Genomic DNA, 57,671 nt, shown 5'->3' with positions numbered 1-57,671 from the left:
TCCTCGCGCGACCGGCTGGTCATCTTCCCGATCGTCCTCGTCCTCGTGCTGCTCGCCCTGGGCCTGCTGCTGCGCTCGGTCGTCGCGCCCCTCGTGCTCGTCTCGACCGTCGTGGCGACCTACCTCGCGAGCGTCGGCGCGTCCTGGTGGATCTTCACGAAGGTCTTCGGCTTCTCGGCGCTCGACGACAGCGCCCCGCTCTTCGCCTTCGTCTTCCTCGTCGCCCTCGGCGTGGACTACAACATCTTCCTCGTGACGAGGGCCCGCGAGGAGTCGCGCCTGCACGGCGCGCGGCAGGGCATGCTGCGGGGCCTGGCGGCGACCGGTGGCGTCATCACCAGCGCGGGCGTGCTGCTCGCCGCCGTCTTCGCGGTGCTCGGCGTGCTCCCCCTCGTCGTGCTGGCCCAGATCGGCGTCATCATCTGCGTCGGCGTGCTGCTCGACACGCTCGTGGTGCGCACCCTGCTCGTGCCAGCCATCGCGGTCGTCCTCGGGGACCGCTTCTGGTGGCCCCGGCGCCCCCACCCCGCGCCTGACGGGGCGTCGGACGAGGCCCCCGAGCTGGTCGCGACGTCGTCAGCCAGCAAGCCGTGACGAACCCTTGACACGGCAGGTCGCGGGTGTGACATTGGTGCTGACCAACATGTGACAAACCATGAACAGCGGGGAGCCGGCTCAGACCCCACCCGAACGGCCGGCTCCCCGGCACGCTGCACGACCCTCCTCGCGCCGGGCCGACGCCCTCCCTCGTCGGCCGGGCAGGCCGTGGGCCACGCGTCGGACTCCCTTCCGGCGCGTGGCCCACACCCTTGCCCCCTCGCATTCGGCCTGCGATCGGCTGGCGACCGGCTTGCGATCTCCCGAGTCGGACGGGTCACGGCATCGACGTCAGCCGCTCCGCACTCTCGCCGGGCACCGGGGTGCCGTCGGCCGCCACCGGCGCGACACCGTCCCGGTGCCGGGGCAGGGTCGCCAGGGCGACCACGGCCCCGACGAGCAGCAGTGCCGCGGCCGCGAGGTCGGTGACGTGCATGCCGTCGACGTATGCCGTCCGCGCCGCCGCCAGCACGGCGCTCCCCTCCCCGCCGCCCACCTGACGCGCGACCACCCCCGCCTCGCCAAGTGTCTGCAGCGCCGCGTCGCGGGCTGCCGGCGGCAGACCAACGGGGAGCAGGACCTCGAGGCGGGCGGCATACACGGCACCGAGGATGCTGCCGAGGACGGCCATGCCGAGCGCCCCGCCCAGCTCCCCCGCGGTCTCGACGAGCGCGGAGACCGACCCGGCGCGCTCGGGCGGCGCCACGCCGATCGCATACTCCGTCACGAGGGTGGCGACCGACACGAGACCCATGGCCACGAGGGCGGCGCACACGAGCGCGACCCAGATCGAGGAGTCCACCCCGGCCGCCCTCATGGCGACGAATCCGACTGCCGCGACGACGAATCCGGTTGCCATCACGACGGGTCGGCCGACGCGGAGCGAGACGGCCGCGGCCGCCGGCGCCGCCATCCCCACCGCGACCGACGGCACCAGGCTCCACAGCGCAGCGGACAGCGGGCTGTAGCCGAGGACCGACTGGAGGTACTGCGTCATGAGGACGGCGTTGCCCATGACGCCGAACATCCCGATGACCTGGACCGCGATCGAGCCACCGAACCCGCGACGGGCGAAGAGCCGCGGGTCGACCATCGGACTGTCGATGCGGGACTGGCGGCGCACGAAGGCCACGGCCGCACAGAGCCCGGTGACGGCATACGGCAGCTGGGCAGGTGACCAGCCGTCGGCCGCGAGCTGCTTGAGCACGTGGACGACCGGGAGGATGGCCAGCAGGGACAGCACCGAGCTCGCGAGGTCGACACGGCTCGCGACCGAGCGCGACTCGGGCAGCAGGAACGGCGCGACGACGAGCAGCGCGACCATGACCGGCACGTTGACCAGGAAGACCGAGCCCCACCAGAAGCGCTCGAGCAGCACCCCGGAGATGACCGGACCGATGCCGACGCCGCCGGCCATGACCGCGGACCACACGCCCACGGCCTTGGCGCGCTCGGCGTCGTCGGCGAAGAGGGTGCGGATGATCGCCAGGGTGCTGGGCATGAGCGTCGCGCCGCCGATCCCCAGGAGGGCCCGGGCGGCGATGAGCCAGCCGGCGCTCGGCGCATAGGCCGCGAGCACCGAGGCTGCGCCGAAGGCCACGGCCCCGAGCAGGAGCAGCCGGCGCCGGCCGATGCGGTCGGCGAGGCCGCCCATCGTCAGGAGCAGGCCGGCGAGGACGAAGCCGTAGACGTCGAACACCCAGAGCAGCTGGGTCGCGGTCGGCGACAGCGCTTCGGCGATGTGCGGCACGGCGAAGAAGAGGACGGAGACGTCCATCGAGACGATGAGCAGGGGCAGGCACAGGACCGCGAGGGCGGTCCACTCACGGCGACCTGCCTGCGGTGGTGACGGCTTGAGGGACACGACGCTCCTCGACTTTCTGCGTATGACGCATAGTGTTTATCGGGCACACGGAAAGTACGCCTCATCTGCGTATAGCGCAAGCAGTTGGCTAGGATGAGCCCATGGCGCACCTCCCCCGCTACCTCCAGCTGCTCTGGGGTCGTGAGCCCGAGGGGCGCCGCGGCCCCAAGCCCGGCCGGAGCATCGCCGAGATCGGGGCGGCCGCCGTCGCCATCGCCGACGCCGAGGGCCTCGACGCCATCTCGATGAAGAGCGTGGCCAACGCGGTCGGCTTCACGACGATGTCGCTCTACCGCTACGTCGACAGCAAGGACGAGCTCTCGGCCGTCATGGTCGACGTCGCCTACGGACCGGCCGACCTGAGCTACGCACCCGGGCAGGGCTGGCGCGAGCGCATCACGCGCTGGGCGCGCGAGATCAGCGCCCGACGCATGGCCCACCCGTGGACCACCGAGGTGCGCCTCGCCTCACCGCCCTTGACCCCCAACACGATCGGCTGGATGGAGTCAGGCCTCGAGGCGCTCGAGGACACTCCCCTGACGAGCCAGCAGCGGCTCTCGACCCTGCTGGCCGTCGACGGGTGGGGGCAGAACCACGTGCGCCAGACGGTCCAGATGGGCCTCACCGGCCCGGTGGACCCCGACAGCCCGCAGGGCGCCTACCTGGAGCTCGTCGGTGAGCTCGTCGATGCGGCCGCCTTCCCGCGGCTCGCGACTGCCGGGCCGGAGGCGCTGGGCGATGACGACGACGCCTTCTTCGACGAGGAGTTCGACCACGGCCTGGGCCTGCTCCTCGACGGCATCGAGGCCCTCATCGCGCGGTCGAACTCGGAGCGCGTGAAGGGCTCGGGCCGGCACTGACGCGGGCGGGGCGGCCTAGTTCGGGACCTGGTTCGGGACCTGGCTCGCGATGCCGGCGATGAACATGTCGATGCCGAAGCGGAACCGCTCCTCGCCGTCACCCTCCATCATCTCCTGCAGGTGCGAGGTCATCATCGGGAAGCGCTCGCGGGGCAGTGAGGCGAAGAAGTCCCCCACCTGGTCGAAGTAGGCACGGCCGAGCTCCTCCGACTCCTCCGGCGTCGCCCCGCCGAAGCGCACCTGCATGAGCCAGCCCTCGTAGGCGTCGGCGGCGATGTAGAGCGAGATCCGGTCGAGCGCCCACGCGGCGACGTGGACGGGCACGTTGCCGCGCAGCATCGAGGCGAGCAGGTCCTCGGCCCCCTGGAGCGACTTCGCGGTCGTGGGAATGTCGGCGAAGCTGAGGAGCGCGATGTCGGCGTGCCGGCGGTAGACGTCGTGGCAGCTGAGCGCGAACTGGCGCACCCCTTCCTGCCAGCCGAGCGCGTCGAAGTCGGGGAAGGGCACCTCCTCGATGACGCGCTCGTGCACCCGCTGGAGCAGCTCCTCGCGCGAGTCGACGTAGGCGTAGAGCGAGGCCGGGCCCGTGCCGAGCTCGTTGGCGACGCGGCGCATCGTCACGCCCTCGGTGCCCTCGGCGTCGACGATCGCGAGCGCGACGTCGACGATCCGCTCGAGCGAGATCGGGGTGCGGGCACGGATCTCGCGCGGGCGGGGACGCCACGGGGGCACCGGCAGGGGCTCGGCGGGGGCTTGGGCCGTGCCCTTGGCCTGGGCAGCTCGAGGGCCACCGGCCCGGGTCACCGCTCGGGGGTCCGTCATCGCGCCTCCTCGTCGACACCTGTTGACGAACATCGTACTTGACGCGAACACTGTTCGCTAGTAGAACGGTGTTCGTCATGTGAACGAACACCGTTCGCCAGCCGCCGCGAGAGGAGACCCCATGACCACGACGCCACCGTCCACCACCAGCCCACCCACGTCAGACACCTCGACCAATGCCTCGGCCCCCACCTCGAGCGACGCCCCGAGCGGCGCCCCGACGGCGCACCGGTGGCGCTGGGTCGCCCTCTTCGTCATCCTCGCCGCCGAGGTGATGGACCTGCTCGACGCACTCGTCACCGTCATCGCCGGCCCGTCCGTGGTCCGCGACCTCGGCGGCGGAGCGACGTTCATCCAGTGGTTCACGGCGGCCTACACCGTGGCGATGGCCTCCGGCCTGCTGCTCGGGGGTCGTCTCGGCGACGTCTTCGGACGCCGGCGGATGTTCCTCATCGGCATGGCCGGGTTCACCCTCGCCTCCCTGCTGTGCGCGGCGGCGGCCTCGCCCGAGATGCTGCTCGTCACCCGCATCGTCCAGGGCTTCTTCGGGGCCGCGATGATCCCCCAGGGCCTCGGCATGATCAAGGAGATGTTCCCGCCCGCCGAGATGGCCAAGGCGTTCGGCGCCTTCGGGCCCGTCATGGGGCTCTCGTCGGTCGGCGGCCCGGTCCTCGCCGGCTGGCTCGTCAGCGCCGACTTCCTCGGGCTCGGCTGGCGGATGATCTTCGCCATCAACGTGCCGATCGGCATCGCCGGGCTTGTGGCCGGGCTGCGCTACCTCCCCGCGTCGACCCCGCACCGCGACCTGCGCATCGACGTGCCCGGGGCGCTGCTCGCCACGCTCGGCATGACGGCGCTCGTCGTCCCGTTGATCCAGGGTCGCGACCTCGGCTGGCCCGTGTGGTGCTTCGCCCTGCTCGCCGTGGCCGTCGCCTCCTTCGTCGCGTTCGCGGTGGTCGAGCGGCGCCGGGACCGAGGTGGCAGGACCACCCTCGTCGTGCCCTCGCTCTTCGGCCGGCGGGCCTTCACCTCGGGCCTGCTCACCGGTCTCGCGTTCTTCGGGTCGCTCATGGGCAGCTCGCTCGTCTTCACCCTCTTCGTGCAGCTCGGGCTGGGCTTCGACGCGCTCCACGCCGGGCTCGCGAGCCTGCCGCAGGCGCTCGGGATGATGGTGGGCTTCGGCATCGCACAGGCGCTCAACGCCCGCCTCGGCCGCAGGCTGATGCACCTCGGCGGCGTGGCCCTGGCAGCCGGCCTGGTGGCCCTAGGCACCACCATCTCGGTCGCCGGCGCGTCGATCGGCATCTGGGCCATGGCTCCGTCGCTGCTGCTCATGGGCATCGGGATGGGGCTGACGATGGCGCCGTTCTTCGACATCGTGCTGGCCGGCGTCTCGCCAGAGGAGTCCGGGTCGGCCTCGGGCACCCTGACCGCGGTCCAGCAGGTCGGCGGCGCCCTGGGCATCGCCGTCCTCGGCACGGTGTTCTTCAGCCGCGTCGACGGGCCCACCGCGCCCGACCTCGCCGCCTTCGAGGCGGCCACGCGCTCCGCCCTGTGGGTGGCGGTCGCCCTCGTCGCCGTCGGCTGGGGGCTGACCTTCCTGCTCCCGAAGAAGGCCGAGCACTACGGCGACCACTGACCCCGGCCCCCCTCCTCCTGACCGAACGCCGCGTTCGGTGTCGAGCTCAGTGCTCTACCTGCGCGTTCGGCACCGAACGCGGCGTTCGGCGTGCAGAGGGACGGGGCGGACGGCATACGACGGCGGGAGGGGAACGTCGGGTGGCGGGTGCCGCGCGGACGTCAGCCCGGCCACTCCTCGCGGAGCAGCGCCCAGGTGTTGTCGTCGAGCCACGAGCCGTCCTTGCTCAGGGACTTCGCGATCACCGTCGACTCGTGCCGCATGCCGATGCGGCGCAGGACGCGGTTGGAGGCGATGTTGTCGGCGTAGGCGTCGGCGGTGATCCGGCGCAGACCGAGGTCACGGAAGCCGATGACGAGCAGCTCGGCCGCGGCCTCGGCGGCGAGACCACGGCCGTGCGCGTCCGGGTGCAGGGCGTAGCCGATCGTCCCCTCCCACGCGTCGCTCGGCGCCGAGCCGATGCTGTGGCTCGGCTCGAGGCGGAGCATGACGTCACCGATGACCCGGCCGGTCCGCAGCTCCTCGACGGCGAGCCCGAGCAACGGCTCGGTCGCTCCCGGCCGCCCCCGTTCGACGCGCCTGGCGATCCGGTCTCGCACCTGGTCGCGGTCCAGCACGTCGTGGCTCAGGTGCACGACGACCTCGGGGAGGGAGCGGAAGGCGAGGACGGCGTCGACGTCGTCGAGGGTGAGCGGGCGCAGCGCGAGCCGCGCCGTGTGCCGCGGCCACGCCAGGCGGGACAGGTCCGGCGCCTTCCCCACTAGCGCCAGCCGCCCTCGTCGACGCCACCGGGCACGTCGGCCGCGGGGTCGTAGGGCGTCCGCGTGAAGCGGAACGACGCGAGGTCGAGGTGCGAGGGGGCGCCGTCGGCGGAGCGCACGACGCGCAGTGGCTCACCCGTGTGGTAGCCGTCGAGGCCGACCCACTCGTCGGGCCCCACGCGCTCGAAGCGTGACCCGCGCGCCTGGCCGGGCTCGCCGAGCACGAGGTGCTCGCCGACGACCTTCGCCGTCGACACCGACGGGCCCCAGTGCCACGTGCCCACGAGCTCGAGCGCCGACGGGTCGCCGGCCGCGTGCCACGGCTCGGGGGTGCGCGGCTCGCGCTCGAGGTATGCCGCGAGCAACGCGGGGGCGACCGGGCCGAGACCGCTCGTGGTGTTGGTGAGGGTCACGACCCCGTCGCCCGACTCGGTCTGCACGCGCAGTCCCGCGAGGAAGCCCGGCATCGAGCCGCCGTGCCCGGCATACCTCGTGCCCTCGAGGTTCCACACCTGCCAGCCGAGACCGTGCGCGGTCGTCCACGCCTGACCGGGCTCGTCGTTCACCGTGTGCGGCTCGTACATCTCGGCCAGCGTGTCGGGCGAGAGCACCTCTGCCGTGTCGCCGCCGGCGAAGGCGGCCCAGCGGGCGAGGTCCTGGGCCGTGGTCCACAGCTGGCCGGCGGGCGCCATGGCCCCGGCGTCGTGCTCCGGCTCGGGCAGCAGGACGTCGGCGAACGGGTGGACCGCGAGGCCCTGCGCCGCCTTGCCGCTCGGACGGGTCGTCGTCCGCGTCATGCCGAGCGGCTCGAGCAGGTCGCGACGGACCACGTCGAACCAGTCGGTGCCGTGGGCACGGGCGACGAGCTCGCCCAGCGCGGCGAAGCCGACGTTGGTGTAGTGGAAGCGGCGGCCGGCCCGGAACCGTTGTCCCACCAGCGATCCCGTGAGCTCGTCCCACGTGCCGCCGGGGGTGCGCTCCCACCAGGGGCCGTTGGTCTCGGCCTGCAGCCCGGCACCGTGCGAGAGCAGCTGGGCGATCGTGGCAGCGCCGAACTGGGCGCCCGGGACGTGGTCCTCGAAGCGGTCGAGCAGGTCGAGCCGGCCGGCGTCGCGCAGGCGCATGACCGCCACGGCGACGAAGGTCTTCGTGATCGAGCCCATGCGGTACTGCGTGTCGGTGTCGGCGGCCACGCCTCCCGCCCGCCCGTCGGTCGTGCCGATCGCGTCGGACCAGACGAGCGCGCCGTCCCGCACGATGCCCGCGGTGATCGACGGGAGGCGTCCGCGACGCTGCTCGGCGGCGAGCAGGTGGTGCAGGTGGCGGGCGGTGGCCGGGTCGACCGTCGGGGTACGGGTGGGGGCGTCGGTGCTCACCCGCTCCACCCTAGGAGGGTGTCTGGCGTGGCGCAGACCACCCCGGCAGGATGGGACGGCGACCCCATGGCCGCCCCGCATCGGATATCTTGACATCAAGATTTATTCAGGATCCCTCGTTCTCGGATCTCGGCACGACCAGCAACCCGAACGGAGCACCCGCGTTGGACTCGACCATCATCTACACGCACACGGACGAGGCACCCGCCCTGGCCACGGCGTCGCTGCTGCCCATCGTCTCGGCCTTCGCCAAGCAGGCCGGCGTCGACGTCGAGACGCGTGACATCTCGCTCTCGGGTCGCATCATCGCGGCCTTCCCGGACGCCCTGAAGCCGGAGCAGCGCATCGGCGACGCCCTGGCCGAGCTCGGCGCCCTCGCCAAGACGCCCAAGGCCAACATCATCAAGCTGCCCAACGTCTCGGCGTCGATCCCGCAGCTCAAGGCCGCGATCGCGGAGCTCCAGGCCGCCGGCTACGCGCTGCCCGACTACCCCGACAACCCGAGCACCGACGAGGAGAAGGCGGCGCGGGCGGCCTACGACAAGATCAAGGGATCTGCCGTCAACCCCGTTCTGCGCGAAGGCAACTCGGACCGCCGCGCGCCTGCGTCGGTCAAGAGCTACGCACGCAAGCACCCGCACTCCATGGGTGCCTGGACCGCCGAGTCCAGGACCAACGTCGCGACGATGGGCGCGGACGACTTCTGCCACAACGAGAAGTCCGTCGTCATCGAGGCCGACGACACGCTGCGCGTCGAGCTCGTCGGCGCCGACGGCTCCACCACGGTGCTCAAGGAGTCCATCCCCGTCCTCGCCGGCGAGGTCGTCGACGCGACGTCGATGAACGTCGCCGCGCTGCGCGACTTCCTCTCCGAGCAGGTGAAGCGCGCCAAGGACGAGGGTGTCCTCTTCTCGGTCCACCTCAAGGCCACGATGATGAAGGTCTCCGACCCGATCATCTTCGGCCACGTCGTGCGCGCCTTCTTCCCCGACGTCTTCGAGACGTATGCCGGGTCGCTCGCCTCCGTGGGCGCGTCCCCCAACGACGGGCTCGGCGCCGTGCTCAAGGCCGTCGAGGGCCTGCCCGCCGACGAGCGCGCCGAGGTCGAGGCCGCGGTCGCCAAGGGCTTCGAGGACGGGCCGGCCATCGCGATGGTCGACTCCGACAAGGGCATCACCAACCTGCACGTCCCGAGCGACGTCATCGTCGACGCGTCGATGCCGGCGATGATCCGCACGTCGGGCCACATGTGGAACCGCGACGGCGCCGAGCAGGACACCCTCGCGGTGCTGCCCGACAGCTCCTACGCCGGGATCTACCAGGTCGTCATCGACGACTGCCGCGCCAACGGCGCCTACGACCCCGCCACGATGGGCTCGGTCGCCAACGTCGGCCTCATGGCCCAGGCGGCGGAGGAGTACGGCAGCCACGACAAGACGTTCGAGATCCCCGCCGACGGCACCGTGCGCGTCGTCGACGGCTCCGGCACGACGCTCCTCGAGCACGCCGTGTCCGCCGGTGACATCTGGCGCGCCTGCCAGACCAAGGACGTCCCGATCCGAGACTGGGTCAAGCTCGCCGTCACGCGCGCCCGCGCCACGGGCACGCCGGCCGTCTTCTGGCTCGACGCCGACCGCGCCCACGACGCCAACCTCATCACCAAGGTCGACGAGTACCTCACGGAGCACGACACCGACGGGCTCACGATCGAGATCATGAAGCCGACCGACGCGATCGCCTACTCCCTCGGGCGCATCCGCAAGGGCGAGGACACGATCTCGGTCACCGGCAACGTGCTGCGCGACTACCTCACCGACCTCTTCCCGATCCTCGAGCTCGGCACGTCGGCCAAGATGCTGTCGGTCGTCCCGCTCATCAACGGTGGAGGCCTCTTCGAGACGGGCGCCGGCGGCTCGGCTCCCAAGCACGTGCAGCAGCTCGTCAAGGAGAACTACCTCCGCTGGGACAGCCTCGGCGAGTTCCTCGCTCTCGCAGTCAGCTTCGAGCACCTGGCCGACGTCACCGACAACGCGCGGGCGCGCGTGCTCGGCCAGACGCTGGACCGGGCGACCGGCACGCTGCTCGACGAGAACAAGGGCCCGGCCCGCAAGGTCGGCCAGATCGACAACCGCGGCAGCCACGTCTGGCTCGCGCTCTACTGGGCGCAGGAGCTGGCCAAGCAGACCGACGACGCCGCCCTGGCCGAGACGTTCGCGCCGGTGGCGCAGGCGCTCTCGGACAACATCGCCACGATCTCCCAGGAGCTCGTCGACGCCCAGGGCCACCCGGTCGACATCGGCGGCTACTACCGCCCCGACGCCGACAAGGTCGCGTCGGTGATGCGTCCGTCGAAGACCTTCAACGAGATCATCGACGCGCTCGCCTGACCTGACACGCAGCGGACCCACCGCACGCACGAGGTGCCCACCCGACCGTCCCGGTCGGGTGGGCACTTTCGCGTGCGCCGTCGTGTGACACTTCGACCATGACCCTCGGCCTGGACTTCGCCCTCCGCGACGACGAGCAGCAGTGCCCCGACTGCGGCGGCCGCCGTGTCGCCCACGCCGGGTCGGTCGACGGGCTGGGCGACGGTCTGCAGGCCCGGTTCCGCGCGTTCGAGTACGACCACGAGGCGCCCGAGGTCATCGTCGAGGTGACCTTCGGCCGTATGCCGGGAGCCGACTTCCGGCCCGACGAGACGTTCGCGGCCCGCTACGGCCACGTCCACGGGCAGGAGGATCCCGCCTGCACGCTCGTGACGGCCGGCGCGACAGAGGCACCGGCCGTCGACCTCGGGCGACGGCTGGAGAGGCCGGAGGCTCTCGGGCACCCTCGGCTCGAGCAGTTCTGGGAGGTCAACGACCTCGTGCTGGAGCACCTCGCCGGAGAGCACGGCACCGCCTGCTCGTGCTGCGGTGGCGACCTGGACGAGTTCGACCGGCACGTCCGCTTCCGCCTTCCGGACGTGATCGCAGCCCTGCCCGACGCCGAGCACACCGCCGGTGTCGGCCTGAGCAACCACGACCCGGAGCGCGCCGACTTCCTCGAGTCGGCCGACCACGGCTGCTTCGTCCGCTCGCTGCTGCGCCTGCCGTTGACGGGCGGCTACGCGCTCACCTTCGGCGTGTGGCTCGAGGTCTCACCCGAGACGGCCCGGCGGATCGGGCGGCTGTGGTCGAGCGACCTCTACTTCACGCTCGCCTTCGAAGGTCGGCTCGCCAACGCGCTGCCCCTCGTCGGCGCACTCGGCGCCCCGGTCACGGCGGGCGCGCCCATGCCGGCCGAGGGCATCCCGCTCGTGCGGACCTCGACGGACCCGGCTCTGGCACAGGCCCTCACGGTCCCCCAGGACGCTGCCGCCGCGTTCGAGGCGGCCGGGATGGCGCCCCCGCTCGGCTGAGCACCGCCGAGCACCAGACGGGCACACGGCATACAGCCGGGCCGAGGAGCGGACCGGCAGAGACGACTGCAGGTCTCGCGAACCACCCTGTGGCGTCTAGGAATCCGACTCTCGCAGGGCGTCGCTGGCCTCGGCGATGATGGCCTGCATCGCCGCCGCTGCCGCCGCCCCGTCCCCGGACTGGACCGCCTCGGCGACGTCGCCGTGCAGGCGCACGGCGACAGGGTTGGGCGTCGTCGGCATGAGGTCGTGGTGGGTGCGGCCTGCCAGCACCTCGCTGACGACGTCGGAGAGGGCCGCGAGCATCTCGTTGCCGGAGGCAGCGAGCAGCGTCGAGTGGAAGAGCTGGTCGGCCTCGAGGTAGGCCTCGAGGTCACCGGACTTGGCGTGGACCGCCATCTGCATGACGGCCCCGACGAGGACCCCGCACTGCTCGGGAGTGGCCCGGGCGGCCGCGAGCTCGGCCGCGACGGGCTCGACGCCGCGACGCACGTCACCGAGGGAGAGCAGCTGCTCCTCGCGGCCCGGGCCGTCGAGGCGCCAGCGGATGACGCGTGGGTCGAAGACGTTCCACGAGGTGCTCGGAAGGACGCGGACACCCACGCGCTTGCGCGCCTCCACGAGGCCCATCGAGTCGAGCACGCGCACCGCCTCGCGCACGACCGACCGCGACACCCCGTAGCGCTCATCGAGCTGGTCGATGCGGATCACCGTGCCGGGTGCCAGCTCGCCGGAGACGACCTGCCGTCCGAGGGCGTCGAGGACGCTCGCGTGGAGCGCGGGGCGGCGGTCGGTGGGCACGGCCCCAGCCTGACACATGACCGCCCTGCTTCACGTTCGGCGACATTAAAACGGTTTTATTTGGCACAAGGACTTGATAAGACGCCCTTCTTGCCTCACTCTAGGTCGAGCGACTCGACGAAGACGTCGTTCGAGCCGGACGAAGGAGTCACGGAGACAATGCAGCAGCACCACCCACCACCCCTGGTCGTCGTCATGGGGGTGTCCGGCTCGGGCAAGACCACCGTCGGCGCGGCCCTCGCGCAGCGGCTGCGCGTCCCCTTCGCGGACGCCGACGACTTCCACCCCGAGGCCAACATCGCCAAGATGTCGGCCGGCATCCCGCTGACCGACGACGACCGCGGCCCGTGGCTCGCGACGATCGCCACCTGGCTGGGTGAGCACGCGACGAGCGGCGGCGTCGCCAGCTGCTCGGCGCTCAAGCGCGCCTACCGCGACGTCCTCGCGGCAGCGGCCCCCCAGGTCTTCTTCGTGCACCTGCACGGCGACCCGGACGTCATCGCCGCCCGCGTGGCCGGGCGTCCCGGCCACTTCATGCCGGCAGCCCTGGTCGAGTCGCAGTTCGCGACGCTCGAGCCCCTCGAGCCGGGTGAGCACGGAGCCGTGCTCGACGTCGACCAGCCCGTCGACGACCTCGTCGGCCAGTCCGTCATCCTCCTGCACCCCCGCGACCCGGAAGCGACCAGCTCATGACCACCGACCTGCTCTCCCTGCTGCCCGGCTCGGCGCTGACGGCAGACACCCTGCCGGACATGCCGGCCGGACGACTCGTGCCCGCGGCGCTGCTCGGCATCGCCGTGCTCGTGCTGCTCATCGTGCGGTTCAAGCTGCACCCCTTCCTGTCCCTGACGCTGGGCTCGCTCACCGTCGGCGCGGTCGCCGGCGTGCCCATGGCCGACGTGCTCGACAGCTTCACCAAGGGTTTCGGCAGCACCGCTGCGGGCGTCGGCATCCTCATCGCCCTCGGCGCGATGTTCGGCAAGCTGCTCGCCGACTCGGGCGGCGCGGACGAGATCGTCGACACGATCATCGGCCGCAGCGGGCCCCGCACCCTCCCGTGGGCCATGGCCGGCGTGGGCGCGATCATCGGCCTGCCGATGTTCTTCGAGATCGGCCTCGTCCTGCTGATGCCGGTGATCTTCCTCGTGGCCCGCCGCTCCGGGCTCTCGCTCGTGCGCGTCGGCATTCCGGCGCTCGCCGGCCTGTCGGCCATGCACGGCCTCGTGCCGCCGCACCCCGGCCCGCTGGTCGCGATCGACGCCCTCAAGGCCGACCTCGGCGTCACCCTCGGCCTCGGCATCATCGTCGCCATCCCGACCATCGCCGTCGCCGGCCCGTGGTTCGCCCGTCTGGCGGCCCGCTGGGTCGACGTCCCCGCGCCGGAGCTGTTCGAGGCGCGCGAGTCCGAGACCGGCCCCCGCCCGTCCTTCGCCGTGACGATGCTGACCGTCCTGACGCCCGTCGTCCTCATGATGGGCAAGGCCCTGGCCGACATCCTCGCCGACAAGGGCACCCCGGCCCGGACCGTGCTCGACTTCCTCGGCACGCCGCTCATCGCGCTCCTCATCGCCGTCATCCTCGCGATGTTCACGCTCGGCCGCGGTGCCGGCATGGGCATCAAGGAGGTCGGCACCTCGCTCGAGGCCTCGCTGGGCCCGATCGCCGGCATCATCCTCATCGTCGCGGCCGGCGGCGGCTTCAAGCAGACCCTCGTCGACACCGGCATCGGCCAGCTCGTCGCCGACTGGATCGCCGGGAGCGGTCTGTCCGTGCTGCTGCTCGCGTGGCTCGTCGCGGTGCTCATCCGCCTCGCGACCGGCTCGGCCACGGTCGCGACGGTCACGGCCTCCGGCATCCTCGCACCGCTCGCGGCCGGTATGCCGACGACCCAGGTCTCGCTCATGGTCCTCGCCATCGGCGCGGGCTCGGTGTTCTTCTCGCACGTCAACGACGCCGGCTTCTGGCTCGTCAAGGAGTACTTCGGCCTCAAGGTCGGCCAGACCATCAAGTCCTGGTCGGTGATGGAGACGATCCTGTCGGTGACCGGCCTCGTCCTCGTCCTGCTCCTCGACATCGTCGTCTAGCGCAGCTCCCGGCACCCGCCACTGCAGACCACTGCAGACCACTGCACCGTCGAGAGGCCAGTGTCTGCGGGTGTCGCCGAGTCGAGAGGCCAGTTCTCGTGACGAGAACTGGCCTCTCGACGTCTGGGGACCCACGAACTCTGGCCTCTCGACGGTCAGAGGTGGGTGGGTCAGTGGATGCGGACTCCGCTGATGGCGCGGGCGATGACGATCCGCTGGATCTCGCTCGTGCCTTCGAAGATCGTGTAGATCTTCGCGTCGCGCGACCACCGCTCGACGGGGTGGTCGGTGACGTAGCCGGCGCCGCCGAGGATCTGCACCGCCTTGTCGGTGACGGCCACCGCGACCTCCCCCGCCTTGAGCTTGCTCATCGACCCCTCGGCCGCCGTGAACGGCTGGTTGGTGCGGCCCATCCACGACGCGCGCCAGACGAGCAGCCGGGCCGCGTCGATCTCGGTCCTCATGTCGGCGAGGGCGAACGCGATCGCCTGGTTCTCGATGATCGGCCGACCGAAGGCCACGCGGTCCTTGGCGTAGTCGAGGGCGTACTCGTATGCCGCCCGCGCGATCCCCAGCGCCTGCGCCCCGACCGTGGGGCGTGAGATCTCGAACGTCCGCATGGCCGCCTGGCTGCTCGACGCGCCTCCCTCGCGGGCCCGGGCGAGGCGCTCGTCGAGCTTGTCCTTGCCGCCGAGCAGGCACGACCCCGGCACGCGCACGTCGTCGAGGAAGACGTCGGCGGTGTGCGAGGCGCGCAGCCCGAGCTTGCGCAGCTTCTTCGCACCCTCGATCCCCCTGGTCCCGGGCGGGACGACGAACGCCGCCTGCCCGCGCGAGCCGAGCTCCGGGTCGACGACGGCCGTGACGACGTGGACGTTCGCGATGCCGCCGTTGGTGATGTAGGCCTTCTGGCCGTTGATCACCCACTCGTCGGCCGCCTCGTCGTAGCGGGCACGGGTGCGCATGGCCCCGACGTCGGAGCCGGCCTGCGGCTCGGTGGTGGCGAACGCCGCGAGCTTGGGGTCGTCGGCGTCGCCGTAGCACTGCGGCAGCCACTCGACCATCTGGTCGGGGGTGCCCGAGCCGTAGATCGCCGCCACGGCCAGGGTCGTGCCGAAGATCGACATCCCGATGCCGGCGTCACCCCAGAAGAGCTCCTCGTTGGCGAGGTTGATCGAGATGCCGGTGGGGTCGGACCAGCACTGCGCGAGGAACTCGAAGCCGTAGAGGCCGCTCCTCGCGGCCTCCTGGATGACCGGCCACGGCGTCTCCTCGCGGGCGTCCCACTCGGCGGCCGCCGGGCGCACGACGTCGGCGGCGAAGCCGTGCACCCAGTCGCGCAGCTCGGTCTGGTCGTCGTCGAGGGCGAGCGAGAACTCCACCACGACAGGACCCCTCAGGCCTTGGGGATGTCGAAGAAGTTCGCGATGTTGGCGGCGAGGCCGAGGTCGCCCTTCGCCTTGATCTTGCCGGTCATGAACATCATGACCGGGTTGCCGCTCTTGGTGATGACCTTGGTGAAGTCGACCGGCGTCATGGCCAGGGTGAGGGTCGAGTCACCGTCGTGCCCCGGGACGGTCGTGCAGGCGCCGTCGGCGAAGCGCACGGTCCACTCGTCGGCACCGCCGTCGGGCCGGCCGGTGATGCTCCAGTGCGTCGTGGCCGTGGTGGACCCGGCACGGTCGGCACGGAATAGCTCGGGCATCCGCCGGAAGATCGCCTCGATGATCGGCTCGCGGTTGGGGCTCTCCATCACCTGCTTGACGTCCTTGTCGGACATCTCCTTGACGATGCGGATGAACTCACCGGGCTCGACGGCGGCGATCTGCTCGGCGGTGGCGGTCGTGAAGTCGATCTCGGACATCAGGGTCCTTCCGGAGGGAACGGCGTTGTTACCGCGAGTAGGTTACTGGACGGTCGGGTCGTCGAGGAACCAGCCCGCCACCATGCCGTCGGGACGGCCGGGCTCGATGTAGTGCTCCCACGCGAAGCCGACGGCGAACATCTCCACCGGCATCTGCAGCATGCCCTGGGCGTCGGACTGGCTCGCGTGCGCCTTGAGGGCCGAGCGCTTGACCTCGAGGAACTCGCTGACGTCGCAGGCCCAGTGCAGCTCGCTCTCGAGGCTGCCGAGCGGGTTGCCGTCGTCCATCGGCGCGCTGGGGTCCCACTCCCCCACGTCGAGCCCGGCCGCCATCGCCGCCTCGTGCGAGCGGATCATCGCGTCGCGGTTCATCGAGCCCTCGAGGTAGCGCGGCGTGCCGGCGAGCTCGGCCGCACGCTTGGTCACGGCATGCACCTTGACGTGGTCGGGGTGACCGTAACCACCGTGCCAGTCGTAGCCGACGACGACGTCGGCGTCCTCGTCGCGCAGCACCGCAGCCAGGCGCTCGGCGGCCTCCTCGGTGTCGGCGCGGACGAAGCTCTCCTCGTGGTCGTTCTGCGCCCACCCGGTCATGCCGGAGTCGGCGTAGCCGAGGAACTCGACGCGGTGGGTCCCGATGACGGCGTTGGACGCGGCCGCCTCGGTACGGCGCCGCTCGACGACGGTCTCGCCCTCGGCGAGGTCGTCGGGGGCGTCGCCGTGGTCGCCGTTGGTGGCGACGACGAGCACGACGCGGTGACCCTCGCTGACGGCACGCGCCATCGATCCGGCCGACTGCGAGGCCTCGTCGTCGGGGTGGGCGTGGACGAAGACAACGGTTGACATGTGCTCAGCCTCTCACCGCGCGCCGACGTTCCCACCATCGGCGGATACCTCCCCCGCACCGCCGGACGCCTCCGCGACGGGCAGCGTGTAGACGACGTAGCCCTCGAACGTCGCCACCTCGTCGTAGAGCCGGCGCGCCACGGCGTTGGACTCGTGGGTCTGCCAGTAGACGCTGCCGCAACCCTGCTCGCGGGCCCAGTCGCGCACGGCGCCGATGAGCGCGGTCGCCACGCCCCGACCGCGCACGGCCGGGTCGGTGAAGAGGTCCTCGAGGTAGCAGAGGTCGGGCTCGCTCGAGCTCGGGTGCACGAGGAAGTGGGTGATCCCCACGAGCTCGCCGTCGAGCCAGGCGCCGAGTCCGTGCAGCCTTGCGCCAGAGGTGATCTCACGCCATGCCCTGTCGTATGCCGTCTGGCTGAGCTCGCGCTCGTAGAAGCCGATGTAGGCGCGGAAGAGCTCTTCCCACCGGCCCCGGTCGGCGGGCTCGAAGCCCCGGATCTCGATCACGACCCGACGCTAGCGCGACGGCACGGGCAGCGGGAGGGCCAGCACCCGGCATACGGGATGGACCACTCGGTGGGAGGTGTGACGACGCGGCCACCCGACGGGAAGGGTGGCCATGAACGTGGGACGGGGCGGCCACTCGAGCGTCGAGTGGCCGCCCCGTCACAGGTCTCGCCGGCGTCCCGGCCGGCTGACGGGTCAGGCCTTTTTGGCGGCGGCCTTCTTCGTCGTGCGCGTGGTCGCCTTCTTCGCGGTCTTCTTGGCCGCCTTCTTCACGGCGCGCTTGCGGGTCGTCGGCCCCTTGGCGCGCTTCTCGGCGAGCAGCTCGAAGCCGCGCTCCGACGTGATCTCGGCCGGGTCGTCGTCCTTGCGCAGCGTCGCGTTGGTCTCGCCGTCGGTGACGTAGGGACCGAACCGGCCGTCCTTGACGACGACGGGCTTGCCGCTGACCGGGTCGGCGCCGAGCTCCTTGAGCGGCGGCGCCGCTGCCGCCCGACCCCGCTGCTTGGGCTGCGCGTAGATCGCGAGCGCCTCCTCGAGCGTGATGTCGAAGAGCTGCTGCTCGGTCGTCAGCGAGCGCGAGTCCGTGCCCTTCTTGAGGTACGGGCCGTAGCGGCCGTTCTGCGCCGTGATCTCGACACCCTCGGCGTCCGCGCCCACGACCCGCGGCAGCGAGAGCAGCTTGAGCGCGTCGTCGATGGTGAGCGTCGCGAGCTCCATGTCCTTGAAGAGCGACGCGGTGCGCGGCTTGACCTTGGCAGCCTTCTTGGCCTTGGGCTTGTCTGCGGCAGAAGGCTCGTCGTCCTCGATGACCTCGGTGACGTAGGGCCCGTAGCGGCCGGCGCGGGCGACGATGTCGCGGCCGGTCCCGGGGTCCTTGCCGAGCACCTTGCCGTCGTCGGCGGCGACCTCGAGCAGCTCGCGCGCCATCTCGGGGGTCATCTCGTCCGGGGCGATGTCGTCGGTGATCGTCGCGCGGCGCGGGTTGGCCGGCACCTCGGCGCCGTCGGCGACCTCGCCCGTCGCGAGGTCGACACCAGCCGGCACGACCTCCTCGACGTAGGGACCGTAGCGACCCACGCGCACGACGATGCCGTCGCCGATCGGGATGGTGCTGATCTCCTTGGCGTCGATCTCACCGAGGTCCTCGACGAGGCTGCGCAGCCCGGCGGCCGAGGTCGCCTCCTCGCCGAAGTAGAAGCGCTTGAGCCACTCGACGCGTCCCTCGTCGCCGTTGGCGATGCGGTCGAGGTCCTCCTCCATCGAGGCGGTGAACTCGTAGTCGACGAGGTTGCCGAAGTGCTCCTCGAGCAGGCGCGTCACGGCGAAGGCGAGCCACGTCGGCACGAGGGCCTGGCCCTTGGTGAAGACGTAGCCGCGGTCCTGGATCGTGCCGATCGTCGCGGCATACGTGGACGGGCGGCCGATGCCGCGCTCCTCCATGGCCTTGACGAGCGTGGCCTCGGTGAAGCGTGCCGGCGGGCTGGTCTCGTGGCCGTCGGCCTCGGCGCGCACGACCTGGAGCGGGACGCCCGCCGAGAGCTTGGGCAGGCGGCGCTCCTCGGCGGCGGCGTCGGCCTTGGCGGTGGCCTCGTCGTCGCGGCCCTCCTCGTACGCGGCGAGGAAGCCCTTGAAGGTGATGACGGTGCCGCTCGCGCTGAACTCGACGGACTGCGCGCCCTCGATCGCCGTGTCGGCGGCGAGCTTGACCGTGGCGGTCGAGCCGCGGGCGTCGGCCATCTGCGAGGCGACGGTGCGCTTCCAGATCAGCTCGTAGAGCGCGAACTCCTCGCCGCGCAGCGAGCCGGCGACCTGGGCCGGGGAGCGGAAGCGGTCACCGGCGGGGCGGATCGCCTCGTGGGCCTCCTGCGCGTTCTTGACCTTCTTCTCGTAGCGGCGCGGGCTGTCCGGCACGTACTCGGCGCCGTACATGTCGCGGGCCTGGCTGCGCGCGGCGGTCGTCGCGGCATCCGACAGCGTCGTGCTGTCGGTACGCATGTAGGTGATGTAGCCGTTCTCGTAGAGCCGCTGCGCGACGCGCATCGCGTTCTTGGACGACATGCGCAGCTTGCGCGACGCCTCCTGCTGGAGGGTCGAGGTGGTGAACGGCGCCGACGGGCGGCGGGTGTAGGGCTTCTCCTGGACGTCGGTGACGCGCGCCGTCAGCGGGAGGCACGCGGCAGCGATCCGGGTCGCGAGCGCCTCGTCGAGGTGGACGACGCCCTTGCCGGTCAGGCGGCCGTCGTCGGCGAAGTCGCGGCCGGTGGCGACGCGGACGCCGTCGACGGAGGACAGGCGCGCGGTGAACTGCTGGCTCGCGCTGTCGGGGGTGAAGTCGCCCTCGACGTCCCAGTAGGAGGAGCGGACGAACGCCATGCGCTCGCGCTCGCGCTCGACGACCATGCGGGTCGCGACGGACTGCACGCGGCCGGCCGAGAGGCCCTGGCGCACCTTGCGCCACAGGACCGGGCTGACCTCGTAGCCGTAGAGGCGGTCGAGGATGCGGCGGGTCTCCTGGGCGTCGACCATCGCGGTGTCGATCTCGCGGGTGTCGTTGACGGCACGCTGGATCGCCTCGCGGGTGATCTCGTGGAACACCATGCGCTTCACGGGAACCCGCGGCTTCAGTGCCTCGAGCAGGTGCCACGCGATGGCCTCGCCCTCGCGGTCCTCATCGGTGGCGAGGTAGAGCTCGCTGGCGTCCTTGAGCAGGCGCTTGAGCTCGGCGACCTTCTTCTTCTTGTCCGGGTCGACGACGTAGTACGGCTCGAAGCCGTTGTCGACGTCGACGGCGAACTTGCCGAACGGGCCCTTCTTCATGTCGGCCGGCAGCTCGGAAGGGTTGGGCAGGTCACGGATGTGACCGACGGACGCCTCGACCTCGAAGTCTCCTCCGAGGTAGCCGGCGATGGTCTTCGCCTTGGCGGGCGACTCCACGATGACGAGCTTGCGGCCCTTGCCTGCGGCCATGGTGCACCTTCGACTTCCCGCATCTCACGTGCAGCGGATTCGTCGCTGCCCCGACGTGGACGCGGACCGACCGTAACAGCCCGGGCCGCGCGGGGTCTCCCGGCATCCGTGGGAGAGGGCGTATGCCGTGTCGCGCGGTGCGCCGCGTCGGTGCCCTCGGGCGGCCGGCCGGGACCGCGCCCTCGAGGCGCCTCGCGCTCGTCCGGCTCAGGCGACGGACCAGTGGATGACGGTGCGCCAGGTCGCGGGGTCGGGCTCGCGCTCGGGGTCGCTGAGGTAGCTCTCCCAGACGAGGTATCCCGGGACCAGCCGCTGGCCGACCATCCACTGCTCGACCTGGCCGTAGGTCTCGCCCATGGTGTCGTAGGGCCCGACGTGGACGGCCTCGACGGCGCGGCCGCCGGGCAGGGTGCCGGGCACCACCTCGCCGTCGGGCTCGAGCGGGGCCGTGACGGGGAAGCCGGCCTCGACGTCGACGGTCGTGCTCGGCATGCTCCGGTAGAGCCCGAAGGGTGGCCCCGCAACATCCCGGCCCTGCTTCGCGACGGCCGCGGCGGCGGCGGTGAAGGCGCGGGCGAAGAATGCGGGCAGCTCGTCCATCGCCACCGTGGCCCGCAGGACGGCGGTGGGCTGCTCGGTCGTCTCGACGGTGCGTATCTCGTTCATCGCTCCAGCGTGACCCGCCCACGCGGCCCTCGACAGGGCCCAAGGACCCGGGACGGTCGGTCCCGAAGCGGGCCCCACGGCATACGTCCTCGGGAATGATGGCGCCCGAGGCCACGTTCCCTCTGATAGTTTAGACTTCAACAACTTCGGAAGGAACCCCCATGTCAGCCCCCGTCCTCTACCTCAGCCACGGCGCCCCGCCGCTCGCCGACGACGAGCGCTGGACGGGCGAGCTCGCCGGCTGGTCCGCCGACCTGCCGAAGCCCAAGGACGTCCTCATGGTGTCCGCGCACTGGGAGGACGCGCCGACGACGCTCGGCTCGACGACCGGCGCCCCGCTCACCTACGACTTCTGGGGCTTCCCGCAGAAGTACTACGACGTGACCTACGACGCCCCGGCCGCCCCCACGCTCGCCGACGACGTGACGAAGCTGCTCACCTGGCCCGGCCACCAGGTGCACCGCGACGAGGCCCGCGGGCTCGACCACGGCGCCTACGTCCCGCTCAAGGAGATGTTCCCCGCCGCCGACGTGCCGGTGCTCCAGATGTCGATGCCGACGCTCGACCCGCGCGGCCTCTTCGAGATCGGCCGGCGACTCGCCCCGCTGCGCGAGCAGGGCACGATGATCGTCGGCTCCGGCTTCACGACCCACAACCTGCGCTGGTTCAACCCGGCAGGCGGATCTGACGGCACCCCGCCCCGTGCGAGCGCCGAGTTCGACCACTGGGCCCAGGAGGCCATGAAGGCCCAGGACGTCGACAGCCTGCTCGACTTCCTCGACAAGGCGCCGGCCGCGCACGAGGCGCACCCGCGCACCGAGCACTTCGCGCCGCTCTTCGTCACGCTGGGCGCGGCCTACGAGTCCGGCGGCCTCGACAACAAGAGCGTCATCGACGGCTTCTGGTTCGGCCTGAGCAAGCGCTCCTGGCAGTTCGGCTGAGCCACGACCCCGGGGGCTCGACGACTCTCCGGCGGGACCGGGGAACCCGCGGGTAACCCCACCCGTTCGAGAGGTGTGGGGCCCCACATTCGCGGCCGCGGCTCGGAACCTCCCCTGACTCCGAGCCGCGGTCGCTCCCTCTCTCCTCGTGCTTCACCGAGGAGGTCCGAGGGGGGTCTGCGGGGCCACGGAACCCACTCGTTCACCCATCCGTCGCAGGCGCGCGGCACGTAGAGTGGCCGTACGCCCAGCGAGCGCGCCGCCGGCGTGTGTCGTGCGCCCTCCGCGGTGCACCTCCCACGGTCCCGGCGGCGGTCCCGCTCGACGGGCGAGGGACTTCGGTCGCGTCGCCGACGCGGCCGGCACGCGAGGGAAGGACCCGCAAGAGATGACTGACCAGCCCGCCGCCCAGCAGGCGACCGCAGCAGCGCCCGCCCAGGTCGCCCCCCTCGAGCCGCCGCCCGGCGAGGCCTTCATCCTCACGGCGCCCGCGCCGACCGCGCCCGTGGCCGAGACCGCCGCCCCCAAGATGGCCCCGGCGGTGCCCGAGGCCGCGCTGCCCGGTCTCGACGCCAAGGTCGACACCTACCTCGAGTCGCTCAGCAAGGCCGCGGCCCGCTCCCCCGAGTGGGAGACCAAGGCCGCCGACGTGCGCAGCATGGGCAACGACGAGGTGCGCTTCGCCGCCGAGAGCAGCAACCGCATGCTCCAGATGCCGGTCAAGGCGCTCAACGAGGGCGGCCTGTCGGGCAACTCCAAGGTCGGCAAGACCCTGCTCGACCTGCGCCGCACCGTCGAGGACCTCGACCCCGGCCAGGCGACCGGCGCCAAGAAGTTCCTCGGCATGATCCCGTTCGGCGACAAGGTCACCGACTACTTCCGCAAGTACCAGTCGGCGCAGAGCCACCTCAACGGCATCCTGCACTCGCTCCAGTCCGGCCAGGACGAGCTCGTCAAGGACAACGTCGCCCTCAACCTCGAGAAGAAGAACCTCTGGGAGTCGATGGGCCGGCTCAACCAGTACGTCTACGTCGCCGAGCGGCTCGACGCCAAGCTGGCCGCCCAGGTCGCAACGGTCGAGTCCAGCGACCCCGAGAAGGCCAAGGCGCTGCGCGAGGACGTCCTCTTCTACGTCCGCCAGAAGCACCAGGACCTGCTGACCCAGCTCGCCGTGTCGATCCAGAACTACCTCGCGATCGACATCATCATCAAGAACAACATCGAGCTCATCAAGGGCGTGGACCGCGCGACGACGACCACCGTCTCGGCCCTGCGCACGGCCGTCATCGTCGCCCAGGCCCTCAACAACCAGCAGCTCGTCCTCGACCAGATCACGGCGCTCAACGTGACGACCTCGGGCATCATCGAGCGCACGTCCGAGGCGCTCAAGCAGAACTCGGCGCGCATCCAGGAGCAGTCGGCCAGCTCGACGCTGTCGATCGAGTCGCTGCAGAAGGCGTTCGCCAACATCTACGAGACGATGGACACCATCGACCAGTTCAAGGTGCGGGCGCTCGACAACATGGCCGCGACGATCGGCACGCTCGAGACCGAGGTCGCCAAGTCGCGCTCCTACCTCGACCGCGTCTCCAAGCAGGACGCCCGGCGCGCCGAGAACGCCGCACCCGGACTGCTCGACCTCGGCTCGAGCCGGTGAGCCCGGCGGCCTGACGCAGCAGGCCCGTCGAGCTCGTGCAGGATGTGCGTGGCCGGTCGACGGTCGGCGCACGACACACCAGAGGGGAACAACGCAGTGGGAATCCGGTCGTGGTTCGGGTTGGACAGGCCCGAGGCACCCGAGCCGGTGCGCTCGGGACCACCGACCACCGAGCAGCTGCTCGGCGCGCTCGACTCCATCGAGGCACAGGCCCGTGAGGGCCGCGTGCCGGGCGTCGTGCTCTCCCGCCTGCTGCGCGTCACCCGGATCGTGCGCCAGACCCTGCCGCGCCTCGACAACCTCGGCCTCGGCAGCAGTCAGGGCTTCAGCGTCATGGCCACCGCCACCGACTACCTCCCGGTCGCCATCGGCAACTACCTGCGCCTGCCCCGCGACTGGGCCGACACCCGTCCCATCGCGGCGGGCAAGAGCTCGGTGATGCTCCTCGTCGACCAGCTCGACCTGCTCGGCACGACGATGGACAAGGTCTACGACGCCGTGTGCCGCGCCGACGCCGAGGCGATCATCGTGCACGGGGCGTTCCTCGAGCAGAAGTTCGGGCAGGCGTCGGCCGGGGGCGCGCTCGGGCTCGGTCCCGACCCGGTGCAGGTGGCGCCGCAGCCCCCCGGACCGTCCCTGTCGCCCGGCCCGCTGGCCCCACCCGAGTGAGGATGCCCGAACGCATGAGCAGTGACGAGTCCCGCCTCGCCGAGAGCCTGGAGCAGCTGAGCGACGTCGCCGCCGAGGCCGGCCTCGACCCGGCCGCGGCCCGCGACGAGGGGCTGCGCGTCGCCGCGGCCCTGGCCGAGTCGGTGCCCGGTGCCGCGCCCGCCTGGGCCGAGGTCGCGCACCCCGGCCTGACCGACCTCGCCTCGATCAACGAGGCCTTCTTCGAGGCCGCGTCCCGCGGGCGTCGCTGGCGCGGCGCCCCGACCGAGCTGCTCGAGGCGCTCGTCGGCGCTCGGCACGGCCTCGCCGCCGAGTACGCCGAGGCGCTGACCGAGGTCGCCTCCTCGGCCGTCATGCTCGGCACCGCGCCGATCTGGGTCATCGCCAACGCCTCTGCCGCGTCGGGCGCCTACCTCGCGGCGGCCCGTATGCCGTCGGCCGAGCGGGTACCCGCGTTCCCAGGGAACGTGCCGGCCGGCATACCGGGGATGGGCCTCGGCTCCCCCGATGCGATGCGGCCGAGCATCCCCGGCCCGATGGACCCCCGGAAGCTCGACCCGTCCGTCGCACAGGGCGATCCGGTCGGCGATCCGGTCGGTGCCACCGCGGCTGCCGCCCCGGCCGAGCCCGCCCCCGCGCCGGAGAAGCCCGCCGAGCCCGAGCGGACCGTCGAGGAGCTGCTCGCCGAGCTCGACGGGATGATCGGCCTGGCCCGGGTCAAGAAGGAGATCCACCGGCAGGTGGCCCTGCTCACCGTCGAGAAGATGCGCACCGAGGCCGGGCTCAAGGCCCCCAAGATGAGCCGGCACCTGATCTTCGTCGGCAACCCCGGCACCGGCAAGACGACCGTCGCCCGGCTCGTCGGCGGCATCTACAAGGCGCTCGGGCTGCTGCCCACGGGCCAGCTCGTCGAGGTCGACCGCAGCGAGCTCGTCGCCGGCTACGTCGGGCAGACCGCGATGAAGACGGCCGAGGTCTGCGCCAAGGCGACCGGCGGCGTGCTCTTCATCGACGAGGCCTACGCCCTGACCGGCGACCAGTACGCCCAGGAGGCCGTCAACACCCTCGTCAAGGAGATGGAGGACCACCGCGAGGACCTCGTCGTCATCGTGGCCGGCTACCCCGACCCGATGGTCGGCTTCATCGCCCAGAACCCCGGTCTCGCGAGCCGGTTCACCACGACGATCGAGTTCGACGACTACTCCGACGACGAGCTGCTCGCCATCCTCGACTCCATCGCGGGCGGCAGCGACTACGAGCTGACCGACGACGCGCGCACCCGCGTCCGGCACCAGCTCGAGGCGACGCCGCGCACCCCCGCCTTCGGCAACGGGCGCTTCTCGCGCAACCTCTTCGAGCACGCCGTCGGCCGGCACGCCTGGCGCCTGAAGGACGCGACGGAGCCGACGCGCGACGAGCTGCGTCTACTCACCGCGGGCGACTTCACGGAGCAGCCCGACGACACCGAGCAGCCCGAGCAGCCCGAACAGCTCGAGCACCCAGACGAGACCACGCAGGATCCGGCGGCGGTCAGGGCAGACCCTGATGGTCCGGCGGCCCCCGATGGAGCAGTCTCGGACGACGAGCACGACCAGCACGACCAGCACGACGAAGCGGACGAGACGCACGACGAGCACGCCGACCCCAGCGCGACCGAGCACGAGGACACCGCATGAGCGCACCGACGACGAACATCCCCGTCGCCATCCCGGCGGGCGCGTCGTCCGGCGCGCCCGGCACCCAGCCGCCGCGGACCATCGCCGGCAGCCTGTCCGGCGGCGTCCCCGGCGCACGCGGCATCGCCGGCCGGCTCCTGCACGGCACGCCGGGCCGCATGCGCCTCTTCGGCCTGCTCGGGGTCATCGCCGCCGTGCTGCTCGGCGCGGTCAGCGCCAACGCGCTGCTCGCCTCGCAGGCCGCCGTCGAGCGCGCCGCCAACAACACCGCGCAGGTGGTGCGCGCCCAGTCGATCCACGTCGACCTCCTGCGCGCCGACGCCGTCGCCACCAACGCCTTCCTCGTCGGCGGCCTCGAGTCCGCTGAGTCCCGCGCCCGCTACGAGGCCGCCATGTCCCGCGTCGCGTCCGGCATCGCGACGGCGGCCGCCGCCCAGCCCGCCGACGGCAAGGCCCTCGGCGTTCTCGCCGAGCGGGTGCAGACGTATGCCGCCCTCGTCGAGCAGGCCCGCAGCAACAACCGCCTCGGCCTGCCGGTCGGGGCGCAGTACCTCACGCAGGCGAGCGCCGGCCTGCGAGCCGACGCCATCCCGATCGTGACGCAGGTCGTCAAGGCCAACGAGGACCGCTCGAGCAAGGAGTTCGACCGGAGCAACTCGAGCCTGCAGCTGCTCGTCGGCGTCCTGTCCCTCATCGGGCTCGTCGCCCTCGCGGTCTGGCTCGCGAAGCGCACGCACCGCTACCTCAACCCGTCCCTGACCGGCGCCATCGCGCTGCTCCTCGTCGCGCTCTTCGTCACGGCGACGACGATCACCGGCATCGGCAGGGCGACCCGGGACGTCGCCCAGGGCGACTTCCAGAGCGCCGTGACCCTCGCGAACATCACGACGGCCGCCAACGACGCCCGCGCCAACGAGAGCCTCACCCTCATCAAGCGCGGCTCGGGCGCCGCCAACGAGACGTCGTGGAAGACCGACAAGACGGACGTCGACACCGACCTCGACCGCCTCAAGGACGCGACCCTGATCTCGCTGTGGGGCGACTACGTCGCCTCCCACCAGAAGGTCCGCTCGCTCGACGACGGCGGCCGGTGGGACGACGCCGTCAAGCTGTCGACGAGCACGGCCACCGACGGGGCGGCCAAGACCTTCGGCGACTTCGACGTGGCCGTGACCAAGGCGCGCGACGACGCCGGCAAGACGACTGTCACCAATCTGCAGGGCCAGGGCGGGAGCGCACCGCTGCTCGCCGTGGTCGTCGGCCTCGTCGCGCTGGCCGCGTCGTGGCTCGTCGTCCGAGGTATCGGCCAGCGGATCGAGGAGTACCGATGAGCGCCCTCACGTCGTCGCTGCGGCGCCGCCTCTCCGTCCTCGTCGCCGTCGTCGGGCTCGGCGCACTGGCCGGCTGCTCGGGCGTCACGTACGCCGAGACGCAGCTGCCCACGTCCTCGGCGCCCAGGCCGTCGAGCAGCGCGCCCGCCGTGGCCGCGCCGACGTGCGACAACGCCACCCAGTCCTACGCCCCCCTCTCGAGCCTGCCGAGCCGGGGCGAGATCAGCGACGGCACGATGCGCACGATCATCGACAAGGGCTACCTCACCGTCGGCGTCTCCGCGGACACCTACCTCTTCGGGGCCCGCAACGCCTTCACGGGCGGCATCGAGGGCTTCGACATCGACATGGCTCGGGCCGTCGCCAAGGCGATCTTCGGCGACCCGAGCAAGGTGCAGCTGCGGGTCATCACGGCCGGCGACCGCATCCCGCTGCTCAAGGACCGCGAGGTCGACATGGTCGCGCGCAACATGTCGATGACGTGCGGCCGCTGGAACGACATCGCCTTCTCCGCCGAGTACTACCGCTCCGGCCAGAAGGTCCTCATCTCCAAGAGCCTGGTCACCGAGGACAAGAGCGCCGCCTCGTGGGGACTGGCCGACCTCAAGGACAAGCGGGTCTGCGCCCCCACGGGCACGACGTCGCTGACCAAGCTCCAGCAGGTCGCCCAGCCGGCCAAGACCGACGGACCGGTAGTCGTCACCGCCGGCACGCACACGGGCTGCCTCGTGCTGCTCCAGCAGGGCAAGGCCGATGCGATCACCGGTGACGACACCGTGCTCGCCGGCCTCGCCGCCCAGGACCCCAACACCGTCATCACGAGCGCCAAGGCGATCACCGTCGAGCCCTACGGCCTCGGCCTCAACAAGGCCGACACCTACCTCGCGCGCTACGTCAACCGCGTCATCGCGGACCTCGTGGCCGACGGCGAGTGGAAGGCCATCTACAACCGCTGGCTCGCCGCGCCGCTCGGTCCGGCGCCGGCGCCCCCGACACCGGTCTACGGACGATGACCGCGGTGCCGCAGAGCCATCCCGACCCGGGCACCGCCGCGCCGACGGCGCCCGGTCGCCTCGGTGTGCCCGTCCAGGCGGCCGAGGCCCAGACGTACCTCTTCGCCCTGCGCGAGTGGGTCGCCCAGCGCCGGGCCGACCTCGGCGAGGTCGACCGCGCCGTGCTCAAGCTCTCGCAGGCCGAGCAGGTCGCGATCACCAACGACCTCACGGTCGCGCTGACCTTCTGGAAGGCCGTCAGCGACCGACTGACCCTGCTCGAGACGACGTTCGACGGCGGCCGCGTCGGCCCGGTCGAGGCCGAGCGGCTCTCGACCCTCATCCACGGACGCCTCGACTCCAACACCACCGAGCACCTCGCGCTGCCGTCGAGCGGCTCGCTCGCCGTCAGCCTCCCCGAGGCGTGCCGGCTGCTCGACTCGCTGACCCGCACGCTCCAGGCACGCGCCTCCCTCGCCCCCGGAGCCGCCGAGGCGACGCAGCGAATCACCCTGGTGCGCGCGGGGATCGAGCGCACCCGTGACCAGATCCCGCTCGTCCCGGCCGGCGCCCAGCGCGACGACGCCACCGAGAAGCTCGCGCGGCTCGACCGCCGCATGGAGGACCTCGTCGAGCGCGCGCGTCGCGGCGCCGACGTCGGCGGCATCATCGGCCCGCTCGAGATCGACGTCGCCGTGCTCGAGCGCGACCTCATCGTCGCCGCCGCCGAGCGCGCCTCCGCCGCCCGCAGCCGCGTGCGCACCCAGCAGCAGGTCGAGGAGCTCGACGCCCGCGCCGCAGCCATCCGCGCCCTCGAGCGAGCCTGCGTCGAGGCGATCACCCCCGCCCCGCACCTCGCCATCCCCAACGTCCGCGCGCTGGGACCGGTGCCGCAGGCGGCAGCCGAGCTCACGGCATACCGCGACAAGCTCGAGAGGGTCTCGCGGGCCCTCGACCTCGCCCACGAGACGTATGCCGCCGGGCTGGCCGAGCGCGACGAGGTCGTCGGCCTCGTGGGCGCCGTCGGTGCGATGGCAGCGTCGGCCACGCTGGCACCCGAGGCGGCCGAGGACGTGGCCGAGCTGCGGCGCCGGCTCGACGAGACCCTCGCCGCTCGGCCCCTGCCGATCGCCCGCGCCCGGGCGCTGGCAGCCGCCTTCTCGGCCTACGTCGACACGGCCACCCGGCCCCAGCCGCGCGCCGGGCGCACGGCCCCCCGTCCTCCTGCACCCCGACCCCAGAGGCCACGCCCATGACCTGCACGCAGCCGGGCTGCACCGGAACGATCGTCGACGGCTACTGCGACCTCTGCGGCATGGCCGCCGGGTCCAACCCCGTCCCCGTCGCGGCGGGTGCCGCCGCGTCCCAGGGCGGCGCCGCATCCCTCCCGCCCGTGCCCGCACCGAGCGGCGGTCCGGCCATCCCCGAGGGCGGCGCGTGCCAGCAGCCCGGGTGCACCGGCACGATCGAGGCCGGCTACTGCAACGTCTGCGGCACGCCGGCCGACCAGCTGAGCGTCGCCGGCTACGCCGCTCCCGCCGACCCCCCGAACGGCGGCGCCGCCGGCGTCGAGACGGCCGTCTCCGCTGCGACGGCCGGCGTCGGCCCGGAGATCTCGACGCGCTCCGCCGCCTCGAGCAACCTCGCGTCGGCAGCCTTGGGCTCCAAGCGGGCTCGCGAGTCGGGCTCGATCGCGACCCGGCGCACCGGCGGCTCTCAGCGCCTGCGCTCGGCCCGCCTCGGCGGCGGCATCACAACCGTGCGCCCGGCGCCCGAGATCGACGCCGCCAAGGCCCTGCTGACCAACCCGTCGGTCCCCGAGAACAAGCGCTACTGCCCCAAGTGCGGCGAGCCCGTCGGCCGCGGGCGGGACGGCAAGCCCGGCCGCACGACCGGCTTCTGCGCCAAGTGCCGCCACCCGTTCTCCTTCGACCCCAAGCTCAAGGCCGGCGACCTCGTCGCAGGACAGTACGAGGTCGCGGGCTGCCTCGCGCACGGCGGTCTCGGCTGGATCTACCTCGCGCGCGACAAGAACGTCTCCGACCGGTGGGTCGTGCTCAAGGGCCTGCTCAACTCCGCCGACCCCGACGCCCTCGCCGCGGCCATCGCCGAGCAGCGCTTCCTCGCCCAGGTCTCGCACCCGAGCATCGTCGAGATCTACAACTTCGTGACGCACGACGACGCCGGCTACATCGTCATGGAGTACGTCGGCGGCACCTCGCTCAAGTCGATCCTCAAGCAGCGCCTGCAGGCGGCCGGTAAGTACGACCCGCTCCCCGTCGACCAGGCCCTCGCCTACATCCTCGAGATCCTGCCGTCGTTCCAGTACCTCCACGACCTCGGCCTCGTCTACTGCGACTTCAAGCCCGACAACATCATCCAGGTCGGTGACGAGGTCAAGCTCATCGACCTCGGCGGCGTGCGCCGCGCCGACGACGAGGACTCGGCGATCTTCGGCACCGTCGGCTACCAGGCGCCCGAGGTCGCCGAGCTCGGCGTGTCCGCGGCCTCGGACATCTACACGATCGGGCGCACCCTCGTCGTGCTGACGATGGAGTTCCGCGGCTACCAGACGACCTACCTCAACGTCCTGCCCGCGCAGGACACCGTGCCGGTCTTCCAGCGCTACGACTCCTTCTACCGGCTCGTCGCCAAGGCGTGCGCCCCCAACCGCGACGACCGCTTCGTCTCCGCCGACGAGCTGCGGTCCCAGATGATCGGAGTGCTGCGCGAGGTCGTGGCCCTCGACCGCGGGGCGGGCGCCGCGACGTCGACGGTCAGCTCGCTCCTCTTCGACGTGCCGACCCCCGGCAACGAGCCCGACGACTGGCGCAACCTGCCGGCGCTGCGGCGTGACCCGCACGACCCGCAGACGGGCTGGCTGACGACCGTGTCGGGCACCCCCGAGGAGCGGCTCTCCACCCTCAAGCGGGCCGCCGTGCGCACGACCGAGGTCCTGCTCGAGCAAGCCCGCACCGCCCTCGACGCGGGCCAGCCCGACGTGGCCGAGTCCACCGCGGCCGAGCTGCTCAAGGCCGACCCCTGGGAGTGGCGCGCGGTCTGGGTCCAGGGCCTCGCGGCCCTCGAGCGTGGCGACTCCCGCGCGGCCCAGGCGGCCTTCAACGCCGTCTACGGCCAGGTCCCCGGCGAGCTCGCCCCCAAGCTCGCCCTCGCCCAGGCGTCGGAGCAGGCGGGCGACGACGCGGTCGCCGAGAACCTCTACGTCGCGTGCGCGCGCACCGACGCGACCTACGTCCCGATGGCCGCCTTCGGCCTCGCCCGCATCCGGGCCGCGCGGTCCGACGTCGACGGCGCCGTCGCGGCATACCGGCTCGTCCCGATCCAGTCGAGCGCCTACCGCACCGCGCGGGCGGGCCTGGCCGAGCTGCTCGCCAAGGCCAACCGCGGCCTGCCCGACCTCGCGGAGGCGCTGCGCACGCTCGACGACACGTCGCTGTCGGCGCGGCGCCGGGCCGAGCTGACGACGCTGATCTACCGTGAGGCGCTCGTGACGGTGGAGAAGACCGGCAACAAGGCCGACGTCCGTCTCGGTGAGCACAAGGGCACCCCCAACGGTCTGCGAGTCGGGCTCGAGGAGGCCCTGCGCGAGCTGGCCAAGCGCACCCCCGACCTGTCCGAGCGCGTCCCCCTCGTCGACGAGGCCAACGCCATCCGACCCTGGAGCCTCTGGTGACCCACATCCCGACGACGGGAGCGCCCCACCCCGCTCCGGTCCCCGCTGACGCTGCGCCCGACCCCGGCCCTGCCGCTGCTCCGGCCGCTGTTCCTCCTGCTGCTCCTGCCGCTGCTCCTGCCGGTGCGACGCCGACGGCGTCGCGGGACTGCCCGGCCTGCGGCACGGCCAACCCTGCCGAGTCGAGCTTCTGCGAGGCCTGCGGCGCCGACCTCGTCGTCGCGGCCCGCGCGGCGGGGACGCAGCCGCCCGGTGCGTCAGGGACGCCCGGGACGCCCGGGACTCCCGAATCCCCCAGACCGGTCGAAGAGGACGCGATGCTCGCCTCGGCGACGCCGCAGACCGCCCCGGCCGGCGAGGAGTCGCCGCTCGACGTCGGCTGGACGGGCGCGGTGCCCTCGGCAGCGGTGGCCCCGGTCGACGACGAGCTGACCTGCCACGCCTGCGGGCAGGGACGCATCGTCGACGGCTACTGCGACCACTGCGGCACGCCGCCGCCCAACCCGCGCGACCACCTCGTCGAGTCACCGACCTCCTGGGTGGGCGGCGTGTGCGACATCGGCAGGCGCCACGCCCGCAACGAGGACGCCATGTCGCTCAGCGCGGCCGAGGCGCCGGGCTCACGCGCGGTCCTCGTCGTGTGCGACGGCGTCTCGATGGCGACCGACTCGCACATCGCCTCGCTCGCCGCGGCCAAGGCGGCGCGAGCGGTCCTCGACCAGCCGTTCCCCAAGGGCGCGGGCACGCCGGACGCGTGGGCGGCCGGCGCCGGACGTGCGCTGACCGGCGCCGTCGCCCGGGCCAACGAGGCCGTGGCCGCTGCCGTGGTCGAGGACGTGCCCAACCCGCCCTCGTGCACCTTCGTGGCCGCGGTCGTCGAGGACGACGTCATCGTCGCGGGCAACGTCGGCGACAGCCGCGTCTACTGGCTGCCCGACGCCGCCGACGAGCCCGCGCGCCAGCTGGGGCGCGACGACTCGTTCGCCCAGGAGCAGATGGCCGCGGGCGTGCCCCGTCAGGAGGCCGAGACCGGTCCGCACGCGCACTCGATCACGCGCTGGCTCGGCCGGGACGCCCCCGACGACCTCACGCCGCACCTGACGACGCTGACGGCGACGCCCGGCTGGCTCATGGTCTGCTCCGACGGCCTCTGGAACTACTGCTCCGAGGCGGAGGCGCTGCGCACCCTGCTGCACGACGCGGCCGGCCGGCTCGAGGAGCCCACGCCCACCGCGGTGGCGCAGGCGCTCGTCGACTTCGCCAACGAGCAGGGTGGACGCGACAACATCACGGTTGCCCTCGCCAGACTGGCTGGGCGAGGATCGAGCACGACGAGCGAGGCGACCGCATCGGCGGCGCCGGTGGAAGGGGACCCGACGGATGGCTGACTTCACGGCAGAGGTGTTCCAGAACGAGTTCCTGCCCGACGGGGGCACCGACGTGCACGCCATCGTGCGTGTGACGTCCACCGGTGCGTCCACCGCGACGGCCTCGTCCGGGACGACCGACCCCGGATCGGCCGCCGAGGTCATCCTCATCGACACCTCGGGCTCCATGGGCCGCCGCGGCGTGCAGGCCGCCGGCGAGGCTGCCAAGGCGGCGCTCGCCGAGATCGTCGACGGCACGCTCTTCTCGATCGTCTCGGGCAACGGCACCGCCCAGATCGTCTACCCCTACAGCCACCAGGGCGCCCTCGTGCCGATGTCGGGGCACACCCGTGGCGAGGCCAACCGCGCCATCGAGGGGCTGCGCGCCAACGGCGGCACGGCGATGGGCACGTGGCTGACGCTCGCCCGCCAGATCTTCGAGACGGTCCCCCACGTGACCAAGCGCCACGCGATCCTGCTCACCGACGGCGTCAACGAGGGCGAGACGCCGGCCTCGCTGCAGGCCGCGGTCGCAAGCTGCGTCGGCGCCTTCCAGTGCGACTGCCGCGGCGTCGGTGACCAGTGGCGCGTCGACGAGGTGCGCGGCATCGCCTCGGCGCTGCTCGGCACCGTCGACCTCATCCCGGCCCCCGAGGAGATGGCGGCGGAGTTCGAGGCGATGATGCGCGCCTCGATGTCGCGCGGCATCGCCAACTCCGAGCTGCGCGTGTGGGTCCCGCAGGGCGCCGAGCTGCTCTTCGTCAAGCAGGTCTCGCCCACGCTCGAGGACCTCACCTCGCGCCGCACCGTCGTCAACCCGCTCACGGGTGCCTACCCGACCGGGGCGTGGTCCGACGAGAGCCGCGACTACCACGTGGCCGTCCGCCTCCCGGCCCGCACGCTCGGGCAGGAGCAGCTCGCGGCCCGCGTGCAGTTCTCGCTCGGCGGCGACCCCGTCGCGCAGGCGCTCGTCAAGGCCAAGTGGAGCAACGACGACTCGCTCACGACGCGCATCGACCCCGCCGTCGCCGCCTACACCGGTCAGGCCGAGCTCGCCACCGTCATCCAGGAGGGCCTGGCCGCCAAGGCCGCCGGCCAGGACGACGTCGCCACGGCCAAGCTCGGCCGCGCCGTCCAGCTCGCCGACGCGACGGGCAACGACGAGATGACGACGCGCCTGAAGAAGGTCGTCGAGATCGACGACGCCGACACGGGCACCGTCCGCCTCAAGAAGAGCGCGTCCAAGATCGACGAGATGTCGCTCGACACCGCCTCGACGAAGACGAGCCGGGTGCGCCGATGAGCGCTGTCTGCCCCAACGGACACACGTCCGAGGCCGAGGACTACTGCGACACCTGCGGATCCCCCATCGACGCGAGCGCGCAGCCGGCGGCGAGCGCCGAGCCGGCGGGTGGCCCCGCACCGTCGTCGACCGGCTCCTCGCTCGACCTCGGACCATGGGGTGTGCCGTCCGCCGCGGCGAGCGCGCCCGTCGAGCCTCCGGCCACTCCCACCGCGCTCGTGTGCCCGAACTGCAAGACCGAGAACCCCGACGGTGCGCTGTTCTGCGAGGCCTGCGGCTACGACTTCACGACCGGCGCCATGCCGCGCGACCCCTCGGCCGTGCCCGGTGAGCTCGACGACACCGAGCCCGACGGCGAGGCCGTCCCCGGCCCGGAGGCCGCAGCGGCTGCAGCGGCAGCGGCGGCTGGCTCGGCCACCGGTGCCGCGGCCGGCTCGGCCGCCGGTTCGACGGCGGGGGCCGGTACGGGGGCCGCACCCGAGACGTTCGAGTGGCTGGCCGAGGTCTGGGTCGACCCCGACTGGTACCAGACCCAGGAGGCGGAGGACCCATGCCCCTCCCCCGGACTGCCGACGATCATGCCGCTGCGTCACCGCAGCGTGCTGCTCGGGCGCGTGTCGACGAGCAAGAACACCCGGCCCGAGATCGACCTGTCGTCCGACCCGGGCGTCAGCCGCCGGCACGCCCAGCTGACGACCGACGGCACGCGCTGGTTCGTCGAGGACCTCGGCAGCTCCAACGGCACCTTCGTCGGCCCGGCCGCCGGGCCGCTGCCCGTCACGGCCATCGCCGTCGGGCCCAAGACCGAGCTCAGTGACGACGACCGGCTCTACGTCGGTGCCTGGACCCGCGTCGTCGTGCGCCGGGCCACGCCCGACGAGGTCGAGGCCTACGCCTGACGACCGTCCCCCCTTCTCGTCGAGTGGCCTCTCCGTCACACCCGACCCACCCGTCGTCGGGTGACCGGTGTGACGGCGGGGCCACTCGAGCTCGTCTGCGGCCCGGCCGTGTGACGACGGGGCCACTCGACGAGAAGGTGGCAGACGGCATACGCCATCGGTGCGGGCACCTGAACGTCACCTGAGGTCCGGCGACTTTTCGGGCGCCGACCCCTAGGGTGGTGCAACGTGAGCGACCGGCCCCTCCACCCCGCCGTCGACATCCCGCAGGTCATCGTCGTCACCGGCGTCATGGCAGCGGGCAAGTCGACCGTCTCCCAGCTGCTCGCCGAGCGCTTCTCGCGCGCCGTCCACCTTCGCGGGGACGAGTTCCGGCGGGTCGTCGTGCGCGGACGCGTCGACATGTCGCCGCATGGCGACCCCGAGGCCGAGCGGCAGCTCGCCCTGCGCCACGCCATCACCGCCCACTCCGCGAACGAGTACGCCGCGGCCGGCTTCACCGTCGTCGTGCAGGACCTCTTCGTCGGGGCGAGCCTGCAGCCGTTCCTCGACCAGCTGACCGCGCGGCCGCTGAGCCTCGTCATGCTGGCGCCCGACGTCGGCACCGTCATGCAGCGCGAGTCCGAGCGGGCCAAGGTCGGCTACGGCGACCTCTGGTCGATCCGCGACTTCGACCACAAGGTGCGCACCGAGACCCCGCACATCGGGCTCTGGCTCGACAGCTCGCAGCAGACGCCCGACGAGACCGTCGAGGAGATCGTCGCGCGCCTGGCCGAGGCGCGGATCGCGTAGATGTCGACGCTCACGATCGGCCAGGTCGCCGAGCGCACCGGCGCCGCGACGTCGGCGCTGCGCTACTGGGAGGACCTCGGGCTCATCGACTCGGTGCGCACCTCCGGCAACCAGCGGCGCTACGAGCGGGTCACGATCCGACGCGTCTCGTTCATCCGCGCCGCCCAGCGAATCGGCTTGTCCCTGGACGAGATCAGGGCTGCGCTCGCCACGCTGCCGGAGGGACGCACTCCCACCGCCGGTGACTGGGCCCGCCTCTCGCGCGCCTGGCGCAGCCGTCTCGACGACCAGATCCGACGCATCGAGCGGCTGCGCGACCAGCTCGACTCCTGCATCGGCTGCGGCTGCCTCAGCCTGCGCACCTGCGCCCTCAACAACCCGTCGGACGTGCTGGCCGATCGGGGACCGGGCCCCGTGCTCCTCGAGCCCTGACGGCTCCGTGCCGCTCGGGGCGCTCATCGTGCGAACGGCCCGTCACGCCCGAGTGCGTCTGCGACGGTGGGGCCGCGGTTAGGGCGTTGTTACTGACGGTCGGCAGGGTTCGATCGCGCCCGGATCGCCCGGCGTCATCGAAGGAGGCCCAGATGGCCCAATCACCGCGCGCCGGCGGCCCGCTCTCCCCACCCTCGCCGGAGGACCTCGCCGACGCGAGGAGCCTCCTCTGGCTCGCGGGCGCGCTGTCCGACGCAGGCCTGACCGTCCACGAGACCCCTGGCTGGCAGTCCCGCGCGGTGACCGGCCCGTTCGCACCGGTCGGTGTGCTCCTGCACCACACGGGTGCCTTCGCGACGCCGGAGGCGCCTGCCCCGTCGCTCGCCGAGCTGACGGGCGACGGGGCGGCCGGGACCCGGGTCGCGTCGGGAGCCCCGCGGTGCCACGTGCTCGTCGACCGCAACGGCGAGTGCTGGGTGATCGCCGCCGGACGCGCTCACCACGCCGGACGGGCCCTCGACAGCGGGCCGGTCCCCGAGGGGTCGGCCGACGCGCTCTACGTCGGGGTGCAGATCGAGTATGCCGCCACGTCGGCCGAGCCCACGCAGTACGCCACGAGCGTGCAGAAGTCCGTCGCAGTCCTGGTCGCGGCCCGGATCGTCGGCGCGCTCGGGCACGACCACCGCTTCGTGCGGGCCCACCAGGAGACGAGTGCCTCAGGCCGCACCGACCCGTTCAACTGGGACATGGTCTCGATCCGCGACTCGGTCCGCCAGACGCTCGGCCGCACCGGCTGGTAGCACGACGGTGCCCGCCCCGGGAGGATCGGGGCGGGCGCCATCGGGTCGGTCAGTCGCGGATGTTGTCCGCGCGGCGGGCGACGTAGCCGGCGTAGGTGCTGAGGTTGGCGATGCGGTGGTTCATGTCGTCGGTCGGGTTGGACTCCTCGTAGAGCCAGAACTGCGTGTGGTCGGTGTTGGCCCACTTGTGGAAGAGCACGACGTGGTTGCCCGCGTCGACGAGGTAGTCGCCCGCCTTCATGTTGGCCTTCGAGATGCCGGAGCTGTAGGTCGAGCCGGCGAGGGCCGTCGTGTTGGGGGCGCTCAGGCCGGTGGGGCCGAGCTTGAGAGCCATCGAGACGAAGCCCGAGCAGTCACGGCGCCAGGAGTAGACGCCGTCCGGGCCGGTCGCCGTGCCGGTCTGGCTGTACTGGATGTTGCGGTCCATCCAGTTCTGGGCGCGGGCGATGACGTCGGCGCGGGAGATCGGGTCGTTCGGGGCGGCCTGCGCCGTGAGCGCCGGGCCGGCCGTGAGGACTGCGGTCGAGAGCACTGCGGTCGCGAGCGCCGAGCGCAGGACGGCGCGGCGGGTGGGCTGGGTCTTCATGAATTGTCTCCCTGTGGTTGTGAGGCCGAGCCACGTCGGCCGCTCCTTCGGCACGACGCGGACGTATGCCGCGTGCCGCGTGCCGTGTGCAGGCGGGGTGCCTGCCCCCGCACACGATTCGACGCCTCCCTAACATTCGACTAACCGCAGCATCGGGCCGACGCCGCCACCAAACCGAGCCGCCCCGGCAGACCGAGCCGGGGCCACGGCGGTTCGGTTTGCCCCGCCACGCTCGGCGTCGGGTATCAATGACCCGTGCGATTTGGGGTGCTGGGGCCGGTCGAGGTCCTCACCGACGACGGGGTGCAGGTGCCTCTCGGCAGCGGCCGTGAGCGTCTGGTGCTCGCGATGCTCGTCCTCGGCGCCGACCGGCTCGTCCCGACCGAGCGACTCATCGACGTCCTCTGGACCGAGCCGCCCCCGACCGCGAAGCAGCAGCTGCAGAACCTCATGGCCGGGCTCCGGCGCCGCCTCGCGACCCATGACCGTGACCTCGTGGCAACGCGCCCGTTCGGCTACCAGCTGCGGATGGGCCGGCACCGGCTCGACGTCGTGGACTTCCGCCAGCTCGTCACGGAGGCACGCGGCACGGCCGAGGCCGGCGACCCCGCCGCAGTCGCCCGGACACTCGGGCAGGCGCTGGACCTCTGGCGCGGTTCACCGCTCGGCGACGCAGCTCCCGCCACCACCGACACCGAGGTCGCGACCCTCGTGCAGTCGCTGCACGACGAGCGGGTCGGCGCCGTCGACCTGCTCGTCGAGTCGCTCGCGGCCGCCGGCATGCACGACCAGGTCCTGGCCACCACCGCGAGCCAGCTGCACCTCGACCCGTGGAATGAGCGCCTCCACGCCCACCGGCTCCGGGCCCTGGCCGCGACCGGCCGGCGCAGCGAGGCCGGTGACGAGTACCGACGCCTGAGGCGCACCTTCGTCGACGAGCTCGGGGTCGAGCCCGGCGCCGCCCTCGCCGAGCTCAACGTCGAGATCCTCGAGGGGCGTTCCGTCGCGGCAGCCCCCTCCCCCGGGGTCTCGCGGCCGAAACCCGTGCCGCGCGAGCTGCCCGCCCTGGCGTGGACCCTCGTCGGCCGGGACGAGCTGCTCACCGCGCTGGCGGCACAGCTGGGCTCACTGACCGCCGGCCTGTCTCACCCCTCTCCTGCGACGCCAGCACCCGGCGGTAGACCCACCGTCGTCGTCCTCGTCGGCGTCGGAGGGGTCGGCAAGACGGCCCTCGCCGTCGCTGCCGGGCACGCGCTCGGGGACGCCTACCCGGACGGCACCCTCCACGCCGCCCTCGGCCACGGTCCCCGCGGCTCCGCGGACGTGCACGACGTCGCGGCCCGCTTCCTCCGGGCCCTCGGCGTCGACCCGGCTGCCATCCCGGCCGACCCCGACGAGCGGATCTCGCTCTACCGCAGCACGATCGACCGCAAGCGGCTGCTCGTCGTGCTCGACGACGCCCTGAGCGAGGCGCAGGTTCGACGCCTGCTGCCGACCGGTCCCGGCTCTGCCGCCATCGTCACCTCACGCAGCAAGCTGGCGGGCCTCGTCGGAGTGCGGCGCCACACCGTGCCGCCGCTGTCCCCCGAGGACGCGGCCGGGCTCATCGTCGAGCTCGCCGGTCCGGACCGGCACGTGGCGCCCGGGGCGGCCGGCACCCGCACCTCGACGGGGGTGGACCCGGTCGTCGCCGAGATCAGCGCCCTGTGCGGCCACCTCCCTCTCGCACTCTGCGTCGCCGGGGCCAAGCTCGCGACGAACGCCGACCTCGAGCTGGACGAGCTGCGTGACCGGCTCTCGGGCGAGCACGCACGGCTCGACGAGCTGTCGGTGGGCGACATCGACGTGCGGGCGAGCATCGGAGCCTCGGTGAGCGACCTGGCCGCGCCGGCCGCGACCCTCTTCGCCCGCCTCGGCGCCACGTCCGGCGAGTGGCCCGAGTGGGTGCCGCGGCTGCTCATGGGCGAGGGCGTCACGCACGGGGACGCCCGGCAGGCCCTCGACCTGCTCATCGACCGGCACCTCGTCGAGCCGAGCGGTCGCGACGCGGCAGGGCAGGCCCGCTTCCGGGTGCACAGCCTCGTCGTCGAGCTGTCCCGCGAGCGGCTGCTCGCCACCGAGGGCGCGGCCGCCCGCGACGCCCTGTCCCTGGGCCTCGACTCCGCCTGGCTGAGCCTCGCCCTGGTGGCCGAGGCGCACCTCGGTGCCGAAGGGCCCGCGCCGTCGGCGACGACGCTCGCCGGCCCCCGCACCGGCACCGGTGGCGCGGGCGGGACCCCACTCACCCCGGCGCCGTCCCGGGCGCCCGCCGACTGGTTCGAGGCGGAGCGGATCAACCTCACGGCGGCCGTGCTCAGCTCCGTCGCCCTCGAGGAGCGCGAGCTCGCCGCTCGACTCGCACTCGCGCTGCGCACCTTCCTCACCGTCCGCGCCTACGACGACGAACGGGAGCGCGTCCTGCGCCTGGCGCTCGACGACTACCCCGAGACGTGCGACCAGGGCCTGCTGGCCCAGCTGCTCGGCGCGCTCTTCGGTGTGCTCGCCCAAGCGAGGCGCTTCCCCGAGCTGCCCACGGTCGCCTCGCGGCGGCTCGAGACCGCTCGCGCGCTGGGCGACATCGCCCTCGTGCAGGCCGCGACGGTCCAGATCGGGTGGGCCGCCATGGTGCTCAACAGGTTCGACGAGGCCCTAGAGGCGTATGCCGCCGTGGCCGCCCTCGCCGAGCAGCGCGGGGACGAGCAGGGGCGGTTGGGCGCTGACGGCCAACGGGGCGTGCTGCTGCGCAACATGGGCCGCCCGGGCGACGGTGACCCCTTGCTCGCGACGATGGTGGAGGCCTCACGGCAGGGCGGGTCGACACGGCGGACCTGCATCTGGCTCGTGACCCGGTCCGAGGGCCTGCTCGACCTGGGGCGGGTCGATGACGCCGCGGACCTGCTCACCGAGGCCCTGAGGATCGCCGAGGACCTGCGCGACGAGCTCGGAGCCGCCCACTGCCGGCTCGCGCTCGCCCGGGCCCAGCTGCTGCGGGGCGCCCCCGACCGGGCGGGCGAGGAGCTGCGGGCCGCCCGTCCGCAGCTCGATGCGCACGCGCCAAGCGGTGAGGACCTCGACTGCCTGCGTCTGGCCGTCGACCTGGACTGCGCGACCGGTGACTGGCGCTCGGCGCAGCAGCGGACCCGCCGGCTCGTCGACGCACGCCGGACCGAGGGGGACGAGCTCCAGCTCGCGTGCGACCTCGCTCGCCTCGACCGCGTCCGTGCGGCCGTCGGTGCGACCGGCGCCGAGACCAACCAGCCCGACGAGGTGGCCGCCATCCTCCATCGCCTGGGACTCGGCCGGGAGGCCCTGCGGCTCCCACCCCTCGCCACGGCCCTGACCCCGCGAGCGAGTTGTTAGGGATTTGTTGGCGGGCGGCCCTTACATTGCGGACATCAGCAGGGCGCACCCGTCGCCCTCGACGAGCCAAGGGGACCGCCACCATGAAGCAGATCATCCGCATCGCCACGGCACTGACCGTCACTGCAGTGCTCGGCTTCGCCGCCGGCACGGCGAGTCACGCGAGCTCCGCTCCGGTCGATGCCTGGTGCGTCAAGGGCGGCCAGTCCGCCAACGGTCCGTGCGAGTGGATCGCTGGGAGCTGACACCCGGAGCCACCCGACCTCGAGGACCACGACGCGCAGGGGCGTCGTGGTCCTCGTTCGTGTGCGGCCAGGGGTGCGGACACGGGGAGCGGTCAGGGGCGACACGCGGGGACGAGGCCCGTCGGTAGCACTGGGGGACATGACGATGCCGCGAGGACCGAGGTCCCCGCGGCACCGGAGCTGTCGTGCTGTTCTCGGCCGAGCGCTCAGCCCTTGTGCCAGTAGTAGGCGACGCCGCCGTGGGACTCCGCGTGCGTCGTCGGGTTGTAGGTGTGCTCCCCGACCTTGTTGGGCGCCACGAAGTTCGAGTCGATGACGCGGATCTCGGCGCCCGCCGGGTCGCCCGAGACGATGGCGGTGTGGATGCCCGTGGTGTGCGAGCCGGAGTCGGTCTCCTGGATGATGTCGCCGGGCACGACGTCGGCCTTGGCCACGCGGTGGTAGCCGGCGTTGATGTAGGCCTGGTAGTAGCCGGTGCCGAGGGTGTTGGGGTAGACCTCGGCGTAGATCTTCTGGACGAAGACCTTGCACTGCCCCTGGTAGGTGCCGACGTAGTTGCGGGCGTGGGTGACCATCGCGCTGGCGGCGTCGGCGGACGAGACGGCCCCGACGGGGACGACGCCGGCGGTCGCGGCGGCGAGGACGACGGTCGTGGCCAGGGTGCGGAAGGTGCTCTTCCGGACTCGAGTGTTCATGGTGAATCTCCTTGTGGTGGCGTGTGATCGGGCCGGTCGGCCGGACTGCCCTTGCGGACCGGCCTGCCCCCGAGGGGACGTGGGAACAGAGTCCGGGAGTGCCCTAACCACGCGCTAACAAGCCGCTGCACACGGCAAGAGGCCTCGTCGTCCACCAGGGACGTCGGGGCCTCTCGCCGTGCAGGTGCGCTCAGTCGACCTTGGGGTCGGCCGGCGTCGCCGCATCCGGTGTGGGCACACCCGGGCCACCGCCGGGTCCCGGGGCGCCCGCGCCGACACCGGCCAGCTCGGGTATGCCGTCCGGCCCGCCGGGAGCGCCCGCCGAGTCGTCGAGGTCGGCCGCGGCACCCGCGAACTGCGCGGCATACAACGTCGCGTAGGCGCCGCCGGTCGCGAGCAGCTCGGTGTGCGAACCCTGCTCGACGATGCGGCCGTCCTCCATGACGAGGATGAGGTCCGCGTCGCGGATCGTCGAGAGGCGGTGCGCGATGACGAAGCTCGTGCGGTCGGACCGCAGCGCCGCCATGGCGTGCTGCACGAGCAGCTCGGTGCGCGTGTCGACCGAGCTCGTCGCCTCGTCGAGGATGAGCAGGGCCGGGTCGGACAGGAACGCGCGGGCGATCGTGACCAGCTGCTTCTCGCCGGCCGAGATGTTGGACGCCTCGTCGTCGAGCACCGTGTCGTAGCCGTCGGGCAGCGAGTGCACGAAGCGGTCGACGTAGGTCGCCTTGGCCGCGGCCACGACCTCCTCCTCCGTGGCACCAGGTCGGCCGTACGCGATGTTGTCACGGATCGTGCCGCCGAAGAGCCACGTGTCCTGCAGCACCATGCCGATGCGCGAGCGCAGGTCGTGGCGGGTCAGGTCGCGGATGTCGACGCCGTCGAGGGTGATCCGGCCGCCGTCGAGCTCGTAGAACCGCATGATGAGGTTGACCAGCGTCGTCTTGCCGGCGCCCGTCGGCCCGACGATGGCGACGGTCTGGCCCGGGCGCACCGACAGGTCGAGGTCCTCGATGAGCGGCTTGTCGGGCGTGTACGAGAAGGACACGTCCTCGAAGGCGACGGCGCCGTGCGGGTCGTCGATGCGGGCCGGCTCGACGGGGTCCGGCTCCTGCTCGTCGGCGTCGAGCACCTCGAAGACGCGCTCGGCCGACGCGACACCCGACTGCAGCACGTTGGCCATCGACGCGACCTGCGTCAGCGGCTGCGTGAACTGGCGGGAGTACTGGATGAAGGCCTGCACGTCACCGAGGGTCATGGTGCCGGACGCGACGCGGAGGCCGCCGACGACGGCGATGGCGACGTAGTTGAGGTTCCCGACGAACATCATGACCGGCATGATGATGCCGCTGATGAACTGGGCGCCGAACGCGGCCCCGAAGAGCTCGTCGTTCTTCGTCCGGAAGTTCTCCCGGGTCTCCTTCTGGCGGCCGTAGACCTTGACGAGGCCGTGGCCGGTGAAGGTCTCCTCGACGATGCCGTTGAGCTCACCGGTGTTGCGCCACTGCTGGACGAACAGCTTCTGCGAGCGCTTGGCGATGAGGCTCGTCACGACGATCGAGATCGGGATGGTGACGAGCGCGATGAGCGCGAGCAGCCACGAGATCCAGAACATGATGCCGAGCACCGCGATCACCGTGAGCAGCGAGTTGAGCAGCTGCGAGAGCGTCTGCTGCAGCGACTGGCCGACGTTGTCGATGTCGTTGGTGACGCGGCTCAGCAGCTCGCCGCGCGGCTGGTTGTCGAAGTAGGGCAGCGGCAGCCGGTTGAGCTTGGCCTCGACCTCCTGGCGCAGGTCATACATCGTGCGCTGGAGCACGCCCTGCAGGATCCAGCCCTGGATCCACATGAGCAGCGAGGCCGCGACGAAGAGCCCGACGACGAGCATGAGCACCCGGCCGACGGCGTCGAAGTCGATGCCCTGCCCGGGGGTGAAGGCGACGTTGCCCAGCAGGTCGGCATACGTCGTCTGGCCCCGCGCGCGCAGCGCGGCGATGACCTGCTCCTTGGTCGTGCCGGGAGGCGCGTTCTGGCCGACCTGGCGGCCGATGACGCCGGCGAAGATGAGGTCGGTCGCCCGGCCGAGGATCTTCGGGCCGATCGAGCTGAGCGCGACGCTCGCGACGGACAGCACGAGGACGAGGACGACCTTCGCGCGGTGCGGGCGCAGCCGTCCGATCAACCGCTTGGCCGACGGGCCGAAGTTGAGCGACTTCTCGCCCGGCTGGCCCATCTGCATGTGGGGCGGACCGCCCCGACGGGCCGGGCCGCGGCGGCTCTCCGCGGCCTTCTCCTCGGCCGTCTTCACTCCCTCGGCCATCAGGCCGCCTCCTCCGCGCTGCGCTGGGACTCGACGATCTCCTGGTAGGTCTCGCAGGAGTCGAGGAGCTGGTCGTGCGTGCCCTGGCCGACGACGCGGCCGTCCTCGAGCACGATGATGTGGTCGGCGTCGACGATGGTCGACACGCGCTGGGCCACGATGACGACGGTGCTGCGAGCCGTGGCCGGCCGCAGCGCCCGGCGCAGCCGCGCGTCGGTCGAGAGGTCGAGCGCCGAGAACGAGTCGTCGAAGAGGTAGATGTCGGGCCGCTTGACGATGGCCCGGGCGATGGCGAGGCGCTGGCGCTGGCCGCCGGAGACGTTGGTGCCGCCCTGGGCGATGGCCGCGTCGAGCCCGCCCATGGCCTGGACGAAGTCCTGTCCCTGGGCGATGCGCAGGGCGTCCCACAGCTCCTCGTCGGTCGCCTCGGGGTTGCCGTAGCGCAGGTTGGTCGCCACGGTGCCGCTGAAGAGGTAGGGCTTCTGCGGGACGAGGCCGATCCGGGACCACAGCTCGTCGAGCTCGAGGTCGCGCACGTCGACCCCACCGACGCGGACCTTGCCGGCCGAGGCGTCGAAGAGGCGTGGCACGAGGCCGAGGAGGGTCGTCTTGCCGGCTCCGGTGGAGCCGATGATCGCCGTGGTGCGCCCGGGCTCGGCCCGGAAGCTGACGTCGTGGAGCACGGCCACCTCGGCCCCCGGGTAGTGGAAGTCGACGCCGGCGAGCTCGAGCCCGGCCGACCCAGTGGGCAGGCGCAGGGGCTGCACCGACTCGACGACCGACGACTCGGTGTCGAGCACCTCCTGGATGCGGGTCGCCGAGACCGAGGCGCGCGGGATCATCGTCGCCATGAAGGTCGCCATCATGACGGCCATGAGGATCTGCACCAGGTAGGACAGGAACGCCGTCAGCTCGCCGATCTGCATGTCGCCGGAGTCGATGCGGTGCCCGCCGAACCACATGACGGCCACGGTCGAGAGGTTGAAGATGAACATGACGATCGGGAAGACGAGCGCCATGAGGCGCCCGACCTGCAGGCCGGCGTTGGTGAGCAGCCCGTTGGCCTCGGCGAACCGGGCCTCCTCGTGCTCCTCGCGGACGAAGGCGCGCACGACGCGGATGCCGGTGATCTGCTCGCGCAGCACGCGGTTGACCCCGTCGAGCGAGGTCTGCATGCGGCCGAACCACGGCACCATCCGCGAGATGACGAGCCCGACGAAGAGGCCGAGCAGCGGCACGGCCACGGCGACGAGCCACGAGAGCCCGACGTCCTCGCGCAGCGCCATGATGATGCCGCCGACCATCATGATCGGCGTCGTCACGAGCAGCGCGAAGCCCATGAAGACGACCATCTGGACCTGGGTGACGTCGTTGGTGTTGCGCGAGATGAGGGTCGGCGCGCCGAAGCGGGTCACCTCCTGCGCGGAGAAGTCGACGACGGTGCCGAAGAGGTTGGCGCGCACGTCACGCCCCATCCCCATCGCGACCCGGGCCGCGAGGAAGGTCGCGGCCACGGACGCGACGATCTGCACGAGGCTGACGGCGAGCATGAGGCCGCCGTGGCTGACGATGAAGCCGGTGTCGCCCTTGGCCACGCCCTCGTCGATGATCTCGCCGTTGAGGCTCGGCAGGTAGAGCGATGCCATGGTGCTGACCAGCTGGGCCAGGCAGATGAGCACGATCTGGCCCGAGTAGGGGCGCAGGTGACTGCGGAGCAGTCGGATCAGCATGAGGGTGCCTTTCGGTGCATGGTGTCGCTGGACGACGGTAGGGACTCACGTGGGGTGAGGGTCAACAGGTTTGTCACGAGCGCGCCTCCCACTCGCCGCTCAGGTGGCGGGGGTCGCCACCGAGCTGGGCGTGGAGCTCGGCGATGGACAGCCCGCTCTCGGTGGGCGGTCGGCGACACACGACCCCGAAGAGCACGGTGTCGACGATCTCCTCGGGCGTCAGCACCCGGCCGTCGGCGATGCCGGGGTGGCTGCCCGAGAAGGTGAGCAGCCGGATGCGGTGGATGACGTCGGTGCCGGGCACGACGAGGTGGTCCTCGTCGTGGATGAGCAGCGCGTGGACGGCGTCGAGCAGCGGCTGGTGGGCGGCCCCGTGCTCCTCCTCGTCGGCGTGCCCGCGCAGGTGGCGCCCCGCCTCGTAGCAGCTCTCGTGCGGGCCGCGGTTGGGCGGCTCGGTGAGGCCCAGGGCGCCCATGAGCCCGAAGACCTCGGTGAAGCGCATCTGCATGATGCGGGTGAAGTCGACGAGCCGGTCACGCAGCGAGCCCTCGGGGTCGATGGCCGAGATGCGCCGGCGCACCGGGGCCGGGCAGAACGCCGCCTGCACGGCCTCCTTCTCGAGGACCTCCTTGGTCGGGAACGCCCGGAAGATCGTGCCCTCGGCGACGCCGGCCTCCTGGGCGATCTCGCTCGTCGTCGGCTTGCGGCCCTCCCGGTGGGCGAGCCGCACGAAGACCTCGATGAGGGCGTCGCGCCGGTCGTCCGGGTCCATCGGGGCCGCCCTGCGCTGGGCGGTCCGGGCGGCCTTGGGTCCTTCCACGCGTGTCGACACCCGACCATCATGAATGAGTGAGCACTCACTCACAAGCGGTTTGTGACGACTGGCCCCGTTCCCACGATGACGGGGACACCCGTCGCGTCAGACGAGGAGCCCGTCGGCGACGAGGTCGCGCAGCTGCGGCACCGTCTCGGCCCGCACCTGCGCGGGGTCGAGGTCGAGCAGGGTCGCGATGGCGTCGAGCGCTGCCCGCGCCGTGAGGTCCCCGTCGGCGACGCCGAGGTATGCCGCGAGCAGCGTCCCGGCGCGCACGACGCGTCCCAGCCCGCCGCCCTGGCGCACGAGGATGACGGCCGGGTCCTCGGCGCCGGGCCGGCCGTGCCGCTCCTCCGTGACGTCGGGCGCGCACGACCACGCAATGTCGAGGAGGTCGTCGTCGGAGTGCTCCGCCAGCCAGGTGCGTGCGCGCAGGCCCGCGTCGACGGTCGGGCCCATGGGCGCCGCGACCGGGCCGTTGGCCTCGTCGAGCGACCGCCAGACCGGGCGGTCGGTCGCCGGGCGCTGCAGCGTCACGACGCCGAACCCGACCCGCTCGACGTCGCGCGAGGCGAAGTCGCGCAACCACGCGGCATACAGCTGCGAGTGCGGCTCGCTGCCGGGCTGGGCGCCGCCGTCGCGGGCCCACAGCTCGGCGTACTCGGCCGGGTCCTGCGACTCGCGCTGGACCACCCAGGCGTCGAGGGCGACACCGTCGCGGGCCTGCTCGTCGAGCCACTCGCCCCAGACCTCGCGCCACGTGCGGCCCGCGGGGACCTCCCAGTTGCCGAGGAACTGCGCGACCCCACCCGGCTCGAGCACGCTGCCGACCTGGCGCACGAGCGACCGCACTAGCGTGTCACCGGCGCGGCCGCCGTCGCGGTACTCGTAGAGCGGCAGGTGCTCGTCGCGGGGCGTGATGACGAACGGCGGGTTGCTCACGACGAGCGAGAACGACTGTCCCTCAACAGGATCCAGCAGGTCTCCGGACAGCAGCTCGACCGGCGGCACCGCGCCGGAGCGCTCGGAGGCGGCGAGCGCGAGGTTGAACGCGGCATACGCCAGCGCCCGCTCGGAGATGTCGGTCGCGACGATGGATCGGGCGTGTCCGGTCAGGTGCAGCGCCTGCACACCGCACCCCGTGCCGAGGTCGAGCGCACGCTCGGCCGGCCGGCGCACCGTCCAGGAGGCGAGGGTCGTCGACGCACCGCCGATGCCGAGCACGTGGTCGGGACGCAGAGGCCCGCCGACCGCGAGCTCGGACAGGTCGGAGGCCACCCACCAGTCGTGGGCGTCGTCACCGTAGGGGCGCAGGTCGCACGTCGCAACGACCTCGCGGTCGGACGTGACGGGGCGGCCCGCGGCGAAGCCGGCCCGGCTCGCCCCGAGACGCACGAGCCCCAGAGCGACAGCCCCCTCGACCCCGAGGGTCGGCAGCGCGGCGGCCAGAGCGGACGCGGCGACCGGACGGCCGAGGGTGAAGAGGCGCACGAGCACGCCGCACGCGTCCGTAGCATCGGCGTCAGACGTTGCGGACGGCTCGGTCGCGAGGAGCGCCGGCAGCGGCTGCTCCCGGTGCAGCGCGGCGGACGCGACGGGACCGAGCCGTTCGGCGACGCCGTCGACGGTGAAGCGGGCCGCCGTCAGGTCCGCGCGGAGCAGCGCGACGAGGGCCTCGTCGACGACGGGCGTGTCGCTCAGGACCCCTCGCCCGGTGCGCCCACGCCGGCCTCGCTCGCAGCGAGCGCGGCGTCGAGGGTGGGGTGGATCTCGAAGACCTTGTCGAGCCCGGTGATGGAGAAGACCTTGAGCACGCGGTCGTCGGTGCCGACGAGCCGCATGGCGCCACCTCGCGTGCGGGTCAGCTTGAGGCGTCCGACGAGGACACCGAGGCCCGTCGAGTCGAGGAACGTCACGTCCGTGAGGTCGACGACGAGCTGCGTGCGGCCGCCCTGGATCTGCTCGTCCAGCTTCTCGCGCACCAGCGGCGCGGTGTAGACGTCGATCTCGCCGCCGAGGTGGACCACGGTCTGGTTGCCATGGTCGGCTCGGGTGATCGAGAGATCCACCTGTGCCCCTTTCTGTGCCCACGCGTGCAAGAGAACGCTTCCGGTTGCTGTTCGGGGTTGCTGCCACGCGACGAGCCGGTCATCTCCTGACGGGACCTGAGGGAGTCCTCGTCAGTCACGTTCCCCTGGTTGACCGACTGCGCAGTAACATGCCCCGCACGTCGGTTACCGTACCCCCACGACATACGGTTGCTCCACATGAACCGGGAGCCAGCGCCCATGGGACCCGTGCCGGAGGACCTCCTGCGCACGCTCGTCGGCGACCATCCCGAGCGCCTCGTGCACGTGCACGAGGTGCCGGCGCGTCGCGCCGTCCACGCCGACTGGCCGGAGTGGGTCGACCCGACGCTCCTCGGAGCCCTGCTCGCGTCCGGCATCGAGGCGCCGTGGTCGCACCAGGTCGAGGTCGCCGAGGCCGCCCATGCGGGGCGGCACGTCGTCGTCAGCACCGGAACTGCGTCGGGCAAGAGCCTCGGCTACCACCTGCCGATGCTCAGCGACCTCGTCTCCGGGGCGAGCGCGCCCAACGGTCGCGGGGCGACGGCCCTCTACCTCTCCCCCACCAAGGCGCTCGCCGCCGACCAGCTGAGCCGCATCGACCGCCTCGCCCTGCCCGCCGTCCGGCCGGCGACGTACGACGGCGACACCCCCACCGACGAGCGGCGCTGGATCCGCGACCACGCCAACCTCGTGCTGACCAACCCCGACCTGCTGCACCACTCCCTGCTGCCCGGGCACGAGCGATGGAGCTCGTTCCTGCGCGCCCTGCGCTACGTCGTCGTCGACGAGTGCCACGTCTACAAGGGTGTCTTCGGCGCCCACATGGCCGCCGTGCTGCGCCGCCTGCGCCGCGTGGCCGCGCGCTACCGCTCCGAGCCGACGTTCGTCTTCGCGTCGGCCACCGTGGCCGACCCGCAGGAGCACGCCTCGCGCCTCTTGGGTATGCCGGTCGTCCCGGTCACGCAGGACGGCTCACCTCGGGCGTCGATGACCTTCGCCCTCTGGGAGCCGCCGCTGCTCGTCGACGAGACGGGGCAGCCGCAGCGGGTCAGCACCATCACCGAGACCGGTGAGCTGCTCGCCGGGTGCGTGCGCGAGCAGGTGCAGACGGTGGCGTTCGCGCGCTCGCGCGCCGGCGTCGAGGTCGTGGCCCGCGTCGCCCGGGAGCGGGTGTCGGTCACCGACGAGGGACGTATCGCGGCCTACCGGGGCGGGTTCCTGCCCGAGGAGCGCCGTGAGCTCGAGCGGTCGCTGCGCTCGAAGGAGCTGCTCGGCCTCGCGGCCACGAACGCGCTCGAGCTCGGCGTCGACGTCAGCGGGCTGGATGCCGTGCTGCTCGCCGGGTGGCCGGGCACCCTCTCGTCCCTGTGGCAGCAGGCCGGCCGCGCCGGGCGTTCGGGGGCACGCTCGCTCGCGGTGCTCGTCGCCGCGGACGACCCGCTCGACACCTTCGTCGTGCACCACCCCGAGGCGATCTTCGGCCGTGGCATCGAGGCCACCGTCGTCGACCCCGACAACCCGCACGTGCTCGCGCCACACCTCGCGGCGGCGGCCGCCGAGCTGCCCGTCACCGAGGCCGACGTCGACGTCTTCGGGCCGCAGACGCTGTCGCTGCTCGACGCGCTCGTGGCCCGCGGCATTCTCAAGAAGCGTCCGCGCGGCTGGTTCTGGGGGCGCGAGGACCGGCCCGCCGACCACCTCTCCCTTCGAGGGGCGGGCGAGCCGGTGCGCATCATCGAGACGCGCACCGGGCGGGTCGTCGGCACCGTCGACGACGCCGCCGCGCACTCCCAGGTGCACACCGGCGCCGTGCACCTGCACCAGGGCCAGACGTGGGTCGTCACCGAGCTCGACCTCGACGACCACGCCGCCTTCGCGGTGCGCGGCGACCCCGGCTGGACCACGCAGGCCCAGTCGGTCAGCGACTTCCAGATCGTCCACGAGGTCGAGCACGAGGACTGGGGCCAGCTGCGCTGCTCCTTCGGTCACGTGAGCGTGCGTCACCAGGTCACCTCGTTCCTGCGCCGGCTGCCCGGCGGCGAGGTGCTCGGCGAGCACCCGCTCGACCTCCCGCCGCGCACCCTCGCGACCAAGGCGGTGTGGTGGACGATGCCCGTCGAGGAGCTCGCGGCTGCCGGCGTGGCGGAGGACGGCATACCCGGGGCTGCGCACGCGGCCGAGCACGCCGCGATCGGGATGCTCCCCCTCTTCGCGACGGCGGACCGGTGGGACATCGGCGGGGTCTCGACCGCGCTGCACCCGGACACCGGGCTGCCGACGATCCTCATCTACGACGGCCACCCGGGCGGCGCCGGCTTCGCAGAGCGCGGCTACCGACGAATCCGACCGTGGCTCAATGCAACCCGCGAAGCCATCGCGTCGTGCGAGTGTGCGACGGGCTGCCCGTCCTGCATCCAGTCACCGAAGTGCGGCAACGGCAACGAGCCGCTCGACAAGGCCGGGGCGGTAGCGCTGCTCGACCTCACGCTGCGCAACGCCGGCCCATGGCTGGTGGGTGCTGACACCGCCTGACTGCTGCCGTCAACAGCTGAGAGCGCGCGGGCCGGGGGTGTGCTTCGGGCTCAGTCCGGCCGACTCAGGTCGTCGGGCTGGTGAGGCCGTCCAGCCGGCTCAGGTCGTCGGCGGTCAGCTCCAGCGCGCCTGCGGCGACGTTCTCCTCGAGGTGGCGCAGGTCGCCGGTGCCGGGTTCTCCTCCACCTGGCCGCGCAGCTGCTCCGGACGCGCCCACGGCAGCCACTCGCCGGAGGGGTCGCGCCCCGGACCCACCTTCGTGGCGATCACGAGCTCGTCGGGGTAGGGGGCGAGGGCGCTGCCCACCAGCTCGAGCGCCGAGCGCAGGGGCGAGAAGTAGAAGGCCGCCGTGTCCAGGTGGTTGACGCCGAGCTCCAGTGCCCGGCGCAGGACGGCGATCGAGGTGCTGCGGTCGCGTGGCGTCCCGAGGTCGAAAGCCGCGGTCCCCGTGAGCCGCATGGTCCCGAAACCGATCCGGTTGACGGTCAGGTCGCCGAGCTGCCAGCTGCCCGCGGCGTCGGCGGTGATGGTCTGCGAAGGCATCCCGGGAGTCTGCCACCACGAACGGCCACTTACCCGGCAGTCGGGCGCGCGTCCCATCGACCACACTCTGAGACATAAGCACACGTTATTTGACCGGTAACGCACCGCTATTCGAAACTCCCATGCAACGGATAGGGAAAGGGCCGCTCGCGGCCACCACCCCACCGGCGCGACGCACCCGCGGCGCGACCCCGATCCGGACGACACCCCTCAGGAGCCCCACCATGCGACGCCCCTCCATCGCCCTCGCCGCCATCGCCGTCACCGCGACGCTCGGCCTGACGGCGTGCGCCGGCGGCGGGGCCAGCGACAGCGTCGCGGCCCCGGGGACGGCAGCCGCCGCCGGGGCGGCGACCAGCACCGTCAACCTCTTCGCGTATGCCGTCCCGAAGGTCGGCTTCGACGTCGTCATCCCGGCCTTCCAGAAGACCGCGGCCGGCAAGGGCGCGCAGTTCCAGCAGAGCTACGGCGCCTCGGGCGACCAGAGCCGCAAGGTGGCCGCGGGCGCCGAGGCCGACTTCGTCAACTTCTCGGTCGAGCCCGACGTCACGCGCCTCGTCGATGCCGGACTCGTCGACCCCAGCTGGAATGCCAACGCCCACAAAGGGATCCCGTTCGGTTCGGTCGTCACGATCGTCGTGCGCAAGGGCAACCCCAAGGGCATCAAGGACTGGGACGACCTGCTCAAGCCGGGCGTCGAGGTCGTCACGCCCAACCCGTTCTCGTCCGGCTCGGCCAAGTGGAACCTCCTCGCGCCGTATGCCGCCAAGAGCAACGGCGGCGCTGACAAGGCCGCCGGCCTCGCCTACGTCTCCGCGCTCGTCAAGGACCACGTCAAGGTCCAGCCGAAGTCCGGCCGCGAGGCCACCGAGACCTTCCTTCAGGGCAGCGGCGACGCGCTCCTCAGCTACGAGAACGAGGCACTCTTCGTCGAGAAGAACGGCGACCCGGTCGAGCACGTGACCCCGCCGACGACGTTCAAGATCGAGAACCCTGCCGCCGTGCTCAAGGGCAGCAAGAGCCTCCAGGCAGCCACGGCGTTCAACGACTACCTCTACACGCCGGAGGCGCAGAAGCTGCTCGCCGAGGCCGGGTTCCGGCCCGTCGACGAGACGGTCGCCCAGGAGTACGCCTCGAAGTTCCCGACGCCGAGCAAGCTCTGGACGATCGCCGACCTCGGCGGCTGGAAGACCGTCGACAGCACGCTCTTCAAGAAGGACGTCGGTGACATCGCCAAGATCTACGACCAGGCGACCCAGTGACGGCCGACACCGACCAGCAGCGCAGGGGCCCGCGTCCGGGGACGGACGCGGCGCCCCTGCCGGCGCGTCCGGACGCGCCCCGGCCTGACGGCATACGACCGGAAGACAGCGGGTCGCTGGATCCGCAGGAGTCGGCACGTCCCGGCGACACCGCGGCGGGCGCACCACCAAGTGCCCGGGGCGCGCTGGGCGGGTTGCGTCGGCCGCTCGGCGTCGGTGTCGTCACGCTGTGGCTCAGCGTCATCGTGCTGCTGCCGCTGGCGGCCCTGACGGTCGCGGCCTTCGGCGAGGGACTGAGCGGCTTCTGGGCCGCGGTCACCGCACCGACCGCACTCGCCGCGCTCTGGGTGACGGTGCTCGTCTCGGCCGTCGTGGCCCTCGCCAACGCGGTCCTCGGCACGCTCGTCGCCTGGGTGCTCGTGCGCGACGAGTTCCGGGGCAAGCGCGTCGTCAACGCCCTCATCGACCTGCCCTTCGCTCTGCCGACGATCGTCGCGAGCATCGTGCTCCTCTCGCTCTACGGGCCCAACAGCCCCATCGGCGTCGAGCTCAACGCGACCCGCTGGGGGCTCGTCGTGGCGCTGCTGTTCGTCACGCTGCCGTTCGTCGTGCGGTCGGTGCAGCCCGTGCTCATCGAGGCCGACCGCGAGGTCGAGGAGGCGGCGGCGTCGCTCGGGGCCTCGGGGTGGACGACGTTCCGGCGCATCGTGTTGCCGACCCTGGCTCCCGCGATCCTCAGTGGCACCGGGCTGGCCTTCGCCCGCGCCATCGGCGAGTACGGCTCGGTCGTGCTCATCGGCGGCAACATCCCGCGCGAGACGCAGGTGGCCTCGCAGTACATCCAGCAGCAGATCGAGATCGACCGCCCGCTCAACGCGGCGGCCGTGTCGGTGGCGCTGCTCGCCATCGCGTTCGTCACGCTGCTCGTGCTCCGAGTCGTGTCGAGCCGCACGCTGCGACGTGAGGAGCGGGACGCATGAGGGTCTCTCGTGGCACGCGCCTGTCGCTCCGGGTCGTCGCGCTGGGCTACCTCTTCGTGCTGCTCGCCGTGCCGATCGGGGTCATCCTGTGGCGTACCTTCGAGCCGGGACTGTCGGAGTTCGTCGCCTCGATCTCGACGCCGGCCGCGAAGTCGGCGCTCAACCTCTCGCTGCTCATCGTCGCGATCACCGTGCCGGTCAACGTCGTCTTCGGCGTGGCGACGGCGATCGCCCTGGTGCGCGGTCGTTTCCGCGGACGCGGGCTGCTCCAGGCGGTGGTCGACCTGCCGTTCGCGGTGTCGCCCATCGTCGTCGGCGTCGCGCTCATCATGCTGTGGGGCGCGGGCGGCTGGTTCGGGGCGGTGGACGCGGCCGGCTTCAAGGTGATCTTCGGGATCCCGGGGATGGTGCTCGCGACGATCTTCGTGACGCTGCCGTTCGTCGTGCGCGAGGTGGAGCCGGTGCTGCACGAGATCGGACTCGACCAGGAGCAGGCCGCCTCGACGCTCGGCGCGAGCGGGTGGCAGACCTTCTGGCGCATCACGCTGCCGGCGATCCGGTGGGGCCTGACCTACGGGGTCGTGCTGACGGTCGCCCGAGCCCTCGGTGAGTTCGGCGCGGTCATCATGGTCAGCTCGGGCTTCCCCGGCGTCTCGCAGACGCTGACGCTCCTCGTCCACTCGCGCTACATCGACGACCACAACACCTACGGCGCGTATGCCGCCGCCACCCTCCTCATGGGCATCGCGCTCGTCGTGCTGCTGCTCATGACCGTGCTCGACCGCAAGAGGAGCGACCGATGATCACCGTGACCAGCGCCCGGAAGAACTACGGCCCCTTCGCCGCCCTCGACGACGTGAGCATCGACATCCCGAGCGGATCGCTGACCGCGCTGCTGGGGCCGAGCGGCTCGGGCAAGTCGACACTGCTGCGCTCCATCGCCGGCCTCGAGGGGCTCGACTCGGGCACCGTGACGATCGAGGGCCGCGACGTGACGCACGAACCGCCGCAGCGACGTGGGATCGGCTTCGTCTTCCAGCACTACGCCGCGTTCAAGCACATGACGGTCCGCGACAACGTCGCCTTCGGGCTGACGATCCGCAAGCGCCCCAAGGCCGAGGCGGCCAAGAAGGTCGACGAGCTGCTCGAGATCGTCGGGCTCGAGGGATTCCAGCACCGCTACCCCGCGCAGCTGTCGGGCGGTCAGCGCCAGCGCATGGCGTTGGCCCGAGCCCTCGCCGTGGACCCCCAGGTGCTGCTCCTCGACGAGCCGTTCGGCGCCCTCGACGCGAAGGTGCGCACCGACCTGCGCCAGTGGCTGCGCCGGTTGCACGACGAGGTGCACGTGACGACGGTGCTCGTCACGCACGACCAGGAGGAGGCGCTCGACGTCGCCGACCGGATCGCCGTGCTCAACAAGGGCCGCATCGAGCAGGTCGGCGACCCCGTCACCCTCTACGAGCGCCCCGCCAACGACTTCGTCATGGGCTTCCTCGGCTCGGTGGCACACCTCGGCGGGCAGCTCGTCCGCCCGCACGACATCGTCCTCGAGCGGGACCGTGCGACAGCCCTCGCGCTCGACGCCAAGGTCGCCGACTCCCCCGGCGTCATCGACGCCGTCGTGGAGCGCGTCGTGCCTCTCGGCTTCGAGGTGCGGGTCGACCTGCGGGCCGACTCGGGCGAGCGGTTCGCCGCCCAGATCACCCGCCGCGACGCCGCCCAGCTGCACCTGCGCGAGGGCGAGACGGTCCACGCCCGGGCCGTCGCGCGATCGAGCGTGGTCGACGTCGACCCGGCGCTCGCGATCTGACCTCCGTGCGTCCAGGTCGGGTACGTCCGCATGAGACCGGGCTCCCATCCGGACGCGCAACGGCCTAACGTATGCCGTGAAGCTCCTCTCGTCGCCACGCGACGAGGGTGGGTGGCTCGGGAGACCGAGTGAACTGAGGCGGCGAGGGGACGACACCTCGCCGCCTCAGTCACACCCCCAACACCCCTCGAGTGGCCGCTTTGGCGCGTGCGGCAGGTGCGGTGCGGCAGACTGCACGGGTGGACATCTCGGCACGAGTCGACTATGCGGTGCGCGCGATGCTCATCCTCGCCGAGGCGGACGCGGAGGGCTCGGGACCGATCAGCATCGACAGCCTCGCCACGCGGCAGGAGCTGCCGCGCAAGTTCCTCGAGGCGATCTTCGCGGATCTGCGCCGCAGCGACCTCGTGCTGAGCCGTCGCGGCGCCCGCGGCGGCTACGTCCTCGGCCGGCCGCGCGGCGAGATCAGCGTGGGCGACATCTTCCGCGCCGTCGACGGCCCGCTCGCCGAGGTGCGAGGTCTGCGTCCGCACGAGACGGAGTACCAGGGCGTCGCGACCCACCTGCCGAGCCTCTGGGTGGCGGTCCGCGCGAGCCTGCGCGAGGTGCTCGACGAGACCTCGATCGAGGACCTCCGCACCGGCGATCTGCCCGACCGCGTCCGTCAGCTCCTCACGGCGCCGGACGCCTGGCAGAACCGCTGACCGTCGAGGCCGCTCGCCGCTGACGGGCACCGTCACCGAGTCGCTCCCGACTCGGGCCCGGCTCGCGCGCGGGCGACAGCCGGTTCGGGCCACAAGCCGGAGCTCACGACCACGGACAGGTCGACGACCGAGCCGTCCGACGAGCAGATCTGTGCCGCAGCGCCATTGGCCACGGCAACCTGTCGCGCGGCTGCGCACGCGCCCGAGGGCGACGCCCCGTCCTGGACCGCCGACGCTCCTGCGAGCGACCCGAGATCCGCAGCGAGACGGGCCCGTTGGCTGGCAATGAGCACCGACGCGATGACAAGAGCGCCCACGGTGAGTGACAGGACGACTCCGATGAGGCACAGCACCATGACGCTCGCGGCCCCGGAC

General features: G+C 72.2%; 49 protein-coding genes (1 of these 49 running past the window's edge). 29 read left to right on the top strand and 20 right to left on the bottom strand.

Annotation, left to right across the window (positions count from 1 at the left end; genetic code table 11):
* Window positions 1-594, top strand: partial view of an MMPL family transporter gene (locus IEY30_RS10855; protein ID WP_229674952.1) — the 3' portion only. It extends 1,479 nt beyond the left edge of the window; the window shows 594 of its 2,073 coding nt (coding positions 1,480-2,073); its start codon lies beyond the left edge, outside the window; the stop codon is at window positions 592-594.
* A 280-nt stretch (window positions 595-874) separates the two neighbouring features.
* Here IEY30_RS10855 and IEY30_RS10850 read toward each other — a convergent pair whose 3' ends face one another.
* Window positions 875-2,461 (bottom strand): MFS transporter, encoded by a 1,587-nt coding sequence (locus tag IEY30_RS10850; RefSeq protein ID WP_052358398.1) that lies wholly within the window; start codon window positions 2,459-2,461, stop codon window positions 875-877.
* 101 nt (window positions 2,462-2,562) lie between these two features.
* On the opposite strand from IEY30_RS10850, the gene IEY30_RS10845 reads away from it, so the two are divergent.
* The gene (locus IEY30_RS10845; protein WP_052358397.1) at window positions 2,563-3,321 is read left to right on the top strand and encodes a TetR/AcrR family transcriptional regulator; all 759 of its coding nucleotides are present in this window, start codon (window positions 2,563-2,565) and stop codon (window positions 3,319-3,321) included.
* A 15-nt stretch (window positions 3,322-3,336) separates the two neighbouring features.
* Here the strand turns inward: IEY30_RS10845 and IEY30_RS10840 are convergent, their stop codons facing one another.
* On the bottom strand, window positions 3,337-4,143 hold the full coding sequence (locus IEY30_RS10840; RefSeq protein ID WP_052358396.1) for a TetR/AcrR family transcriptional regulator: 807 nt from the start codon (window positions 4,141-4,143) through the stop codon (window positions 3,337-3,339).
* Between the two features lie 121 nt (window positions 4,144-4,264).
* On the opposite strand from IEY30_RS10840, the gene IEY30_RS10835 reads away from it, so the two are divergent.
* On the top strand, window positions 4,265-5,782 hold the full coding sequence (locus IEY30_RS10835) for an MFS transporter (protein WP_052358395.1): 1,518 nt from the start codon (window positions 4,265-4,267) through the stop codon (window positions 5,780-5,782).
* 161 nt (window positions 5,783-5,943) lie between these two features.
* On the opposite strand, the gene IEY30_RS10830 is transcribed toward IEY30_RS10835, so the two are convergent.
* Window positions 5,944-6,543 carry a GNAT family N-acetyltransferase gene (locus IEY30_RS10830; protein ID WP_052358394.1) on the bottom strand — a complete coding sequence of 200 codons (600 nt, stop codon included), beginning with the start codon at window positions 6,541-6,543 and terminating at the stop codon, window positions 5,944-5,946.
* Window positions 6,543-7,919 carry a serine hydrolase domain-containing protein gene (locus IEY30_RS10825; protein WP_229674951.1) on the bottom strand — a complete coding sequence of 459 codons (1,377 nt, stop codon included), beginning with the start codon at window positions 7,917-7,919 and terminating at the stop codon, window positions 6,543-6,545. The genes IEY30_RS10830 and IEY30_RS10825 overlap by 1 nt, the downstream gene beginning before the upstream one ends.
* A 164-nt stretch (window positions 7,920-8,083) precedes the next feature.
* Here IEY30_RS10825 and IEY30_RS10820 point away from each other — a divergent pair, with 164 nt between their 5' ends.
* Window positions 8,084-10,306 carry an NADP-dependent isocitrate dehydrogenase gene (locus tag IEY30_RS10820; RefSeq protein ID WP_030195410.1) on the top strand — a complete coding sequence of 741 codons (2,223 nt, stop codon included), beginning with the start codon at window positions 8,084-8,086 and terminating at the stop codon, window positions 10,304-10,306.
* 98 nt (window positions 10,307-10,404) lie between these two features.
* The gene (locus tag IEY30_RS10815) at window positions 10,405-11,319 is read left to right on the top strand and encodes a DUF2199 domain-containing protein (protein WP_030195407.1); all 915 of its coding nucleotides are present in this window, start codon (window positions 10,405-10,407) and stop codon (window positions 11,317-11,319) included.
* Between the two features lie 96 nt (window positions 11,320-11,415).
* Here IEY30_RS10815 and IEY30_RS10810 read toward each other — a convergent pair whose 3' ends face one another.
* Window positions 11,416-12,120 carry a FadR/GntR family transcriptional regulator gene (locus tag IEY30_RS10810; RefSeq protein ID WP_030195404.1) on the bottom strand — a complete coding sequence of 235 codons (705 nt, stop codon included), beginning with the start codon at window positions 12,118-12,120 and terminating at the stop codon, window positions 11,416-11,418.
* Window positions 12,121-12,279: 159 nt separating this feature from the next.
* On the opposite strand from IEY30_RS10810, the gene IEY30_RS10805 reads away from it, so the two are divergent.
* The gene (locus IEY30_RS10805; protein ID WP_030195402.1) at window positions 12,280-12,813 is read left to right on the top strand and encodes a gluconokinase; all 534 of its coding nucleotides are present in this window, start codon (window positions 12,280-12,282) and stop codon (window positions 12,811-12,813) included.
* Window positions 12,810-14,204, top strand: a complete 1,395-nt coding sequence (locus IEY30_RS10800) for a GntP family permease (RefSeq protein WP_030195400.1) — start codon at window positions 12,810-12,812, stop codon at window positions 14,202-14,204. The genes IEY30_RS10805 and IEY30_RS10800 overlap by 4 nt, the downstream gene beginning before the upstream one ends.
* Before the next feature lie 170 nt (window positions 14,205-14,374).
* Here the strand turns inward: IEY30_RS10800 and IEY30_RS10795 are convergent, their stop codons facing one another.
* From IEY30_RS10795 to IEY30_RS10770, 6 genes are all read right to left on the bottom strand, one after another.
* Entirely contained in the window at window positions 14,375-15,589 is a 1,215-nt protein-coding gene (locus IEY30_RS10795; protein WP_030195397.1) for an acyl-CoA dehydrogenase family protein, read from the bottom strand.
* Between the two features lie 11 nt (window positions 15,590-15,600).
* The gene (locus IEY30_RS10790; RefSeq protein ID WP_052358392.1) at window positions 15,601-16,068 is read right to left on the bottom strand and encodes an SCP2 sterol-binding domain-containing protein; all 468 of its coding nucleotides are present in this window, start codon (window positions 16,066-16,068) and stop codon (window positions 15,601-15,603) included.
* A gap of 42 nt (window positions 16,069-16,110) precedes the next feature.
* On the bottom strand, window positions 16,111-16,914 hold the full coding sequence (locus IEY30_RS10785; protein ID WP_030195393.1) for a PIG-L deacetylase family protein: 804 nt from the start codon (window positions 16,912-16,914) through the stop codon (window positions 16,111-16,113).
* 12 nt (window positions 16,915-16,926) lie between these two features.
* Window positions 16,927-17,421: a GNAT family N-acetyltransferase gene (locus IEY30_RS10780; RefSeq protein ID WP_052358391.1), complete on the bottom strand. Its 495-nt coding sequence runs from the start codon at window positions 17,419-17,421 to the stop codon at window positions 16,927-16,929.
* Window positions 17,422-17,616: 195 nt separating this feature from the next.
* The gene (gene topA / locus IEY30_RS10775) at window positions 17,617-20,388 is read right to left on the bottom strand and encodes a type I DNA topoisomerase (RefSeq protein ID WP_030195387.1); all 2,772 of its coding nucleotides are present in this window, start codon (window positions 20,386-20,388) and stop codon (window positions 17,617-17,619) included.
* Window positions 20,389-20,595: 207 nt separating this feature from the next.
* Window positions 20,596-21,054, bottom strand: coding sequence for a GyrI-like domain-containing protein (locus IEY30_RS10770; protein WP_030195385.1), 459 nt, complete (start codon window positions 21,052-21,054; stop codon window positions 20,596-20,598).
* A 161-nt stretch (window positions 21,055-21,215) separates the two neighbouring features.
* Here IEY30_RS10770 and IEY30_RS10765 point away from each other — a divergent pair, with 161 nt between their 5' ends.
* The 14 genes from IEY30_RS10765 (at window position 21,216) to IEY30_RS10700 (ending at window position 37,607) form a co-directional block, all read left to right on the top strand.
* Complete coding sequence (locus IEY30_RS10765) at window positions 21,216-21,995, top strand: dioxygenase family protein (RefSeq protein ID WP_030195383.1); 780 nt, start codon at window positions 21,216-21,218, stop codon at window positions 21,993-21,995.
* A gap of 388 nt (window positions 21,996-22,383) precedes the next feature.
* Window positions 22,384-23,652 carry a toxic anion resistance protein gene (locus IEY30_RS10760; protein WP_043416425.1) on the top strand — a complete coding sequence of 423 codons (1,269 nt, stop codon included), beginning with the start codon at window positions 22,384-22,386 and terminating at the stop codon, window positions 23,650-23,652.
* A 147-nt stretch (window positions 23,653-23,799) separates the two neighbouring features.
* On the top strand, window positions 23,800-24,321 hold the full coding sequence (locus IEY30_RS10755; RefSeq protein WP_081920382.1) for a hypothetical protein: 522 nt from the start codon (window positions 23,800-23,802) through the stop codon (window positions 24,319-24,321).
* A gap of 14 nt (window positions 24,322-24,335) precedes the next feature.
* On the top strand, window positions 24,336-25,997 hold the full coding sequence (locus IEY30_RS10750) for an AAA family ATPase (RefSeq protein ID WP_030195372.1): 1,662 nt from the start codon (window positions 24,336-24,338) through the stop codon (window positions 25,995-25,997).
* The gene (locus tag IEY30_RS10745) at window positions 25,994-27,328 is read left to right on the top strand and encodes a GlnX family signal transduction membrane protein (RefSeq protein WP_030195370.1); all 1,335 of its coding nucleotides are present in this window, start codon (window positions 25,994-25,996) and stop codon (window positions 27,326-27,328) included. Before IEY30_RS10750 ends, IEY30_RS10745 begins: the two co-directional genes overlap by 4 nt.
* A complete protein-coding gene (locus tag IEY30_RS10740) occupies window positions 27,325-28,341 on the top strand; it encodes a glutamate ABC transporter substrate-binding protein (RefSeq protein WP_030195367.1) in 1,017 nt (338 codons plus the stop codon). Before IEY30_RS10745 ends, IEY30_RS10740 begins: the two co-directional genes overlap by 4 nt.
* On the top strand, window positions 28,338-29,576 hold the full coding sequence (locus tag IEY30_RS10735; RefSeq protein WP_373286699.1) for a hypothetical protein: 1,239 nt from the start codon (window positions 28,338-28,340) through the stop codon (window positions 29,574-29,576). Before IEY30_RS10740 ends, IEY30_RS10735 begins: the two co-directional genes overlap by 4 nt.
* Window positions 29,573-32,014, top strand: a complete 2,442-nt coding sequence (locus IEY30_RS10730) for a serine/threonine-protein kinase (protein ID WP_030195361.1) — start codon at window positions 29,573-29,575, stop codon at window positions 32,012-32,014. The genes IEY30_RS10735 and IEY30_RS10730 overlap by 4 nt, the downstream gene beginning before the upstream one ends.
* Complete coding sequence (locus tag IEY30_RS10725; RefSeq protein ID WP_030195358.1) at window positions 32,011-33,402, top strand: PP2C family protein-serine/threonine phosphatase; 1,392 nt, start codon at window positions 32,011-32,013, stop codon at window positions 33,400-33,402. The genes IEY30_RS10730 and IEY30_RS10725 overlap by 4 nt, the downstream gene beginning before the upstream one ends.
* Entirely contained in the window at window positions 33,395-34,684 is a 1,290-nt protein-coding gene (locus IEY30_RS10720; protein ID WP_030195355.1) for a VWA domain-containing protein, read from the top strand. The genes IEY30_RS10725 and IEY30_RS10720 overlap by 8 nt, the downstream gene beginning before the upstream one ends.
* The gene (locus IEY30_RS10715) at window positions 34,681-35,583 is read left to right on the top strand and encodes a double zinc ribbon and FHA domain-containing protein (protein WP_030195352.1); all 903 of its coding nucleotides are present in this window, start codon (window positions 34,681-34,683) and stop codon (window positions 35,581-35,583) included. The genes IEY30_RS10720 and IEY30_RS10715 overlap by 4 nt, the downstream gene beginning before the upstream one ends.
* 228 nt (window positions 35,584-35,811) lie before the next feature.
* On the top strand, window positions 35,812-36,375 hold the full coding sequence (locus tag IEY30_RS10710; RefSeq protein ID WP_030195346.1) for an AAA family ATPase: 564 nt from the start codon (window positions 35,812-35,814) through the stop codon (window positions 36,373-36,375).
* Complete coding sequence (soxR, locus tag IEY30_RS10705; protein WP_030195343.1) at window positions 36,376-36,807, top strand: redox-sensitive transcriptional activator SoxR; 432 nt, start codon at window positions 36,376-36,378, stop codon at window positions 36,805-36,807. It begins immediately after the preceding gene.
* A 152-nt stretch (window positions 36,808-36,959) separates the two neighbouring features.
* A complete protein-coding gene (locus tag IEY30_RS10700; RefSeq protein ID WP_052358389.1) occupies window positions 36,960-37,607 on the top strand; it encodes a peptidoglycan recognition protein family protein in 648 nt (215 codons plus the stop codon).
* 49 nt (window positions 37,608-37,656) lie between these two features.
* Here the strand turns inward: IEY30_RS10700 and IEY30_RS10695 are convergent, their stop codons facing one another.
* On the bottom strand, window positions 37,657-38,193 hold the full coding sequence (locus tag IEY30_RS10695; RefSeq protein WP_030195339.1) for an NlpC/P60 family protein: 537 nt from the start codon (window positions 38,191-38,193) through the stop codon (window positions 37,657-37,659).
* 255 nt (window positions 38,194-38,448) lie between these two features.
* Between IEY30_RS10695 and IEY30_RS10690 the strand changes: the two genes are divergently transcribed.
* Entirely contained in the window at window positions 38,449-41,592 is a 3,144-nt protein-coding gene (locus IEY30_RS10690; protein ID WP_156035174.1) for an AfsR/SARP family transcriptional regulator, read from the top strand.
* A gap of 83 nt (window positions 41,593-41,675) precedes the next feature.
* The gene (locus IEY30_RS10685) at window positions 41,676-41,837 is read left to right on the top strand and encodes a hypothetical protein (protein ID WP_156035172.1); all 162 of its coding nucleotides are present in this window, start codon (window positions 41,676-41,678) and stop codon (window positions 41,835-41,837) included.
* Between the two features lie 206 nt (window positions 41,838-42,043).
* Here IEY30_RS10685 and IEY30_RS10680 read toward each other — a convergent pair whose 3' ends face one another.
* The 6 genes from IEY30_RS10680 to IEY30_RS10655 form a co-directional block, all read right to left on the bottom strand.
* A complete protein-coding gene (locus IEY30_RS10680) occupies window positions 42,044-42,532 on the bottom strand; it encodes a CHAP domain-containing protein (protein WP_030195333.1) in 489 nt (162 codons plus the stop codon).
* Window positions 42,533-42,722: 190 nt separating this feature from the next.
* The gene (locus IEY30_RS10675; protein ID WP_030195330.1) at window positions 42,723-44,852 is read right to left on the bottom strand and encodes an ABC transporter ATP-binding protein; all 2,130 of its coding nucleotides are present in this window, start codon (window positions 44,850-44,852) and stop codon (window positions 42,723-42,725) included.
* Window positions 44,852-46,582 (bottom strand): ABC transporter ATP-binding protein, encoded by a 1,731-nt coding sequence (locus IEY30_RS10670; protein WP_030195328.1) that lies wholly within the window; start codon window positions 46,580-46,582, stop codon window positions 44,852-44,854. The genes IEY30_RS10675 and IEY30_RS10670 overlap by 1 nt, the downstream gene beginning before the upstream one ends.
* 73 nt (window positions 46,583-46,655) lie before the next feature.
* Window positions 46,656-47,414 carry a TetR/AcrR family transcriptional regulator gene (locus tag IEY30_RS10665; RefSeq protein ID WP_229674950.1) on the bottom strand — a complete coding sequence of 253 codons (759 nt, stop codon included), beginning with the start codon at window positions 47,412-47,414 and terminating at the stop codon, window positions 46,656-46,658.
* 87 nt (window positions 47,415-47,501) lie between these two features.
* Window positions 47,502-49,097 carry a DUF7059 domain-containing protein gene (locus IEY30_RS10660; protein WP_030195321.1) on the bottom strand — a complete coding sequence of 532 codons (1,596 nt, stop codon included), beginning with the start codon at window positions 49,095-49,097 and terminating at the stop codon, window positions 47,502-47,504.
* Window positions 49,094-49,465, bottom strand: coding sequence for an anti-sigma factor antagonist (locus IEY30_RS10655; protein ID WP_030196966.1), 372 nt, complete (start codon window positions 49,463-49,465; stop codon window positions 49,094-49,096). The genes IEY30_RS10660 and IEY30_RS10655 overlap by 4 nt, the downstream gene beginning before the upstream one ends.
* A 198-nt stretch (window positions 49,466-49,663) precedes the next feature.
* Between IEY30_RS10655 and sftH the strand changes: the two genes are divergently transcribed.
* Window positions 49,664-51,997: a DEAD/DEAH box helicase gene (gene sftH, locus IEY30_RS10650; protein ID WP_052358388.1), complete on the top strand. Its 2,334-nt coding sequence runs from the start codon at window positions 49,664-49,666 to the stop codon at window positions 51,995-51,997.
* A gap of 114 nt (window positions 51,998-52,111) precedes the next feature.
* Here sftH and IEY30_RS10645 read toward each other — a convergent pair whose 3' ends face one another.
* Window positions 52,112-52,540, bottom strand: coding sequence for an aldo/keto reductase (locus IEY30_RS10645; protein WP_081920381.1), 429 nt, complete (start codon window positions 52,538-52,540; stop codon window positions 52,112-52,114).
* 224 nt (window positions 52,541-52,764) lie between these two features.
* Here IEY30_RS10645 and IEY30_RS10640 point away from each other — a divergent pair, with 224 nt between their 5' ends.
* From IEY30_RS10640 to IEY30_RS10620, 5 genes are all read left to right on the top strand, one after another.
* Window positions 52,765-53,802 carry a sulfate ABC transporter substrate-binding protein gene (locus IEY30_RS10640; protein ID WP_030195311.1) on the top strand — a complete coding sequence of 346 codons (1,038 nt, stop codon included), beginning with the start codon at window positions 52,765-52,767 and terminating at the stop codon, window positions 53,800-53,802.
* Window positions 53,799-54,782, top strand: coding sequence for a sulfate ABC transporter permease subunit CysT (cysT, locus tag IEY30_RS10635; protein WP_030195309.1), 984 nt, complete (start codon window positions 53,799-53,801; stop codon window positions 54,780-54,782). The genes IEY30_RS10640 and cysT overlap by 4 nt, the downstream gene beginning before the upstream one ends.
* Entirely contained in the window at window positions 54,779-55,585 is an 807-nt protein-coding gene (gene cysW, locus IEY30_RS10630) for a sulfate ABC transporter permease subunit CysW (RefSeq protein WP_030195306.1), read from the top strand. The genes cysT and cysW overlap by 4 nt, the downstream gene beginning before the upstream one ends.
* On the top strand, window positions 55,582-56,592 hold the full coding sequence (locus IEY30_RS10625) for a sulfate/molybdate ABC transporter ATP-binding protein (protein ID WP_030195304.1): 1,011 nt from the start codon (window positions 55,582-55,584) through the stop codon (window positions 56,590-56,592). Before cysW ends, IEY30_RS10625 begins: the two co-directional genes overlap by 4 nt.
* A 239-nt stretch (window positions 56,593-56,831) precedes the next feature.
* Complete coding sequence (locus IEY30_RS10620; RefSeq protein ID WP_030195301.1) at window positions 56,832-57,296, top strand: RrF2 family transcriptional regulator; 465 nt, start codon at window positions 56,832-56,834, stop codon at window positions 57,294-57,296.
* A gap of 32 nt (window positions 57,297-57,328) precedes the next feature.
* Here the strand turns inward: IEY30_RS10620 and IEY30_RS10615 are convergent.
* A partial coding sequence (locus tag IEY30_RS10615; RefSeq protein ID WP_188960128.1) for an Rv3654c family TadE-like protein occupies window positions 57,329-57,671 on the bottom strand: 343 nt, incomplete at its 5' end.

The sequence above is a fragment of the Terrabacter tumescens genome, assembly GCF_014646815.1.
Classification (GTDB): Bacteria; Actinomycetota; Actinomycetes; order Actinomycetales; family Dermatophilaceae; genus Terrabacter; species Terrabacter tumescens.
The sequence above is the reverse complement of the archived record's forward strand: the minus strand, read 5'-3'. Positions and strand labels throughout refer to the sequence as shown.

Coding starts and splice junctions, on each gene's coding strand:
- IEY30_RS10695 (WP_030195339.1), bottom strand. CDS start 38,193: ATGAAGACCCAGCCCACCCGCCGCGCCGTCCTGCGCTCGGCGCTCGCG.
- soxR (WP_030195343.1), top strand. CDS start 36,376: ATGTCGACGCTCACGATCGGCCAGGTCGCCGAGCGCACCGGCGCCGCG.
- IEY30_RS10735 (WP_373286699.1), top strand. CDS start 28,338: ATGACCGCGGTGCCGCAGAGCCATCCCGACCCGGGCACCGCCGCGCCG.
- IEY30_RS10805 (WP_030195402.1), top strand. CDS start 12,280: ATGCAGCAGCACCACCCACCACCCCTGGTCGTCGTCATGGGGGTGTCC.
- IEY30_RS10760 (WP_043416425.1), top strand. CDS start 22,384: ATGACTGACCAGCCCGCCGCCCAGCAGGCGACCGCAGCAGCGCCCGCC.
- IEY30_RS10815 (WP_030195407.1), top strand. CDS start 10,405: ATGACCCTCGGCCTGGACTTCGCCCTCCGCGACGACGAGCAGCAGTGC.
- IEY30_RS10845 (WP_052358397.1), top strand. CDS start 2,563: ATGGCGCACCTCCCCCGCTACCTCCAGCTGCTCTGGGGTCGTGAGCCC.
- IEY30_RS10790 (WP_052358392.1), bottom strand. CDS start 16,068: ATGTCCGAGATCGACTTCACGACCGCCACCGCCGAGCAGATCGCCGCC.
- IEY30_RS10765 (WP_030195383.1), top strand. CDS start 21,216: ATGTCAGCCCCCGTCCTCTACCTCAGCCACGGCGCCCCGCCGCTCGCC.
- IEY30_RS10750 (WP_030195372.1), top strand. CDS start 24,336: ATGAGCAGTGACGAGTCCCGCCTCGCCGAGAGCCTGGAGCAGCTGAGC.
- IEY30_RS10770 (WP_030195385.1), bottom strand. CDS start 21,054: ATGAACGAGATACGCACCGTCGAGACGACCGAGCAGCCCACCGCCGTC.
- IEY30_RS10640 (WP_030195311.1), top strand. CDS start 52,765: ATGCGACGCCCCTCCATCGCCCTCGCCGCCATCGCCGTCACCGCGACG.
- topA (WP_030195387.1), bottom strand. CDS start 20,388: ATGGCCGCAGGCAAGGGCCGCAAGCTCGTCATCGTGGAGTCGCCCGCC.
- IEY30_RS10645 (WP_081920381.1), bottom strand. CDS start 52,540: ATGCCTTCGCAGACCATCACCGCCGACGCCGCGGGCAGCTGGCAGCTC.
- IEY30_RS10835 (WP_052358395.1), top strand. CDS start 4,265: ATGACCACGACGCCACCGTCCACCACCAGCCCACCCACGTCAGACACC.
- IEY30_RS10730 (WP_030195361.1), top strand. CDS start 29,573: ATGACCTGCACGCAGCCGGGCTGCACCGGAACGATCGTCGACGGCTAC.
- cysW (WP_030195306.1), top strand. CDS start 54,779: ATGAGGGTCTCTCGTGGCACGCGCCTGTCGCTCCGGGTCGTCGCGCTG.
- IEY30_RS10685 (WP_156035172.1), top strand. CDS start 41,676: ATGAAGCAGATCATCCGCATCGCCACGGCACTGACCGTCACTGCAGTG.
- IEY30_RS10675 (WP_030195330.1), bottom strand. CDS start 44,852: ATGGCCGAGGGAGTGAAGACGGCCGAGGAGAAGGCCGCGGAGAGCCGC.
- IEY30_RS10670 (WP_030195328.1), bottom strand. CDS start 46,582: ATGCTGATCCGACTGCTCCGCAGTCACCTGCGCCCCTACTCGGGCCAG.
- IEY30_RS10800 (WP_030195400.1), top strand. CDS start 12,810: ATGACCACCGACCTGCTCTCCCTGCTGCCCGGCTCGGCGCTGACGGCA.
- IEY30_RS10840 (WP_052358396.1), bottom strand. CDS start 4,143: ATGACGGACCCCCGAGCGGTGACCCGGGCCGGTGGCCCTCGAGCTGCC.
- IEY30_RS10715 (WP_030195352.1), top strand. CDS start 34,681: ATGAGCGCTGTCTGCCCCAACGGACACACGTCCGAGGCCGAGGACTAC.
- IEY30_RS10680 (WP_030195333.1), bottom strand. CDS start 42,532: ATGAACACTCGAGTCCGGAAGAGCACCTTCCGCACCCTGGCCACGACC.
- IEY30_RS10785 (WP_030195393.1), bottom strand. CDS start 16,914: ATGTCAACCGTTGTCTTCGTCCACGCCCACCCCGACGACGAGGCCTCG.
- IEY30_RS10720 (WP_030195355.1), top strand. CDS start 33,395: ATGGCTGACTTCACGGCAGAGGTGTTCCAGAACGAGTTCCTGCCCGAC.
- IEY30_RS10625 (WP_030195304.1), top strand. CDS start 55,582: ATGATCACCGTGACCAGCGCCCGGAAGAACTACGGCCCCTTCGCCGCC.
- sftH (WP_052358388.1), top strand. CDS start 49,664: ATGAACCGGGAGCCAGCGCCCATGGGACCCGTGCCGGAGGACCTCCTG.
- IEY30_RS10740 (WP_030195367.1), top strand. CDS start 27,325: ATGAGCGCCCTCACGTCGTCGCTGCGGCGCCGCCTCTCCGTCCTCGTC.
- IEY30_RS10700 (WP_052358389.1), top strand. CDS start 36,960: ATGGCCCAATCACCGCGCGCCGGCGGCCCGCTCTCCCCACCCTCGCCG.
- IEY30_RS10745 (WP_030195370.1), top strand. CDS start 25,994: ATGAGCGCACCGACGACGAACATCCCCGTCGCCATCCCGGCGGGCGCG.